At 35.2% G+C, this 57,671-nt stretch carries 44 protein-coding genes, 16 tRNA genes, 2 rRNA genes and 2 pseudogenes (2 of these 64 cut by a window edge); 57 read left to right on the forward strand and 7 right to left on the reverse strand.

What is annotated here, in order from left to right:
* From MKX31_RS00970 to MKX31_RS01050, 17 genes are all read left to right on the forward strand, one after another.
* Nucleotides 1-1,504 (forward strand): 23S ribosomal RNA (locus MKX31_RS00970); it begins 1,413 nt to the left of the window's first position.
* Nucleotides 1,505-1,604: 100 nt separating this feature from the next.
* Nucleotides 1,605-1,720, forward strand: a 5S ribosomal RNA gene (gene rrf / locus MKX31_RS00975).
* An 8-nt stretch (nucleotides 1,721-1,728) separates the two neighbouring features.
* Nucleotides 1,729-1,803 (forward strand) — tRNA-Asn (locus MKX31_RS00980).
* A gap of 2 nt (nucleotides 1,804-1,805) precedes the next feature.
* Nucleotides 1,806-1,897, forward strand: a tRNA-Ser gene (locus tag MKX31_RS00985).
* 17 nt (nucleotides 1,898-1,914) lie between these two features.
* A tRNA-Glu gene (locus tag MKX31_RS00990) sits at nucleotides 1,915-1,989 on the forward strand.
* Between the two features lie 5 nt (nucleotides 1,990-1,994).
* Nucleotides 1,995-2,070 (forward strand) — tRNA-Val (locus MKX31_RS00995).
* 24 nt (nucleotides 2,071-2,094) lie between these two features.
* Nucleotides 2,095-2,171, forward strand: a tRNA-Met gene (locus MKX31_RS01000).
* Between the two features lie 3 nt (nucleotides 2,172-2,174).
* A tRNA-Asp gene (locus MKX31_RS01005) sits at nucleotides 2,175-2,249 on the forward strand.
* Between the two features lie 9 nt (nucleotides 2,250-2,258).
* Nucleotides 2,259-2,334: transfer RNA gene (locus MKX31_RS01010), tRNA-Phe, on the forward strand.
* 18 nt (nucleotides 2,335-2,352) lie between these two features.
* Nucleotides 2,353-2,428: transfer RNA gene (locus MKX31_RS01015), tRNA-Thr, on the forward strand.
* A 10-nt stretch (nucleotides 2,429-2,438) separates the two neighbouring features.
* Nucleotides 2,439-2,522, forward strand: a tRNA-Tyr gene (locus tag MKX31_RS01020).
* Between the two features lie 7 nt (nucleotides 2,523-2,529).
* Nucleotides 2,530-2,603, forward strand: a tRNA-Trp gene (locus MKX31_RS01025).
* A gap of 19 nt (nucleotides 2,604-2,622) precedes the next feature.
* Nucleotides 2,623-2,698 (forward strand) — tRNA-His (locus MKX31_RS01030).
* Nucleotides 2,699-2,761: 63 nt separating this feature from the next.
* Nucleotides 2,762-2,836, forward strand: a tRNA-Gln gene (locus MKX31_RS01035).
* Between the two features lie 5 nt (nucleotides 2,837-2,841).
* Nucleotides 2,842-2,916, forward strand: a tRNA-Gly gene (locus tag MKX31_RS01040).
* Between the two features lie 14 nt (nucleotides 2,917-2,930).
* Nucleotides 2,931-3,001, forward strand: a tRNA-Cys gene (locus tag MKX31_RS01045).
* Nucleotides 3,002-3,010: 9 nt separating this feature from the next.
* Nucleotides 3,011-3,092, forward strand: a tRNA-Leu gene (locus tag MKX31_RS01050).
* A gap of 212 nt (nucleotides 3,093-3,304) precedes the next feature.
* Here the strand turns inward: MKX31_RS01050 and MKX31_RS01055 are convergent.
* A complete protein-coding gene (locus MKX31_RS01055; protein WP_064477163.1) occupies nucleotides 3,305-3,625 on the reverse strand; it encodes a DUF3884 family protein in 321 nt (106 codons plus the stop codon).
* A gap of 348 nt (nucleotides 3,626-3,973) precedes the next feature.
* Here MKX31_RS01055 and MKX31_RS01060 point away from each other — a divergent pair, with 348 nt between their 5' ends.
* From MKX31_RS01060 to MKX31_RS01145, 19 genes and pseudogenes are all read left to right on the forward strand, one after another.
* A complete protein-coding gene (locus tag MKX31_RS01060; RefSeq protein ID WP_000532975.1) occupies nucleotides 3,974-4,693 on the forward strand; it encodes a YebC/PmpR family DNA-binding transcriptional regulator in 720 nt (239 codons plus the stop codon).
* Nucleotides 4,694-4,839: 146 nt separating this feature from the next.
* Nucleotides 4,840-5,301 (forward strand): NUDIX hydrolase, encoded by a 462-nt coding sequence (locus MKX31_RS01065; RefSeq protein ID WP_064477162.1) that lies wholly within the window; start codon nucleotides 4,840-4,842, stop codon nucleotides 5,299-5,301.
* Nucleotides 5,302-5,728: 427 nt separating this feature from the next.
* Nucleotides 5,729-6,505: a transglycosylase domain-containing protein gene (locus tag MKX31_RS01070; protein WP_000664702.1), complete on the forward strand. Its 777-nt coding sequence runs from the start codon at nucleotides 5,729-5,731 to the stop codon at nucleotides 6,503-6,505.
* A gap of 188 nt (nucleotides 6,506-6,693) precedes the next feature.
* Nucleotides 6,694-7,344, forward strand: coding sequence for a DsbA family protein (locus tag MKX31_RS01075; protein WP_064477161.1), 651 nt, complete (start codon nucleotides 6,694-6,696; stop codon nucleotides 7,342-7,344).
* A gap of 114 nt (nucleotides 7,345-7,458) precedes the next feature.
* Nucleotides 7,459-7,532: transfer RNA gene (locus MKX31_RS01080), tRNA-Gly, on the forward strand.
* Nucleotides 7,533-7,731: 199 nt separating this feature from the next.
* On the forward strand, nucleotides 7,732-8,874 hold the full coding sequence (queG, locus tag MKX31_RS01085; protein WP_064477160.1) for a tRNA epoxyqueuosine(34) reductase QueG: 1,143 nt from the start codon (nucleotides 7,732-7,734) through the stop codon (nucleotides 8,872-8,874).
* Nucleotides 8,875-8,918: 44 nt separating this feature from the next.
* Nucleotides 8,919-9,806, forward strand: a complete 888-nt coding sequence (locus tag MKX31_RS01090) for an amidase domain-containing protein (RefSeq protein WP_064477159.1) — start codon at nucleotides 8,919-8,921, stop codon at nucleotides 9,804-9,806.
* Between the two features lie 58 nt (nucleotides 9,807-9,864).
* Nucleotides 9,865-10,353 (forward strand): tRNA (uridine(34)/cytosine(34)/5-carboxymethylaminomethyluridine(34)-2'-O)-methyltransferase TrmL, encoded by a 489-nt coding sequence (gene trmL / locus MKX31_RS01095; protein WP_000538149.1) that lies wholly within the window; start codon nucleotides 9,865-9,867, stop codon nucleotides 10,351-10,353.
* 127 nt (nucleotides 10,354-10,480) lie between these two features.
* A complete protein-coding gene (locus tag MKX31_RS01100; protein ID WP_098103511.1) occupies nucleotides 10,481-12,550 on the forward strand; it encodes a sensor domain-containing protein in 2,070 nt (689 codons plus the stop codon).
* Between the two features lie 392 nt (nucleotides 12,551-12,942).
* Nucleotides 12,943-14,838: a PrkA family serine protein kinase gene (locus tag MKX31_RS01105; protein WP_000353275.1), complete on the forward strand. Its 1,896-nt coding sequence runs from the start codon at nucleotides 12,943-12,945 to the stop codon at nucleotides 14,836-14,838.
* 446 nt (nucleotides 14,839-15,284) lie between these two features.
* Nucleotides 15,285-16,460, forward strand: coding sequence for a sporulation protein YhbH (gene yhbH / locus MKX31_RS01110; protein ID WP_064477157.1), 1,176 nt, complete (start codon nucleotides 15,285-15,287; stop codon nucleotides 16,458-16,460).
* Between the two features lie 109 nt (nucleotides 16,461-16,569).
* A complete protein-coding gene (locus MKX31_RS01115; RefSeq protein WP_340979742.1) occupies nucleotides 16,570-19,410 on the forward strand; it encodes a leucine-rich repeat domain-containing protein in 2,841 nt (946 codons plus the stop codon).
* A gap of 304 nt (nucleotides 19,411-19,714) precedes the next feature.
* Nucleotides 19,715-22,612 carry a collagenase ColA gene (gene colA, locus MKX31_RS01120; protein WP_340979744.1) on the forward strand — a complete coding sequence of 966 codons (2,898 nt, stop codon included), beginning with the start codon at nucleotides 19,715-19,717 and terminating at the stop codon, nucleotides 22,610-22,612.
* Nucleotides 22,613-22,858: 246 nt separating this feature from the next.
* Nucleotides 22,859-23,407 (forward strand): NfeD family protein, encoded by a 549-nt coding sequence (locus tag MKX31_RS01125; protein WP_001173143.1) that lies wholly within the window; start codon nucleotides 22,859-22,861, stop codon nucleotides 23,405-23,407.
* A 12-nt stretch (nucleotides 23,408-23,419) separates the two neighbouring features.
* On the forward strand, nucleotides 23,420-24,994 hold the full coding sequence (locus MKX31_RS01130) for a flotillin family protein (protein WP_064477154.1): 1,575 nt from the start codon (nucleotides 23,420-23,422) through the stop codon (nucleotides 24,992-24,994).
* A gap of 307 nt (nucleotides 24,995-25,301) precedes the next feature.
* Nucleotides 25,302-26,276, forward strand: a pseudogene (locus tag MKX31_RS29175) (HAMP domain-containing protein); the annotation flags it as partial.
* An 81-nt stretch (nucleotides 26,277-26,357) separates the two neighbouring features.
* Nucleotides 26,358-27,218 carry a methyl-accepting chemotaxis protein gene (locus MKX31_RS29180; protein ID WP_392388213.1) on the forward strand — a complete coding sequence of 287 codons (861 nt, stop codon included), beginning with the start codon at nucleotides 26,358-26,360 and terminating at the stop codon, nucleotides 27,216-27,218.
* Between the two features lie 153 nt (nucleotides 27,219-27,371).
* Complete coding sequence (locus MKX31_RS01140; protein ID WP_445661300.1) at nucleotides 27,372-28,982, forward strand: ATP-binding protein; 1,611 nt, start codon at nucleotides 27,372-27,374, stop codon at nucleotides 28,980-28,982.
* Nucleotides 28,982-29,674 carry a response regulator gene (locus tag MKX31_RS01145; protein ID WP_048562839.1) on the forward strand — a complete coding sequence of 231 codons (693 nt, stop codon included), beginning with the start codon at nucleotides 28,982-28,984 and terminating at the stop codon, nucleotides 29,672-29,674. The genes MKX31_RS01140 and MKX31_RS01145 overlap by 1 nt, the downstream gene beginning before the upstream one ends.
* Nucleotides 29,675-29,721: 47 nt before the next feature.
* Here the strand turns inward: MKX31_RS01145 and MKX31_RS01150 are convergent, their stop codons facing one another.
* Nucleotides 29,722-31,026, reverse strand: coding sequence for a CitMHS family transporter (locus MKX31_RS01150; protein ID WP_064477151.1), 1,305 nt, complete (start codon nucleotides 31,024-31,026; stop codon nucleotides 29,722-29,724).
* A gap of 253 nt (nucleotides 31,027-31,279) precedes the next feature.
* On the opposite strand from MKX31_RS01150, the gene MKX31_RS01155 reads away from it, so the two are divergent.
* From MKX31_RS01155 to MKX31_RS01245, 20 genes and pseudogenes are all read left to right on the forward strand, one after another.
* On the forward strand, nucleotides 31,280-31,534 hold the full coding sequence (locus MKX31_RS01155) for a hypothetical protein (protein ID WP_340979747.1): 255 nt from the start codon (nucleotides 31,280-31,282) through the stop codon (nucleotides 31,532-31,534).
* Between the two features lie 131 nt (nucleotides 31,535-31,665).
* Nucleotides 31,666-32,169 carry a nitrous oxide reductase accessory protein NosL gene (locus MKX31_RS01160; protein WP_064477149.1) on the forward strand — a complete coding sequence of 168 codons (504 nt, stop codon included), beginning with the start codon at nucleotides 31,666-31,668 and terminating at the stop codon, nucleotides 32,167-32,169.
* 291 nt (nucleotides 32,170-32,460) lie between these two features.
* Nucleotides 32,461-33,333, forward strand: a complete 873-nt coding sequence (locus tag MKX31_RS01165) for an ankyrin repeat domain-containing protein (protein WP_000287346.1) — start codon at nucleotides 32,461-32,463, stop codon at nucleotides 33,331-33,333.
* 163 nt (nucleotides 33,334-33,496) lie between these two features.
* On the forward strand, nucleotides 33,497-34,177 hold the full coding sequence (locus MKX31_RS01170; protein ID WP_064477148.1) for a GNAT family N-acetyltransferase: 681 nt from the start codon (nucleotides 33,497-33,499) through the stop codon (nucleotides 34,175-34,177).
* A 307-nt stretch (nucleotides 34,178-34,484) separates the two neighbouring features.
* On the forward strand, nucleotides 34,485-35,051 hold the full coding sequence (locus MKX31_RS01175) for a glycerol-3-phosphate responsive antiterminator (RefSeq protein WP_340979748.1): 567 nt from the start codon (nucleotides 34,485-34,487) through the stop codon (nucleotides 35,049-35,051).
* Entirely contained in the window at nucleotides 35,048-36,145 is a 1,098-nt protein-coding gene (locus tag MKX31_RS01180) for an ABC transporter ATP-binding protein (protein WP_064477146.1), read from the forward strand. The genes MKX31_RS01175 and MKX31_RS01180 overlap by 4 nt, the downstream gene beginning before the upstream one ends.
* Nucleotides 36,145-37,077, forward strand: a complete 933-nt coding sequence (locus MKX31_RS01185) for a carbohydrate ABC transporter permease (protein WP_064477145.1) — start codon at nucleotides 36,145-36,147, stop codon at nucleotides 37,075-37,077. Before MKX31_RS01180 ends, MKX31_RS01185 begins: the two co-directional genes overlap by 1 nt.
* Nucleotides 37,074-37,895 carry a carbohydrate ABC transporter permease gene (locus MKX31_RS01190; protein WP_064477144.1) on the forward strand — a complete coding sequence of 274 codons (822 nt, stop codon included), beginning with the start codon at nucleotides 37,074-37,076 and terminating at the stop codon, nucleotides 37,893-37,895. Before MKX31_RS01185 ends, MKX31_RS01190 begins: the two co-directional genes overlap by 4 nt.
* A 21-nt stretch (nucleotides 37,896-37,916) precedes the next feature.
* A complete protein-coding gene (locus tag MKX31_RS01195; protein ID WP_064477143.1) occupies nucleotides 37,917-39,293 on the forward strand; it encodes an ABC transporter substrate-binding protein in 1,377 nt (458 codons plus the stop codon).
* 416 nt (nucleotides 39,294-39,709) lie between these two features.
* Nucleotides 39,710-40,414: a metallophosphoesterase family protein gene (locus MKX31_RS01200; RefSeq protein ID WP_078183462.1), complete on the forward strand. Its 705-nt coding sequence runs from the start codon at nucleotides 39,710-39,712 to the stop codon at nucleotides 40,412-40,414.
* A gap of 150 nt (nucleotides 40,415-40,564) precedes the next feature.
* Complete coding sequence (locus tag MKX31_RS01205) at nucleotides 40,565-41,236, forward strand: response regulator transcription factor (protein WP_001238626.1); 672 nt, start codon at nucleotides 40,565-40,567, stop codon at nucleotides 41,234-41,236.
* Nucleotides 41,233-42,483 (forward strand): sensor histidine kinase, encoded by a 1,251-nt coding sequence (locus MKX31_RS01210; RefSeq protein WP_078183463.1) that lies wholly within the window; start codon nucleotides 41,233-41,235, stop codon nucleotides 42,481-42,483. The genes MKX31_RS01205 and MKX31_RS01210 overlap by 4 nt, the downstream gene beginning before the upstream one ends.
* Nucleotides 42,484-42,689: 206 nt before the next feature.
* Nucleotides 42,690-43,511 carry a transporter gene (locus MKX31_RS01215; RefSeq protein WP_078183464.1) on the forward strand — a complete coding sequence of 274 codons (822 nt, stop codon included), beginning with the start codon at nucleotides 42,690-42,692 and terminating at the stop codon, nucleotides 43,509-43,511.
* A gap of 13 nt (nucleotides 43,512-43,524) precedes the next feature.
* Nucleotides 43,525-44,274, forward strand: coding sequence for a C39 family peptidase (locus MKX31_RS01220; protein WP_142289316.1), 750 nt, complete (start codon nucleotides 43,525-43,527; stop codon nucleotides 44,272-44,274).
* Nucleotides 44,275-44,556: 282 nt separating this feature from the next.
* Nucleotides 44,557-45,570 (forward strand): annotated as a pseudogene (locus tag MKX31_RS29185) (HAMP domain-containing protein); the annotation flags it as partial.
* A gap of 120 nt (nucleotides 45,571-45,690) precedes the next feature.
* A complete protein-coding gene (locus MKX31_RS29190) occupies nucleotides 45,691-46,509 on the forward strand; it encodes a methyl-accepting chemotaxis protein (protein WP_433848330.1) in 819 nt (272 codons plus the stop codon).
* Between the two features lie 78 nt (nucleotides 46,510-46,587).
* Complete coding sequence (locus MKX31_RS01230; RefSeq protein ID WP_064477137.1) at nucleotides 46,588-48,186, forward strand: sensor histidine kinase; 1,599 nt, start codon at nucleotides 46,588-46,590, stop codon at nucleotides 48,184-48,186.
* A 2-nt stretch (nucleotides 48,187-48,188) separates the two neighbouring features.
* On the forward strand, nucleotides 48,189-48,896 hold the full coding sequence (locus MKX31_RS01235) for a response regulator (protein ID WP_048541629.1): 708 nt from the start codon (nucleotides 48,189-48,191) through the stop codon (nucleotides 48,894-48,896).
* 122 nt (nucleotides 48,897-49,018) lie between these two features.
* On the forward strand, nucleotides 49,019-50,365 hold the full coding sequence (locus MKX31_RS01240) for a 2-hydroxycarboxylate transporter family protein (RefSeq protein WP_000512725.1): 1,347 nt from the start codon (nucleotides 49,019-49,021) through the stop codon (nucleotides 50,363-50,365).
* 59 nt (nucleotides 50,366-50,424) lie between these two features.
* Nucleotides 50,425-51,624: an NAD(P)-dependent malic enzyme gene (locus MKX31_RS01245; protein ID WP_098102959.1), complete on the forward strand. Its 1,200-nt coding sequence runs from the start codon at nucleotides 50,425-50,427 to the stop codon at nucleotides 51,622-51,624.
* Nucleotides 51,625-51,914: 290 nt separating this feature from the next.
* On the opposite strand, the gene MKX31_RS01250 is transcribed toward MKX31_RS01245, so the two are convergent.
* Together MKX31_RS01250 and MKX31_RS01255 are read right to left on the reverse strand one after the other, a co-directional pair.
* Nucleotides 51,915-52,439, reverse strand: a complete 525-nt coding sequence (locus MKX31_RS01250; protein ID WP_078183466.1) for a DUF4871 domain-containing protein — start codon at nucleotides 52,437-52,439, stop codon at nucleotides 51,915-51,917.
* A 115-nt stretch (nucleotides 52,440-52,554) separates the two neighbouring features.
* A complete protein-coding gene (locus tag MKX31_RS01255) occupies nucleotides 52,555-53,481 on the reverse strand; it encodes a DMT family transporter (RefSeq protein ID WP_149174051.1) in 927 nt (308 codons plus the stop codon).
* A 120-nt stretch (nucleotides 53,482-53,601) separates the two neighbouring features.
* On the opposite strand from MKX31_RS01255, the gene pdxR reads away from it, so the two are divergent.
* Nucleotides 53,602-55,002 carry a MocR-like pyridoxine biosynthesis transcription factor PdxR gene (gene pdxR / locus MKX31_RS01260; RefSeq protein ID WP_340979751.1) on the forward strand — a complete coding sequence of 467 codons (1,401 nt, stop codon included), beginning with the start codon at nucleotides 53,602-53,604 and terminating at the stop codon, nucleotides 55,000-55,002.
* 33 nt (nucleotides 55,003-55,035) lie between these two features.
* Here pdxR and MKX31_RS01265 read toward each other — a convergent pair whose 3' ends face one another.
* From MKX31_RS01265 to MKX31_RS01275, 3 genes are all read right to left on the reverse strand, one after another.
* Nucleotides 55,036-55,548: a GNAT family N-acetyltransferase gene (locus MKX31_RS01265; RefSeq protein WP_000351216.1), complete on the reverse strand. Its 513-nt coding sequence runs from the start codon at nucleotides 55,546-55,548 to the stop codon at nucleotides 55,036-55,038.
* A gap of 145 nt (nucleotides 55,549-55,693) precedes the next feature.
* The gene (locus MKX31_RS01270; protein WP_064477130.1) at nucleotides 55,694-57,157 is read right to left on the reverse strand and encodes a sensor histidine kinase; all 1,464 of its coding nucleotides are present in this window, start codon (nucleotides 57,155-57,157) and stop codon (nucleotides 55,694-55,696) included.
* A 64-nt stretch (nucleotides 57,158-57,221) separates the two neighbouring features.
* A protein-coding gene (locus MKX31_RS01275; RefSeq protein WP_064477129.1) for a response regulator transcription factor crosses the window boundary here: on the reverse strand, nucleotides 57,222-57,671 show its 3' portion. The gene runs 222 nt beyond the window's last position; 450 of the gene's 672 nt are visible here — the last part of the coding sequence; its start codon lies beyond the right edge, outside the window; it ends in the stop codon at nucleotides 57,222-57,224.

Raw genomic sequence — 57,671 nt, forward strand, 5'->3', positions numbered from 1 at the left:
GGCGATGGACAACAGGTTGATATTCCTGTACCACCTCTTTATCGTTTGAGCAATGGAGGGACGCAGAAGGATAGAAGAAGCGTGCGATTGGTTGTGCACGTCCAAGCAGTTAGGCTGATAAGTAGGCAAATCCGCTTATCGTGAAGGCTGAGCTGTGATGGGGAAGCTCCTTATGGAGCGAAGTCTTTGATTCCCCGCTGCCAAGAAAAGCTTCTAGCGAGATAAAAGGTGCCTGTACCGCAAACCGACACAGGTAGGCGAGGAGAGAATCCTAAGGTGTGCGAGAGAACTCTGGTTAAGGAACTCGGCAAAATGACCCCGTAACTTCGGGAGAAGGGGTGCTTTCTTAACGGAAAGCCGCAGTGAATAGGCCCAAGCGACTGTTTAGCAAAAACACAGGTCTCTGCGAAGCCGTAAGGCGAAGTATAGGGGCTGACACCTGCCCGGTGCTGGAAGGTTAAGGAGAGGGGTTAGCGTAAGCGAAGCTCTGAACTGAAGCCCCAGTAAACGGCGGCCGTAACTATAACGGTCCTAAGGTAGCGAAATTCCTTGTCGGGTAAGTTCCGACCCGCACGAAAGGTGTAACGATTTGGGCACTGTCTCAACCAGAGACTCGGTGAAATTATAGTACCTGTGAAGATGCAGGTTACCCGCGACAGGACGGAAAGACCCCGTGGAGCTTTACTGTAGCCTGATATTGAATTTTGGTACATTTTGTACAGGATAGGCGGGAGCCATTGAAACCGGAGCGCTAGCTTCGGTGGAGGCGCTGGTGGGATACCGCCCTGAATGTATTGAAATTCTAACCTACGGGTCTTATCGACCAGGAGACAGTGTCAGGTGGGCAGTTTGACTGGGGCGGTCGCCTCCTAAAGTGTAACGGAGGCGCCCAAAGGTTCCCTCAGAATGGTTGGAAATCATTCGTAGAGTGCAAAGGCATAAGGGAGCTTGACTGCGAGACCTACAAGTCGAGCAGGGACGAAAGTCGGGCTTAGTGATCCGGTGGTTCCGCATGGAAGGGCCATCGCTCAACGGATAAAAGCTACCCCGGGATAACAGGCTTATCTCCCCCAAGAGTCCACATCGACGGGGAGGTTTGGCACCTCGATGTCGGCTCATCGCATCCTGGGGCTGTAGTCGGTCCCAAGGGTTGGGCTGTTCGCCCATTAAAGCGGTACGCGAGCTGGGTTCAGAACGTCGTGAGACAGTTCGGTCCCTATCCGTCGTGGGCGTAGGAAATTTGAGAGGAGCTGTCCTTAGTACGAGAGGACCGGGATGGACGCACCGCTGGTGTACCAGTTGTTCTGCCAAGGGCATAGCTGGGTAGCTATGTGCGGAAGGGATAAGTGCTGAAAGCATCTAAGCATGAAGCCCCCCTCAAGATGAGATTTCCCATAGCGTAAGCTAGTAAGATCCCTGAAAGATGATCAGGTTGATAGGTTCGAGGTGGAAGCATGGTGACATGTGGAGCTGACGAATACTAATAGATCGAGGACTTAACCATATAATATGTAGCAATGTTATCTAGTTTTGAGAGAACATAAAAAACTTGTTGACTTTTAAAGAAAATAAGTTATAATAATGATTGTCTCAAAAGAATAATGTCTGGTAATGATGGCAGAGAGGTCACACCCGTTCCCATACCGAACACGGAAGTTAAGCTCTCTAGCGCCGATGGTAGTTGGGACCTTGTCCCTGTGAGAGTAGGACGTTGCCAGGCAATATTATTCCGCAGTAGCTCAGCGGTAGAGCTATCGGCTGTTAACCGATCGGTCGTAGGTTCGATTCCTACCTGCGGAGCCATTGGAGAGCTGTCCGAGTTGGCCGAAGGAGCACGATTGGAAATCGTGTATACGTCACAAGCGTATCAAGGGTTCGAATCCCTTGCTCTCCGCCATAGGATTTATAATATTTGGCCCGTTGGTCAAGTGGTTAAGACACCGCCCTTTCACGGCGGTAACACGGGTTCGAATCCCGTACGGGTCACCACTTTTGGAGGATTAGCTCAGCTGGGAGAGCACCTGCCTTACAAGCAGGGGGTCGGCGGTTCGATCCCGTCATCCTCCACCATATAAATTATATGAATAGTATTATCGCGGGGTGGAGCAGCACGGTAGCTCGTCGGGCTCATAACCCGAAGGTCGCAGGTTCAAATCCTGTCCCCGCAACCAAATGGTCCCGTGGTGTAGTGGTTAACATGCCTGCCTGTCACGCAGGAGATCGCCGGTTCGACCTGGTCGGGACCGCCATTTTAATAAGGCTCGGTAGCTCAGTCGGTAGAGCAGAGGACTGAAAATCCTCGTGTCGGCGGTTCGATTCCGTCCCGAGCCACCATTTATCTTAATAATATACGCCGGCTTAGCTCAATTGGTAGAGCAACTGACTTGTAATCAGTAGGTTGGGGGTTCAAGTCCTCTAGCCGGCACCATGTAAGTTTCGGAGGGGTAGCGAAGTGGCTAAACGCGGCGGACTGTAAATCCGCTCCTTCGGGTTCGGCAGTTCGAATCTGCCCCCCTCCACCATTTACATAGGGGCATAGTTTAAAGGTAGAACTGAGGTCTCCAAAACCTCCAGTGTGGGTTCGATTCCTACTGCCCCTGCCAAATATATTTACACAACATGGCGGTTGTGGCGAAGTGGTTAACGCACCGGATTGTGGCTCCGGCATTCGTGGGTTCGATTCCCATCAGTCGCCCCATTTTTATTTTTAAAATTACAAATAATTTAATTGATACTTACATATAATTAAGTAAGAATTCGATGGGCTATAGCCAAGCGGTAAGGCAACGGACTTTGACTCCGTCATGCGCTGGTTCGAATCCAGCTAGCCCAGCCATTTTTGCGGAAGTAGTTCAGTGGTAGAATACAACCTTGCCAAGGTTGGGGTCGCGGGTTCGAATCCCGTCTTCCGCTCCAATAAAATTTAACATGGCGGCATAGCCAAGTGGTAAGGCAGAGGTCTGCAAAACCTTTACCACCGGTTCAAATCCGGTTGCCGCCTTTCTTTTGTGCCGATGTGGCGGAATTGGCAGACGCGCACGACTCAAAATCGTGTTCCTTCGGGAGTGTCGGTTCGACCCCGACCATCGGTATCATGAACGGCGAAAAAAACTCTATACAATTAGTATAGAGTTTTTTTGTATTTTCTTTTCATTATATGACAAAATAAGTACAAAAAGTGTACGGTGAGTAGACTGCGAAACATTAAAAGGATAAAAACAAACATTCATTTTTATCCTTTTAATTGTGATATTCTATAAAACTCCAGCAAAATATTGTATATACAATATTCCCTTCGAGCACTCTAGAGAGAATTTCTCCACCCGGGTGACATGAAGTTAAATCCGACAGCACCAGTAGATATTAGTACATTATCAACGGTTAAGTTTGTAATTTCTAAAAACCTCTTTTTAAACTCTTCTTTGTTGTACTTGTACATAGTTGAGTGGCACGCCCACATGTGCGTTGAAGTACTCAACCAATCTCCTAATTCCTTTAATTCAGGAAATGATTCAAATTGAATTGGTTCATCTAATTTCATGAATCTCACTTGATAGATAGTTGGGTTTAGCTTTTCTCCTATCCCTTTAAGACCATGTGCTTTTTTCTCATTTGAATGTGTCATAATTACTCTCCCCTATGTTTTCTTCAAATTTTTTCCTATTTTAATTATACAGCAATAGAAAGTAATTAAGGAAATATTATGGGAATCGGTGATGTAAAAAGACTCTAACAGAAATGTTAGAGTCTTTTTTGTTAAATTATGTTACCTGATTCTAAAATTCGTAATAAACGTAGGAATTCATGTATAATATAACTTGCGGATAGAACAAAATGATAGTAATTTATATTATGTCTGTAATATGAATCAAAAATGAACTTTTTATATTTCTTTTAAAAATGTGTTGAATACACGTTATATTTTATATTAATATTTTTATGTAGATTTAAAACGGGAAAGAGAGTGGAAAGTATGGGTCGTAAATGGAATAATATTAAAGAAAAAAAAGCATCAAAAGATGCAAATACAAGCCGTATATACGCGAAATTTGGACGTGAGATTTATGTGGCAGCAAAACAAGGCGAGCCAGATCCAGAATCAAACCAAGCGCTTAGAGTTGTATTAGAACGTGCGAAAACATACAACGTACCAAGAACAATTATTGATCGTGCAGTTGAAAAGGCAAAAGGCGGTTCAGAAGAAAATTATGACGAGCTTCGTTATGAAGGATTCGGACCAAACGGATCTATGGTAATTGTAGATACACTTACAAATAACGTAAACCGTACTGCAGCAGATGTACGAGCTGCATTCAGCAAAAACAGTGGTAACATGGGTGTAAACGGTTCTGTAGCTTACATGTTTGATGCGACAGCTGTTATCGGTCTTGAAGGTAAAACATCAGATGAAGTTCTTGAAATTTTAATGGAAGCAGATGTTGATGCACGTGACATTCTAGAAGAAGAAGATTCTGTTATCGTGTATGCTGAACCTGATCAATTCCATTCCGTACAATCTGCACTTAAAGATGCTGGTGTTGAAGAATTCACAGTTGCAGAATTAACAATGCTTGCACAAAGTGATGTAGAACTTCCTGAAGATGCTCAAGTACAATTTGAAAAAATGGTTGATGCATTAGAAGATTTAGAAGATGTGCAACAAGTTTACCACAACGTAGACTTAGGAGAATAATACGATAGAAGCCCTGCCCGTTTAACGGATAGGGGCTTTTTTTATGAAGTTAATTAAGTTGATGAATTAGTAAAGGTATTTTGTTGTAGACAGGGAATATGCTTATAGGGATATATGAAATAATCATTATTTCTAGGAGGTTTAATATGGAACATAAAACACCAAAGCATATTGTTGCTGTAGCAGGTTATTTAACAAATGAAAAAGATGAAGTGTTATTAGCTAAAGTACATTGGCGATCGGATACGTGGGAGTTGCCAGGAGGACAGGTGGAAGAAGGAGAAGCGCTCGATCAAGCAGTTTGTAGGGAAATGTTTGAGGAAACGGGTTTAACGGTGAAGCCTATTGGAATTACAGGGGTTTATTATAATGCCTCTATGCATATTTTGGCTGTTGTTTTTAAAGTGGCATATGTGAGCGGTGAAATAAAAATTCAACCTGAAGAAATACAAGAGGCTAAATTTGTTGCTTTAAATGAAGAGAACATAGATGAGTATATAACGCGTCCTCATATGAAATCCAGAACGCTTGATGCGATGAGAGCAACACATTGTATTCCGTACGAAACGTGGGAAGTGCAGCCGTATAATTTAATAGGTAGATTGTAAAGAAAAGAGTAGCCGGTTTGAGATACAATCAAATCACTACTCTTTTTTGTATACTGTTTAAGAAAAAGGTCAAAATAATAATAGTGCTAGTGTTGATTTTTAGAACGTTTGTTCTGTATAATGTATGATATATTGTATACATTTAGATTACTAGATACTTACAAATATATATATTTGTAGATGATATAATGAAAATAGGGTGTTTTAATAGGAGAGTATAGGCTTAAGGTATACTCTGCTATTGGTTTAGCATAATCTATATTCAATATTTCAGATGAATAGTAGATAAAAAAAGACTGTGATACAATACTTTTTTATACCTTACAATGATGTAAGGTATGTGTAAGAGAAATCGATGGGATGTTTTTTTACAACAAGGTATTCTTAAAGTAAGAGTTATATGCTGTGTGGAAAAGAGGTGTTCAAGATGAAAGAACGAGTATTATCTAGGGTGAACTATCATCAAAAAGTTGCATTAAATCCAATGACTAAATTCTTTTATAAAGCCATTATTTTATTATTATTGTTAAGTTGTACATTATTATTCGTTGGAAATGTAATGATCGAGCAAAGTGATATTAGTAAATTACATGTACCGGCTAAGTTAGAGGTGCCCGAATCATTAACACATGCATTTATTGCGACAGAAGATAAAAGGTTTTATCATCATAACGGTTTAGATTATATAGCGATTGTCAGAGCGTCTGTTGAGAATATAAAGGCTGGTGGTGTTGTGCAAGGCGGAAGCACAATTACACAGCAGTTATCCAAAAATGCTTTTTTAACGAATGAACGTACATTTTCTCGTAAGTGGAAAGAGATTTTCTATACGAAAAAAATTGAACGTACATTTACGAAGGATGAAATTTTAAAATTGTATGTAAGTAATATTTATTACGGAGAAGGAGCATGGGGAATTGAAAAAGCGGCAAACCTTTACTTCGGTAAAAAGGTGGACCAATTAACGCTGGCTGAAAGTGCAATGATGGCTGCTGTAGTAAAAGCACCTGCTTATTACTCACCTGCACAAAATTATGATAAGGCCGTAGAGAGACGAAATGTCGTTTTGAGATTGATGGAGAAGGAAGGCTATATCAATCATGATGAGTATGTGCAAGCAGTTAGTGAGAAATTAGTAATTCGTCATGATATAAAAACAGAGCAGTCGATGTTAAATAATGCACGTGAAAAAGCAGTAAGCTAAGTGAAGTTCCTACATAGGAGCTTCTTTTTTTTGAATAAATTGTGACAAATTGTGACACAATATCGTCACAATTATTGTATTTTTGTAATTTATGTGAGCGTGTTCATTGCGTGACGTATATAAGTGTTGATATTATGTGTAGTGTGTACAATGCTGTATACAGAATATGAATTTAAAGAGGAATGTATATGAAATCAAATAAACTCATGGCTCTTGGTGTAGTTTTTTCTATCGCAGTATTGATTGTAATCGGAACAATTGCGTATAGCATCATAAATGACAAAAAAGATAAAGGGAATGAGATGTTTGCTTATTCCACACAACAATCTTTAGGGAAAGATGATGCACCAGTTAAGGTAGTTGAATTTGGAGACTTCAAATGTCCTGCGTGTCGTACTTGGGATGTAACAGTATTACCACGATTAAAAGAAGAGTATATTGATAAAGGTAAAGTGCAGTTATATTTTATTAACTTCCCGTTCATCGGAAAAGACTCTGATTTAGGCGCAGCAGCTGGTGAGGCAATTTATAAACAAGATCAAGATTCATTCTGGACTTTCTATGATGAGATTTATCAAAGTCAAAAGAAAGATACGGAAGAATGGATTACAGAAGAATTACTTCTTAACATTGTGAAAGAGAAGCTTCCGAAAGTTGATGTAGAACAATTTAAGAAAGATTTACACAGTAAAGAAATAAAAGAAAAAGTACGTAAAGATTCAGATCGTGCTCAAAAATTAAAAGTTCAAGGTGCTCCTTCAGTATACATAAACGGAAATCTTGCAAACCCTGATTTCGATAGTATGAAGAAGGCGATTGATAAAGAATTGAAAAAGTGATGAGCTACTCATCACTTTTTCGACTTTTTTCGATAAAATTCTTGCTTCCGTTTTTTTTACATGCTATACTACCTTACATAAGTTATTCTAATATCTTATATTTATTTCATATTTGCGGGTGTAGTTTAGTGGTAAAACAAGAGCCTTCCAAGCTCTGGTCGAGAGTTCGATTCTCTTCACCCGCTCCAAATTTTATTAAATGTTTTTCTATAAATTGTTATCAACGCAGTGTTTCGTTTCTAAGATAAACGAGGCATTGCGTTTTTTAATGTTTGAAAAGCATAATTGTATGCGAAAATAAAAGTAAAGAATAGTATTCCAAAAGTGAATTGCTAACCAATATAGTCGTTACATAAGAGATGGATTCATCTGAGGAGGCGATTAAGAATGGATTTTGAACAATTAAAGCAAGATGTCATTGCGTATAGTAAAACAATTGGTATAGATAAAATAGGCTTTGCTAGTGCTTCACCATTTGAGGAATTAAAGCAGAGGTTAATCCAGCAACAACAATTAAATTATCAATCGGGATTTGAAGAGTCTGATATAGAAAAAAGAACGAACCCACAGCTTCTACTACCTGGTGCAAAATCAATTATTGCGATTGCATTAGCGTATCCTTCAAAATTAAAAAATGCACCATTAAGTAAGCGTGGAGAACGCCGGGGGATTTTTTGTCGTGCCTCTTGGGGACAAGATTATCATCTTGTTTTACGAGATCGTTTGCAAAAATTAGAAGCATACTTAATCGAAAAACTTCCCGAGATAGAAGTTAAGTCAATGGTTGATACGGGTGAATTAAGTGATCGAGCTGTTTCGGAGCGTGCCGGCATTGGATGGAGCGGTAAGAATTGCGCTATTATTACACCTGAATTTGGTTCGTATGTATATTTAGGAGAAATCATTACAAACGTTCCGTTCCCACCAGACCAGCCAATAGAAGATCAATGTGGAAGTTGTACAAAATGTATTGATATTTGTCCTACAGGTGCTTTAATACAAGGAGGACAGTTAGACTCGAAGAAATGTATTGCATTTTTAACACAGACGAAAGGGTTCCTACCGGAAGAATATCGCGAAAAAATAGGTAATCGTATTTATGGATGTGATACGTGTCAGACTGTTTGTCCGAAAAATAAAGGAATGGATTTTCATAACCACCCTGAGATGGAACCAGATCCTGAGTTAGTTAAGCCCTTATTAACACCACTTTTAACAATTAGTAATCGTGATTTTAAAGAGAAATATGGAATTATGTCTGGTTCATGGAGAGGTAAAAAGCCGTTGCAACGAAATGCAATTTTGGCACTTGCGCATTTTAAAGAGGCATCAGCAATTCCTGATTTAATTGGTGTTATGAAAGACGATCCAAGACCGGTACTTCGCGGAACAGCAGCATGGGCACTTGGGAAAATTGGTGGAGATGGCGTGGGCGAAGCTATTGAAAAAGCGATGCAACGTGAGAAAGATGAAGAGGTTCTTCATGAAATGAATCGCGGCCTTGAATTGTTAGCTCAGAAAAAAGAGTAGATAATATCTCCCTTTTTCATATTGTAATATGGGAGGGAGACGAAATGGTTGTAAAAATAAATATTGAAAAGCAAGTACAACAATTTTTAGCATATGTAACAGAGAAACGAACAAATGTAGATGGTATTGCTGAAGATTTATTACAAGTAGCACAGAGAAAGAAACAATTGTTTCAAAAGCGTAATGCAGAGATAGTGAAAGCAACTGCGGATGTTTCTTTCATGAGACAATTAAATAATAGCAATCATCAAGAAATTGATTATCAAATACATTTTAAATATTTAATTAAGCATAAAGAATTATTTTATATCGAAGAGGAACAACTAAAACGAAGAGTTTGTTTAAATAATAGCCGGGTAATAGGTGATTATGCTATTGAAGTGCCAGAAGCAGTTGGAATGAGTGAGACGTTAGAAAGGGAAGTTACAAAAGAGAAGTACGGTTCCTATCAGTACAACCGTTTAGAGGCAGTTAAATATGCAGAGCGTTGGTGGGATGATCGAAATCCTGTATATCGTAATTTCCCTGATAATTGTACGAATTTTATTTCTCAATGTCTTCATACTGGAGAAGTACCAATGAATGGATATCCTAATATTCGTAAAGGATGGTGGCAAAGGGAGAATCAGTGGAGTTGGAGCTGGGCTGTCGCACACTCTTTTTATTGGTATTTGTCAGGTGCTACAACTGGGCTTCGAGCAGAAGCAGTAGAAAGACCAGAGGACCTTATTCTTGGTGATGTCATTGCTTATGATTTCGAGGATGATGGTAGGTGGAATCATACGACGATTGTAGTAGCCAAAGACGCAGATGGTATGCCACTTGTGAATGCACATTCAGCAAATAGCCGTCGGCGTTATTGGAACTATGAAGATTCTAGTAAATATACACCACAAATGAAATATAAATTCTTTCACATTATTAATGGGTAGAGATTTTTCGCTCAAGTGGTATAATACGTAGTAGACAAAAAACAGAGGTGAATATCGCGTGGGAGTACATGTTGTTTTATATCAACCAGAAATTCCAGCAAATACAGGGAATATTGCTCGTACTTGTGCAGCAACTGGAACAGAATTACATTTGATTAGACCGCTTGGATTTTCAACGGATGATAAAATGTTAAAGCGTGCAGGATTAGATTATTGGCAGCACGTGAAAGTTACGTATTATGATTCAATTGAAGAATTTTATGAGAAAAATAAAGACGGTGAATTCTTCTATTTAACAAAGTATGGCGAGAAAGCTCATACAGCGTTTGATTATAGCAAACGTGAGAAGGATTACTATTTTGTATTTGGAAGAGAAACAAACGGCTTACCAGCTAATGTAATCGAAGAAAATTTCGATCATTGTTTACGTATTCCAATGACTGATAAAGTGCGCTCATTAAATTTATCTAATACAGCAGCTATTTTAATTTATGAAGCATTCCGTCAACAAAATTATCCGGGATTAGATTTAGAAATTGTTTATTAAAAGTCGCCATATGGCGACTTTTTTTCTAAAAATAAAAATAATATGTAATCATACATTTAAAAAAGGGTACATATTCATATAGAATGGGATATATGAATAAAAATAGATTAGACGGGTTGAGATAAATATGAAGGAACAATATAATAATCAAAATACCTTTTTAAGTATGATAGATATGGATTTAATAAGAAGAGGACTATTACATGCTATTCAAGATTTAGTATTTATTGTGAAAGTTATGGATGAGGAAACCTTTAAATATATTTATGTAAATAAGATAGGTATGGATTATGCGAAGCTAAGCGAAGAATGTTATGGAAAAACGTTTGCTGAAGTATTATCAGAAGATACGGCGGAAATATTACAAGTGCAATATGCAAAAGTAGCGAGCGAAGCGAAAGCACATACCTTTTGTGATGTAGTTAGTTTACCAAAGGGTGAGTTACATTATGAATCTTCACTTAATCCTGTATTCGACGAAGAAGGAGTATGTCAGTTTATTATTTGTATTACGAGGGATATCACAGCTCAGATTGAGGAAAAGGCAGAGATAGAGGAAAAACAAATGTTGTTTAAGTCGTTATTAGAATATAATAATGACTCCATTATATCTATGGATTCTATAGGTAGAATTACATATGCAAATCCAGCAACGTATGAAATATTTGGATATCGATATGAAGAATTACATAATAAATTTATTTTTGAATTTATTAATAAAGAATATGAAAAAGATTTTCAAATTATATTTAAAGGAGCCCTGCAAGGAAGGGCAAAACAAATTGTTTCAAAGAAATATGTTCATAAAGAAGGGTACGAGCTCTATATTTCTTTGAGAACTATTCCGATTATTGTGAACGCCGAAATTGTTGGGGTATATATTGTTACGAGGGATGTTACAAGACAAGTATTGAATGAAATGCGAACAGAATATTTAGCTTATTATGACCAATTAACGGGATTAATGAATAGAATTTCATGTGCAAATAAGTTAAATGTTTTTTTTAATGATAATACAGAGTTTGCGCTTGTTTTTATAGATTTAGATGAATTTCACCTTATTAATGATACTTTTGGTCATAAAGAAGGAGATAAAGTATTACAAAAAGTTACAGAATGTTTAAGCAGTTTTCAAATAGACGGTATGCACTTATTTAGAGAACACGATGATCAATTTGTTATGTTAATAGAAAATATAACGAAAGAACGTGTAGAGATAGTTGCAAAAAGAATACTAAAAAAGATTAGTGAACATTTTGTAATCGAAGAAGAGGACGTCTATTTAAGTGCGTCAATCGGAATTGTAATGGCTCCAACAGATGGAGAGGATGAAAAAATATTATTCCAAAGAGTTGATGCTGCTTTGGAAAAAGCAAAAGAAAAAGGAAAAGGGCATTATCAGTTTTATTGCAGTGGATTAGATTGTGAGCGTGAACAAAGATTTATAATAGAAAACCAATTGCATCGGGCTATAGAAAAAAATGAATTCTGCTTGTATTATCAGCCACAAATGAATATTGAAACGAAAAAAATAGCGAGTATGGAAGCTTTAATAAGGTGGGAGAATAAAGAATTGGGATTTGTCTCTCCCAATCAATTTATTCCGCTAGCAGAAAGAACAGGATTTATTATTAAGCTTGATGAATGGGTAGTAAATGAAGTGTGTCGGCAAATAAGTGAATGGTTAAATAAAGGATATGAAGTTGTCCCGATTGCAGTTAATATTTCAGCCAGGCACTTTCGCTCGATTACATTAATAGAGATGATTACACGGGCTTTACATAAGTACAATGTACCAGCTCATCTATTAGCGATAGAGGTTACAGAAGGGGCCCTTATGCATAAAGACATATCAAAAAGAGTATTGCTACAATTAAAAGAACAAAATTTAAAGATTCATTTAGATGATTTTGGGACGGGATATTCATCTTTAAGTTATTTAAAAACGTATCCAATTGATACGTTGAAAATCGATCGTTCTTTTATGGAAGGTATACATGTGGATGAACGTGATACGAATATTACAGCTGCAATTATTCATTTGGCTCATACTTTGGAATTGAATGTAATTGCAGAAGGTGTAGAAAAAGCGGAACAAATACAATTTTTGAAGGAAAAGAATGTGAAGTTTGTGCAAGGTTATTATTATAGCCGACCTTTATCAAAATATGATGTGGAAAATGTGTATTATAAATGATTGATAAAAAAAGTGATGTGCTAAGAAGCACATCACTTTTTATGTGTACCGGGTTTATCATTGTAACCAGATGTGAAAATAGCTGTAAGAAATGTGAGTGATACACCTAAAATTAATAATAATTTCATACTAATATCCCTCCTATTTTTCAGTTTACGAATCTTAAATATGAATCAAAATGTATGTAAGGTTCTTGGAAGAAAAGAATTTATTTAAAATGAATAGAGGTGTAAAAACTTTAATACCTATATTATACAGAATTTTCTTTGAATTTTGGAGAGAATTTTATAGCAATACTGTATATTTCATTTTGATTTAAAGAATGTTTAAGGACATCCTAGCATACCTTTTATAATAATCCGATTGAACAAGGAGATGGGGGAGGAGCTATAATGGATATTCTAAAAAAGATTGAACAGCATCGAGCAGCAGAAGAACGGTTACAATGGGAAGGTACGTTTGCGGAGTATTTGGAGCTTGTGAAGGAAAGACCATGGGTGGCTCAAACAGCACACTCTCGCATTTACAATATGATAAAAGATGCTGGAATCGAAGAAGTAGATGGTAGAAGAAAGTATAACTTCTTTAGTAATCAGCTATTTGGATTAGAGGATGCTTTAGAACGTCTTGTGGAGGAATATTTTCATCCATCTGCAAAACGATTAGATGTTAGAAAACGTATTTTATTATTAATGGGTCCTGTTAGTGGAGGGAAATCAACATTAGTTACGATGTTGAAACGAGGATTAGAAACATATTCACGAACAGATCGAGGAGCAATTTTTGCAATTAAAGGCTGCCCAATGCATGAAGATCCACTTCATTTAATTCCGCATCATTTACGGGATGATTTCTTTGGTGAGTATGGAGTTAGAATTGAAGGGAATTTATCGCCACTAAACGTAATGCGTCTAGAGCAAGAATATGGTTCAAGAATTGAGGATGTAGTTGTAGAGCGTATTTTCTTCTCGGAAGATCGCCGTACAGGGATTGGTACATTTAGCCCGTCTGATCCTAAATCACAAGATATCGCCGATTTAACAGGTAGTCTGGACTTTTCAACAATCGCAGAATATGGTTCAGAATCAGATCCACGAGCGTATCGCTTCGATGGAGAATTGAATAAGGCAAACCGTGGGATGATGGAATTCCAAGAGATGCTAAAATGCGACGAGAAGTTTTTATGGCATTTATTATCGCTTACGCAAGAAGGGAATTTCAAAGCGGGAAGATTTGCGCTTATTTCAGCAGATGAATTAATTGTAGCGCATACGAATGAAACGGAGTATCGTTCCTTCATAGCAAACAAGAAAAATGAAGCATTGCACTCAAGAATTATTGTAATGCCAGTTCCATACAATTTACGAGTTAGTGAAGAAGAACATATTTATGAAAAAATGATTCGTGAAAGTGATGTATCCAATGTGCATATTGCACCGCACACACTTCGCGTTGCAGCAATGTTTACGATTTTAACGCGTTTAAAAGATCCGAAGCGTCCGGATATTGATTTAATTAAAAAGATGCGTTTATATGATGGAGAAACGGTAGAAGGTTATAATGCGATTGATGTAGAGGAGCTGCAACGTGAATATCAAGATGAAGGTATGAGAGGTATTGATCCTCGTTATGTTATTAATCGAATTTCCTCTACAATTATTCGAAAAGAGGTACCATCTATTAACGCATTAGATGTACTTAGATCGCTCAAAGACGGGTTGGATCAGCATCCGTCAATTAGTAATGAAGATCGAGAGCGTTATATGAATTTCATCTCATTAGCGAGAAAAGAATATGATGAAATTGCGAAGAAAGAAGTACAAAAAGCATTCGTGTATTCATATGAAGAATCAGCGAAGACACTTATGGATAATTACTTAGATAACGTTGAAGCATATTGCAATAAATCGAAATTACGTGATCCATTAACAGGTGAAGAAATGAGTCCAGATGAAAAGCTAATGCGCTCAATTGAAGAGCAAATTGGAATTTCAGAAAATGCTAAGAAAGCATTCCGTGAAGAAATTTTAATTCGCATTTCTGCTTATGCGCGTAAAGGAAAACGCTTTGATTATAATTCACATGAGCGTCTTCGTGAAGCGATTCAGAAAAAACTATTTGCTGATTTAAAAGATATAGTGAAAATTACAACATCAACGAAAACGCCAGACGAAAATCAGCTTAAGAAAATCAATGATGTTGTTGCACGCTTAATTGATGAGCACGGCTATAATTCCTCATCTGCGAATGAATTATTACGCTATGTAGGTAGTCTGCTAAACCGATAGTTTGATAACAAAACGCTGTCTCTTGTATTTTGCGGGACAGCGTTTTATTATCCATTTATATGTGTAAAGTGTCATACCTTGTCCAAATGTAATAAATTAAGATGCAATTTCATGAATTTATTGTCAATTATTTTTACAATATGCATATGATAGAGTAACCAACCATTCATACGAAAAAAGCCAACACAATACAATATGTTGCAAAGTGTAAATGTGTGCAACTATGCATTGTGTTTCTTTCTTATCAACGGCTGAATATTTCTTTCTAGTATGTGAGTGGCAAAATTTTGTTTAGGATGCTCGGAGTATTATATGAAAAACGTTATATATGTTTATGGGATGAATTTCGATGGGCAGTTATCTTTCATTCTAGCTTGCACAGTATAAAACAAAATTTCTAGCTTACTGTTCATAGGGGAAGACAATTACAGTAAGGAGGGAAAGAAATGGGTGAAGAAAACCAACCAAATTATACGATTTCACAGGAAAACTGGTCCCTCCATCGCAAAGGATATGACGACCAACAACGCCATCAAGAAAAAGTACAAGAGGCAATTAAGAATAATTTACCCGATCTTGTAACAGAAGAAAGCATAGTTATGTCTAATGGTAAGGATGTTGTAAAAATACCGATTCGTTCTTTAGATGAATATAAGATTAGGTACAATTATGATAAAAACAAACACGTTGGGCAAGGAAATGGTGACAGCAAAGTTGGTGATGTCGTTGCGAGAGATGGATCAGGTGGTCAAAAGCAAAAAGGACCAGGAAAAGGGCAAGGAGCAGGGGATACGGCTGGAGAAGATTATTATGAAGCTGAAGTCTCTATTCTAGAATTAGAGCAAGCGTTTTTCAAAGAATTAGAGCTGCCTAATTTAAAGAGAAAAGAAATAGATGAAAACCGGATTGAACATGTTGAATTTAATGACATTAGAAAGACTGGATTATGGGGAAATATCGATAAGAAACGAACGATGATATCCGCATATAAACGAAATGCGATGCGTGGTAAAGCCTCTTTTCATCCGATTCACCAAGAAGATTTAAAGTTCCGTACTTGGAATGAAGTATTAAAGCCAGATTCAAAAGCTGTTGTATTAGCGATGATGGATACGAGTGGATCGATGGGAATATGGGAGAAATATATGGCACGTAGCTTCTTTTTCTGGATGACAAGATTTCTACGAACGAAGTATGAAACGGTAGATATTGAGTTTATTGCTCATCATACGGAGGCGAAAGTCGTTACAGAGGAAGAGTTTTTCTCAAAAGGAGAAAGTGGCGGAACGATCTGTTCTTCTGTATACAAAAAAGCACTCGAGCTAATTGATAATAAATACTCACCAGACCGCTATAATATTTATCCATTCCATTTTTCAGACGGTGATAATTTAACATCAGATAATGCTAGATGTGTAAAACTTGTTGAAGAGTTAATGAAGAAGTGTAATATGTTTGGATATGGGGAAGTGAACCAGTACAACCGCCATAGTACCCTCATGTCAGCCTATAAAAATATTAAAGATGAGAATTTTAGATATTATATTTTAAAGCAAAAAGCAGACGTATTCCATGCGATGAAGAGCTTTTTTAAAGAAGAATCCGGAGAAAAAATGGCATAACCCCCTTAAAAAGGGGTTATTTTTTTGTTGACAATGATAATGAAAATCATTATCATTTATTCGAGATATGATTACATTTAGATTTATATATTTCGGAGGAGATGTAAAGTTGAAAAAAAATAAAAGAAAACATATAAATGCGATGTTAGTGGCGGCAGCTTTAGCGCTACCGTTTGCTGCGTATTCAACACCTGCTTTAGCAGCGGTAGCAATTGAGGCTAATAAAAAGGGATATGCTTTAGAAGATGGTACATATGATGCTGTTATGAAAGCATATAAAGATAAAACGAATGAGGAGTCTATGGCAACTGTTTATATAAAGAATCCTAAATTAACGATTGAGAATGGAAAGAAAATTGTAACGGCAACGTTAAGTGATAGTGATTTCTTCAAATACTTGAAAACAGAAGATATTCATACTCCTGGTGTGTTTCATGATGTAAAAGTAATATCAGAAGATAAAAAGAAAAATGGAACGAAAGTGATTCAGTTTGAAGTAGGAGAATTAGGAAAAAGATATAATATGCAAATGCATATTTATATTCCGACAATGGCCTATGATAATAAATATCAAGTGCAGTTTGAAGTAAATGCTTTAAATTTAGAAAATAATGTTCCAGAAAAGCAAAAAGAAAATAAAGAGGATAAAGTGGATCAACAAGATGAAAATGCAAATGTAATAGTTGATAAGAAATTACAACAGCATATTAATAAATATAATTTAGAGAGAAAAAATATAAATGAACCTATAACGAAGGAAGATTTATTACAAATTAAAATATTATCCATATACTCAGGTGAGGGGATAAATGAAATAGCTGGTTTAGAATATATGACAAACTTAGAGAAGTTGACATTAAGAGAGTCTAATGTAACAGACATATCTGTTATCTCGGGATTGAGACATTTGAAATATTTAGATTTATCCTCTAATCCAATTGAAAGTATTCAACCCGTTTCTAAGCTAGAGAATCTTGACATGCTCTTTTTAAGAGATAACAAAATTGCAGATCTTACACCGTTAAGCCAAATGAAAAAGATTAAAATATTAGATTTAATTGGTAATAATATAAAGGATCTTACACCATTATTTACAGTGTTATCGTTAGAAGAAGTATACTTAGCAAATAATCAAATTAGTAATCTTTCGGGTATTGAGAAGTTAAAGAATGTGAAACTACTATGGATAGGAAATAATAAAATTAGTGATGTTGAGCCTATTAGTAAAATGAGTAATCTTATTGAACTAGAAATTGCTGATAGTGAAATAAAAGATATATCATCATTATCTAAATTAGTAAAAATACAAGTATTGAATTTAGAAGAGAATTATATCTCTGATATATCGCCACTGAGTAATTTAACAAATTTACATGAGGTAAATCTTGGAGCGAATGAAATTTCTGACATAAAGTCTGTTGAGGAATTGGGTAAGCGAACTTCAATAGATATTCAAAGACAAAAAATCTTTTTAGATGAAGCAAGCGTAGATGAAGAAATAAAAATTCCAGTATACAATTTTAAAGGAGAGCCACTTCAAAATATTAAATTGAAAAATGAAGGGGCTACGCTGAGTAACGGATTTATAAAATGGAATAGTCCTGGAGAAAAAATATATGAATTTAAACTAGATACGAATCCTGCTGAAAGTAAAATAAGGTTTAATGGGATGGTCGTACAGAATATAGTTGAAAAACAAAAAGAAAGTGAAAATTTGATTCTTGATAAAACTTTACAACAACATATTAATAAAGAGAATTTAGGTAGAGAGAATTTAAACACTCCTATCACAAAAGAAGATTTATTACAGATTAAAAAATTAGAGATACTTAAAGAAAAAGAAAAAGAGATAAAAGATATAACCGGTTTAGAGTACATGACGAACTTAGAAAACCTCACTTTAGAAGGAGTAGGCCTGAAAAATATTGAGTTCATCTCAAACTTGAAACAATTGAACGATGTAAATGTATCTCATAATCAAATTGAAGATGTAACACCGTTATCTTCATTGAAAAATTTACAATGGTTAAATCTTACAGATAATCGTATTAAAGATGTAACGGTTCTTGGCTCAATGTTAGACTTACTTAGTTTAAAATTAGCTGAAAATGAGATTCGTGATGTAAGGCCGTTAATACAATTAGGTCAGTGGGGAACAATTGATGTTAGAAGGCAAAAGGTCATTTTGGATGCTGCAGAAATAAATAAAGAAGTGACAATTCCTGTATATAATTTAGAAGGAGAGCCAATTGAAAAGATTACACTAAAGAGTGAAGGTGGAACGCTTACTGATGAGGGAATCATTTGGAATACTTTAGGAGAAAAAATATATGAATTTGATTTAGATGCAGATCATTATGAGACTGGCATATTATATAGTGGCATTGTCATGCAGAATATAGTAGAAAAATTAATACCGAAAGAAGAAGTAAAAGAACCAACGAAAGAAGTTGAAGAAGCGAAAGAAGAAGTAAAAGAACCAACGAAAGAAGTTGAAGAAGCGAAAGAAGAAGTAAAAGAACCAACAAAAGAAGTTGAAGAAACAAAAGAAGAAGTGAAAGAACCGGTAAAAGAAGTTGAAGAAACAAAAGAAGAAGTGAAAGAACCGGTAAAAGAAGTTGAAGAAACAAAAGAAGAAGTGAAAGAGCCGGTAAAAGAAGTTGAAGAAACAAAAGAAGAAGTAAAAGAGCCAACGAAAGAAGTTGAAGAAGTAAAAGAATCAGCAACAGGATTGGATCAAGAGCCAAAAGAGAATAATCAAGTTGTTGAAAAAGAGGGAAGAAAAGCAGACACATTAAATAAACAACATACTAATAAGTCAGAGGAAGGCAAGAAATCTTTACCATCAACAGGCGGTGAAGCTAGCACATCGACTTTACTTTCTGGAATAACACTTGTTCTTTCCACCCTAAGTATGTTCGTATTTAGAAAGAGATTATTTAAGAAATAAATAACGTTTAATCTTATTATTAGATATAACTAATTTTTGCTTTTTCGAGAGGACATTATCATGGCAGTTTCATTAGAAACATGCATATGATGATGTCTTTTTTTATGAGAGAAGGATATTGCTGGGCATTTCTAAGTGTATTAGAAATGGAAGAAAGCAGATTATTGGCGGGAGATAAAGGTTGATTTGTTCACGATATATACAAATTGTAGGAAGAAATAATATGAAATATTGCATTTTATATTGTTGTATCTAGATTTTATGTTAAATTCTTCAAGGGAATATATAAATAGGGGGCAATGATATGAACAAGAAATCAAAGATTAATAAAGTGATGCTTAGTATTAGTACAATGGCGCTATCATTAGGAGCAATTCAAACGAATGTATCAGCAGAAGAAAAGGTACCATATAATGTATTGCATTCGAAACCAGTTGGAATAGAAAAACCAGTAGATGAGATTGGACATGTTTCTAAAGCAGAGGAAACATTATCGTTTCAAGAACGTTTAAAAGTAGGAGACTTTTCACAGCGACCAGCGTCTAGTATGAAGAGCTCAGAAGTAAAGCAAATGAAAGAAAGCTATTCAATGGCTGATTTAAACAAAATGAATAATCAAGAATTAGTTGAAACGATAGGAAGTATTAAATGGAATCAAATTACAGACTTATTCCAGTTCAATGAGGATGCAAAGGCCTTTTATAAAGACAAAGGGAAAATGCAAGCAGTTATAGATGAATTAGCTCATAGAGGTAGTACATTTACGAAAGATGATTCAAAAGGAATTCAAACGTTTACGGAAGTGTTACGTTCAGCTTTTTACCTCGCATTTTACAATAATGAATTAAGCGATTTAAATGAGAGAAGCTTCCAGGATAAATGTTTACCTGCTTTAAAAGCAATTGCAACCAATCCAAACTTTAAGCTTGGTACATATGAGCAAGATGCAGTCGTATCTGCATACGGTAAATTAATTAGTAATGCTTCAAGTGATGTGGAAACGGTTCAATACGCATCGAATATTTTAAAACAATACAATGATAATCTTCATACTTATGCAGACGATCGTATGAAAGGACAAGCTGTATACGATATGATGCAAGGTATTGATTATGATATGCAATCTTATTTATTTGAAACTCGTAAAGAGGCAAAAGATACAATGTGGTACGGGAAAATAGATGGATTTATTAGTGAAATAAATCGTATTGCTCTTTTAAATGAAGTAACACCAGAAAATAAGTGGCTCGTTAATAATGGAATTTATTTTGCTAGTCGTTTAGGGAAGTTTCATAGTAATCCAAATAAAGGTTTAGAGGTTGTTACACAAGCAATGCATATGTATCCGCGTTTAAGTGAGCCGTATTTTGTTGCAGTAGAACAAATTACAACAAATTATAACGGAAAAGATTATAGCGGTAATACGGTAGATTTAGAGACGATACGTAAAGAAGGAAAAGAACAGTACTTACCAAAAACGTATACATTCGACGATGGATCTATCGTATTTAAAACAGGAGATAAAGTATCAGAAGAAAAAATTAAGAGACTATACTGGGCTGCAAAGGAAGTAAAAGCACAGTATCATCGTGTAATTGGGAATGACAAAGCATTAGAGCCAGGTAATGCAGACGACGTATTAACGATAGTAATCTATAATACTCCAGACGAATATCAGTTAAACAGACAACTGTATGGATATGAAACAAACAACGGTGGCATTTATATAGAAGAAACAGGTACATTCTTTACATATGAGCGTACGCCAGAACAAAGTATTTATAGTTTAGAAGAGTTATTCCGTCATGAGTTTACTCATTATCTTCAAGGTAGATTTGAAGTGCCAGGTTTATTTGGAAGAGGAGATATGTATCAAAATGAGAGATTAACTTGGTTCCAAGAAGGAAATGCAGAATTTTTCGCAGGATCTACTCGTACAAATAATGTAGTACCGAGAAAGAGCATCATTAGTGGATTATCATCTGATCCTGCAAGCCGTTATACAGCAGAGCGCACATTATTTGCTAAATATGGTTCTTGGGATTTCTATAATTACTCGTTCGCATTGCAATCTTATTTATATACACATCAATTTGAAACATTTGATAAAATTCAAGATTTAATTCGTGCAAATGACGTGAAAAATTATGATGCCTATCGTGAGAATTTAAGTAAAGATTCTAAACTAAATAAAGAGTATCAAGAGTATATGCAACAGCTAATTGATAATCAAGATAAATATAATGTACCGGAAGTAGCAGATGATTATTTAGCTGAACATGCACCAAAATCGTTAACAGCAGTAGAGAAAGAAATTAGTGATACGTTGCCGATGAAAGAGGCAAAAATGACAAAACATAGCTCCCAATTCTTTAATACATTTACATTAGAAGGCACATTTACAGGTAGTGTAACAAAAGGTGAATCAGAAGACTGGAACGAAATGAGTAAACGAGTAAATGAAGCACTAGAACAACTGGCGCAAAAAGAATGGAGTGGCTACAAAACTGTTACAGCATACTTCGTCAATTATCGTGTGAATAGTTCAAAGGAATTTGAATATGATGTAGTCTTCCACGGTATCGCAAAAGATGATGGAGAAAATAAAGCTCCAACGGTTAATATAAATGGACCTTATAATGGGCTTGTAAAAGAAGGAATTCAATTTAAAAGTGATGGCTCAAATGATGAAGATGGAAAAATTGTTTCTTATTTATGGGAATTTGGAGATGGCAGCACAAGTGCAGAAGTTAATCCAATACATGCATATGAAAGAGAAGGAATTTATAAAGTAGCGTTAAGAGTAAAAGATGATAAAGGTAAAGAGAGCAGAAACGAAACCACTGTTACGATTAAAGATGGAAGTTTAACAGAATTAGAACCAAATAATCGTCCAGAGGAAGCGAATCGTATTGGGCTAAACACTACTATAAAAGGTAGCCTTATCGGCGGAGATCACACCGATGTTTATACATTTAATGTAGCATCAACGAAAAATATCGATATTTCCGTTTTAAATGAGTATGGAATTGGGATGACATGGGTGCTTCACCATGAATCAGATATGCAAAATTATGCCGCTTACGGTCAAGCTAATGGAAATCATATAGAGGCAAAATTTAATGCAAAACCAGGTAAGTATTATTTGTATGTATATAAATATGATAATGGCGATGGAACGTACTCATTATCACTAAAATAAACGCTTTTCCAATGTATGTTTAACTTTACTTTTTGTGGAAAATAGTATATTATATAGATATATAATATATCGGTTATTTACTAGGAGGAGCCTGTCACAATAGGTTTCTCCTGTTCTTTTTTAGGGGCCTGTCTTACAGGCTTTTCTTTAAAGGGTAAATAACTGAAAATTAAGAACTATAATCTTTGAAAGAGGTGGGGCATACACATAACAAAAAAGGGATTGTTTAAGAAAGGGGGATAAGAAATGGCTTTGTTTGGTTATCCACTTGAAACAATTTATTTATACGGATTTATTATTGCTACTATACTTACTGTTATTTATATCTTTTTTGGAGATATATTTGAATCCATATTTAGTTTTGGAGGCGGATCGGTATCCGTTGTTACTTTATTACTTAGTTTTTTCGCCATGTTATGTGGACTTAGTTATATAGGAGAATATTTATTTTCCTTTAATAGCATTCTTATTTTTGGGGCTGCATTTGCTATATCCTTTATTGGTGTCTTCATAATGAAAATATTAATTTTAAAGCCGATTGCAGAAGCAGAACAAAACACTGTGCAGCGTATGGATGAATTCATTGGTTGTAAGGGAGAGGTCATTACGACTATTCCTACAGAAGGGTTTGGTGAAGTATTAATTTCCTCCCAATTTGGAAACAATGCAATCCTAGCTAAAACAGTTGGAAAGAAAGATATTTCACAAGGAACGGAAGTTATTATCGAGGGAGTCCAAGATGGTGTTTTACTTGTACAGAACATCGCTTATTCTTTAAAGAAACCAAAATTATAAGGGGGAATTTACATGACGATTCCATTAATTATCGGTGGAGTATTACTCGCAATTTTAATTCTACTCATTTTAGTATTCATTACAAAGTATCGAACAGTTGGACCAGATGAAGCATTAATTGTTACTGGAAACTGGCTTGGTGGCGGGAAAAATGTAGTTACCACTGATGATGGAAAGAAGATTAAGATTATTCGTGGTGGCGGTACTTTCGTAGTTCCGATTATGCAAAGAGCAGAGCCTTTAAGTCTATTAAACTACAAATTAGAAGTGGGAACACGTGATACGTATACGAAACAAGGTGTACCGATTACAGTAAATGGTGTTTCTATTATTAAAGTAGGATCTACTATTGAAGAAGTTTCTACAGCAGCTGAACAATATTTAGGAAAAGAAACAGAAGAGTTGAAAATAGAAGCAAAAGAAGTTTTAGAAGGTCATCTACGTGCTATTTTATCTTCTATGACAGTAGAAGATGCCTATAGTAATAGAGAGCAATTCGCTCAAAAGGTACATGAAGTAGCTTCTACAGATTTAAAGAAGATGGGACTTCGCATCGTTTCCTTTACAATTAAAGAAATCATGGATAAGAACGGTTACTTAGATGCACTTGGTCAGCCACAAATTGCGATGGTTAAGCGTGATGCAACAGTTGCAAATGCAGAGCGTGAAAAAGAGGCACGAATTGAAAAAGCTCGTGCTGAGAAAGAAGCGAAAGAAGCTGAGTATCAACGTGATGCACAAATCGCTGAAGCTGAAAAACATAAAGAGTTAAAAGTACAATCTTATAAGAGAGACCAAGAACAAGCTCGCGCAGATGCAGATCTTTCCTATGAATTACAACAAGCAAAAGCGCAACAAGGTGTTACAGAAGAGCAAATGCGCGTTAAAATCATTGAGCGTGAAAAGCAAATTGAATTAGAAGAAAAAGAGATTGCGCGTCGTGAAAAGCAATATGATGCAGAAGTAAAGAAAAAGGCAGATGCAGATCGCTATGCTGTTGAACAATCAGCAGAAGCGGAAAAAGTAAAACAAATGAAAAAAGCAGATGCAGATCAATATAAAATTGAAGCGGAAGCAAGAGCACGTGCAGAAGAAGTTCGTGTAGAAGGTTTAGCGAAGGCGGAAATCGAAAAAGCGCAAGGTCAAGCAAAAGCAGAAGTACAAAAAGCACAAGGTACAGCGGAAGCAGATGTTATCAGATTAAAAGGTTTAGCAGAAGCGGAAGCGAAACAAAAAATTGCAGAGGCATTTGAGTTATATGGTCAAGCGGCAATTATGGATATGGTTCTTAACATGCTTCCAAGTTATGCGAAGGAAATTGCAAGCCCGCTTAGCAACATTGATAAAATTACAGTTGTCGATACAGGCGGTGGTGGTAAAAATAGCGGCGCCGGAAAAGTTGCAGGTTATGCGACTGATTTAATGGCAACGATGCAAGAAACATTAAAAGCTTCTTCTGGCATTGATTTAAAAGAGTTATTAGAAGGATTTGCTGGAAAAGGAGCAGTACAACAATTATCAAACGATAAACCTGTTGTATCTGTAGTAGAAGATGCGAAAAAAGAAGTAGAAAAAGATAAAGAATAGTAAAGCGGGAGGAACCTCTAGTAAGTGAGATACTAGAGGTTCTTCAGTGAATTATAATATTTCGAATAATATACATTTTTATATATTGTTTTAATTATTTAATTTATATAGAATGAAAAAGGTATGTATCAACTCTTCAATAGAGAAAGAGATAGAGAGTCGCATTGATACATTTGAATCGTATGATTTATATAAAGAAATTAAATGTAAAACAATTACATTTAAAACGGTATGGAGGGGTAGAAATATGTTTCAAGGGAAATTAAGGAGTAGTAGTTTAAAAGCAAAGTTACTTGTATCATTTGTTATGATTTTAATTCTTCCAAGTATTGTAATTGGTTGGACGTCTTATCAGCAGGCCAAGACGAATTTTAATGAAACGATTGTAAACTCGGCGAAAGATAATATAAAAATTTTGGATAATGTAATTAACAAGGAATTAGATAGTAAAAAAGTAGATGCAACTTATTTTACGAAATTATTCACACACTCAAGTTACCAAGCAGACCAAATTCAAAACATCCAAAATAAACTAGAAGAATACAACAAATTACATCCAGAAATGGAAGCAATCTATACAGGATCTAGTAATGGACAGTTTATTCAATCACCAGCTATTCAGATGCCAGACGGATATAATCCTACAGAAAGAGATTGGTATAAAGAGGCAGTGAAGAAAAGCGGAGAGGTAATTGTAACTGCTCCATATAAGTCACAAACGACAGGGAATATTGTTATTACACTAGCGAAACAAAATGAGGATAAAAGTGGCGTTCTTGGGATTGACTTAATAATTAATGATATTGTTACTACTTCCAAGATGGTTAATATCGGTAAGGAAGGGTATGTAGCAATATTTGATCAAGATAAAAATGTAGTAGCACACCCGAAAATGAAGCCGGGAGAGAAATTAGAAGAGAAACTTAGTAAGGAATTTTATAAACAGGAATCTGGTGATTTTCATTATTCATTAGAGGGTGAAGACCGTAATATTACTTTTAAAACGAATAAGAAAACTGGATGGAAAATAGCAGGAATTATGCCTTCAAAAGAAATTATTGAAGCAGCTGAACCTATTTTCTATAAAACGATAACTGTTATTGGTATTTCATTAATAATTGGCGGGATTTTAATTTACTTCATAATTGCTTCTATTATTAATCCGTTAAAACAACTTGTTATATCATCGAAAAAGATTAGTGAAGGCGATTTAACAGAATCTATTGCAGTTCATTCTAAAGATGAAATTGGACAGCTAGGAGAAAGCTTTAACGAGATGGCAGCATCATTACAGAATGTCATTTCCAATATAAATACTTCAGCAGGTCATGTAGCGGCATCTTCAGAAGAATTAACAGCTAGTATGAAGCAGACGAGTGAAGCGACGGAACAAATTACACAAGCGATAGAGCAAGTGTCGAGTGGAGCGGAAATACAAACGAAAGAAGTCGAAGAAGGCGCGACATTATTAGAAGAAGTTACAGAAGGAATTCAACGTGTGGCAGACAGTTCTTCATTAGTATCCACAGCATCTATGTATACGAAGAAAAAGGCTGAAGATGGTGGGAAGTTAGTTGAACAAACGGTGAATCAAATGCAATTAATCCATGAGTCTGTTTCACAATCAGATAAAGTGATTGTGTTGTTAGATGATAAATCGAAGCAAATTGGAGCAATCCTTGAGGTAATTCAACATATTGCAGAGCAGACAAATTTATTAGCATTAAATGCTGCAATTGAGGCTGCGAGAGCTGGAGAACAAGGAAGAGGATTTGCAATTGTAGCAGATGAAGTGCGAAAGTTAGCAGAACAATCAGGACAGTCTTCTACGGAAATTGGAAAATTAGTAAAAGAGATACAATTTGACATAAAAGAAACAGTAAGCTCTATGAAGCAAGTTGGAACAGAAGTACAATCAGGACTTGTAGTTGCAAATGAAACGAAGCAAAGCTTTACTGAAATATTGAAGTCTACAGATGATACAGTTGTACAAATTGATAGTATGGTAGAAGTAGCGAAACAAATGACAGTAGATGCAAAACAAGTTAGTGCATCTATTAATGAAATTGCAGCTACGATTGAAGAAAATGCAGCAAGCGTTCAAAATATTGCTGGTTCTTCAGAGGAACAATTAGCTTCAGTAGATGAAATCAATGCAGCAGCAGTTCATTTATCGCAAATGGCAGAAGAATTACAAGAGATGATTGGGAAATTTAAAGTGTAATAAAAAATGTTAAGAAACGAGGTAGTAATTGTATCTCGTTTCTTTTTTTTGTGAAGATAAAAATAAAGAAATATAGAGTAACCGTGTTATGATTAGGTGTAATTATAAAAGACTGTAAATTCGTTAAATTCTATCTTTAATTATGTTAGGGGAATGGTTTTGAAATTTAAAAAGTTAAAACTGCAACCGAGAATTACAATAACAATTAGTACACTTATTCTAGTCGTACTTCTATTAACAAGTTATTTATTTTATTACATATTGTCTGAAACGGTAGAAGAGCAAATTGGGAAACGGGCTTTGCATGTTGCGAAAACAGTTGCCGCTATACCTGAAATCCAGGAAGCTTTTCAAAAAGAAAACCCAGCTTCTATTATTCAGCCAATTGCAGAAAAAATTCGAATTGATACAGATGCTGACTTTATTGTAGTTGGAAATAAAGAGGGGATTCGGTATGCGCATCCTGAGCGAGATAAAATAGGAGAAGCAATGGTTGGTGGAGATAATAAAGGCGTTCTATTAGAAGGGAAGTCTTATGTTTCGAAAGCAACTGGATCATTAGGCCCTTCATTACGTGGCAAAGTTCCAATCCGTAATCAGGAAAATGAAATTATTGGCGTGGTGTCTGTTGGATTTTCAATGAATGATATTCATGGAGCGGTAGAAGTATATGGAAAGCGTGTATTTTGGATTACAGTAATAGGTCTTTTAATCGGGATAATTGGTTCTATATATTTAGCCGGAAGTATAAAAAGAATGATGTTTGGGATGGAGCCAGAAGAAATTTCATCTTTATATGAAGAGCATAGTACAGTGATTCAATCTGTACGTGAAGGGATTATTGTCATTGATCAAAATGGCATGATTAGTTTAGTCAATCAAGCGGCTTATGATATTCTTTCGTTAGATGAACAGCGTAATATTATTGGAGAATTTATTTTAAATGTAATTCCTAATTCAACGATACTAGATGTACTTCAAACTGGTGAAGAACAGTTTGATCGTCAATTAAATATAAAAGGGCAGGCTGTTATTGCGAACCGTCTACCTATTAAAGTAAAGAATAAAGTAACTGGCGTTGTATCGAGTTTACGTTTGAAATCTGAAATGGATCAGTTAACGGCAGAGTTATCTCAGACGAAGCAATATACAGAGGCATTACGAGCGCAAACGCATGAATATAATAATTTGTTGTATACGCTTTCAGGTCTTATCCAGTTAGAATCATATGAAGATGCTTTAGAGCTTATTCATAAGGAAACAGCGGTATATCAAGATTTTGTTCAATTTATTATGAAGCGAATTCAAAATCCATGGTTAGGTGGAATTTTAATTGGATTCTATAATAGAGCACGAGAGTTAAAGATTGATTTTATGCTAGATCGAGAAAGTAGCTTAGATAAATTAAGCCCGCACATTGAGAGTAATTACGTCGTTTCTATTTTAGGAAATTTAATTACAAATGCATTTGAAGCAATTGAAAGAAATGAAGAGAATGATAAGAAGGTAAGGATGTTTGTAACTGATATTGGAGAAGAGATAGTAATTGAAGTGGAAGATTCAGGACAAGGGATTCATGATGAAGTCATTACTAGCATATTTTATAAAGGCTTCTCGACGAAAGAAGGCGGGAAACGAGGATATGGATTAGCAAAAGTGAAAGAGTTAGTAGAAGAGTTAAATGGAAGTATTGCAATCGAAAAAGGGGATTTAGGTGGTGCATTATTTATTATTGCATTACCAAAAGAGAGAGGCGAATTGTAATGGGTGAGGAGATTGAAGTATTGATTGTAGAAGATGATATTCGAATTGCGGACATTCATCGTCGTTTTACTGAAAAGATTGAGGGATTTAAAGTAATTGGAACAGCAACGACTGGAGAACAAGCGAAAGAATGGCTAGAGCTTGTGAAGCCACAGCTCGTTTTATTAGACGTGTACTTACCTGATATGCAAGGAACGGAACTTGTCACATATATTAGGCATAATTTGCATGATACAGATATTATTATGATTACAGCTGCATCGGAAACAGATGTAGTGAGGCACGCTCTACGAGGCGGAGTAACAGATTATATCGTAAAGCCACTTATGTTTGATCGATTTAGGGCGAGTTTGGAAAGTTACCAAAAAAAGATTTTGCAGTTAAAGAAAACTAATCAATTATCTATAGAGCAAATTGAACATTTATGGTCTCAAAGAGGCGTAAAGGGAAATGAAATAGAATATGCCCCGAAAGGGATAGATCCTTTAACTTTAGCAAAAATAAAAAAGCATATGTTAACAGTTGATGAAGAAGGTATTACGGCAGAAGTGTTAAGCTCAATGGTTGGGGTAAGCCGATCAACAGCGAGGCGCTATTTAGAGTATTTAATATCTGGAAAGAAAGTTCATGCGGAGCTTATATATGGGAGTGTAGGGAGACCAGAAAGAAGGTATTTTCTTGTTTCTTCATAACAAAAAAACAGTAGAGAATTACATTTCTTCTACTGTTTTTTCACGTCTTATATCGGAATAATTCCGATTACAATTCCCGTAATTAACATCACCATTGTCGTTCCAACAGCCCAAAGTAACGTAAAGCGTTGATGTTCACCAAAATCAACTTTGGCCATTCCGACTAATAAATACGTGGAGGCGACAAGAGGACTTAATAAGTGAACAGGTTGCCCGAGTAATGAAGCGCGTCCCATTTCAGCTGCACTAATTCCGTAAGCAGCGGCAGCTTTCGTTAAAATAGGTAGTACCCCGAAGTAAAATGCATCATTGGACATGAAAAATGTGAACGGCATACTAAGAAGAGCTGTAATAATCGGTAGTTGTGGTCCAAGAGCGTCAGGTATAAGAGTAACTACACTTTGAGCCATTGCATCTACCATTTTTGTTCCTGATAAAATACCAGTGAAAATTCCAGCGGCGAATACGAGAGAAACAACCGCTAATACGTTTCCAGCGTGAGAAGCAATACGTTCTTTCTGTTGTTCTAAGTTCGGATAGTTAAGCATAACAGCAATGGCGAAAGCGATTGTAAATAAAACAGGTAACGGCATAACTTCTAGTATGAGACAGACAAGTAAGGTAACAGTTAATAAAAAGTTAATCCATAGAAGTTTAGGGCGTTTATGAACGGCAGCTTCTACTGTGGCAGCTTGCTCATCCATCGTTTGCATTTGTTTTAAATATTGTACATCCATAATTCCTAATCGTTTTCTTTCTTTTTTGCCAAGATAGTAAGCAACGAAAACGACCCAAATTGCACCAGCGATCATCCCTGGTATAAGTGGTGTAAAGAGCTCTGATGCGTCTAGTCCAAGAGCACTCATAACCCGAGCTGTCGGTCCGCCCCAAGGTGTAAGATTTGTCACTCCTGCTCCTAACATAACAACCCCAGCTAATATAAGTGGATTCATTCCAAGGCGTTTATATAGTGGGTACATTGCGGAAACAGTAATCATATACGTTGTTGTTCCATCCCCATCTAATGAAACGATAATCGTAAGAATCGCTGTACCAACAACTATTTTTAAAGGATCTCCTTTTACAAATTTCAAAATCCTACTAATGACGGGATCGAATAAACCGCTATCAATCATAATTCCAAAATACAAAATAGCAAACATAAGCATAATACCAGTAGGTGCTAGTTTTTGAATTCCTTCTAACATCATAGGTCCCATATCTGCATAAAAACCGCCGATTAATGCGAAAGTAATTGGAATTAATATTAATGCTACTAGTGCTGACATACGTTTCGTCATAATTAAAAACATAAAGACACATACCATCGCAAATCCAAGTAGTGCTAACATGTAATCTCCCCCTCAAAAATGATTGCGCTTTCAAAATGTAATGAAAATTCAGAAAAAGTGTTTTTTATTTATCATAAAAGTATTCATTCAAATGGTAAATAATTTGAAAAATAACATCATTAGAAGCATAATTTTTATTTTGGTCATTTTGTTCACGGTAGTTAATTTGAATTTTTAAAAAGTAAGCTGCTCTCCGTAAGAATGGTAGAATAAGATGAAAATATTGAAGTGTGAAATAGGGAGTAGATTTTATATGAAAACGAGAATTGAAAAGATTTATAGTTCTTATGAAGGAAAAGTAGAAGAGATTTTTGTTAATGAATCTTCTTACGTATATGAGTGGGAAAATTTAATGATGATTCGAAAAAATAACGGTGAGCTTGAAAAAGTTGCGGTTTGTATTAGTGGAAATATAAGATTAGTAAATGTAGTTGCTGGGCAGCAAATTAATACAGATACATTATTAGTTAAGTTAGAAGATGATTTATTAATTACAGGTTGTGAATGATGAGAGATGTGTAGAAATGGCTACACATCTTTTTTGGTCTTTATATTACAAAAAGTACATTATTTTTTCACAAATCTCACACAACTTTTTGATATGCTCCTTGTGGAAGATACGGTTAGGGAGGAAGTAAAATGAGAACAAAGTATGTGACACTTGCTATATGCTTATTCTTTGTCTTTACAATAGTAGGATGTGGTAAGAAACAAGTAGAGGCTGTAGCAATTGATGAGAAACATGATAAGTGTGATATTTGCCAAATTGGGGTAATGGATAATCAATTTGCAACAGAAGTCATTTTAGAAAATGGAAAAGCGTTAAAGTTTGATGATATCGGTTGTATGTATAAATGGATGGAGATTAATCCAGGAGAAAAGACGAAAGAAAAATTTGTTCGAGATTATGATTCGAAAGAGTGGATTTCATTAGAAGATGCGACTTACGTATATGATAAAACAATAACGACACCGATGGCTTATAATGTCATTTCATTTGAAAATAAAAAGGATGCAGAGAGTTTTGTGTCTAACTATAAAGGGAAAGTTCTTTCATATAAAGAGCTAGCAGAGCATAAATGGGAAATGAATAAAGAGATGATGGGGAACCCGAAAAAGGGAAATCACGGTGGTCATCATTAATACTAAAAAAAGACAACTACATAAGTTGTCTTTTTTTAGTATTACTCAGGTGCAAATATAGAAAAGGTGTAAAATTTTTAGAAGAACGGTTACAATGGAATATAGTAACCTAAAGCAATTATTTATGTACTTTTTAGAAATGTATACAAATGCGGTAAAATCGTGCTAAACTAATTGCTTCATAATGTTAATGATGAGGCCATCAGGCACATCATTCCAATAGGTTGAGAAACATAGTATAGGTTTTAAGATAATCCGATTAAAGAAGGAATATAAAGGGCTTATGGATAAATGTACTCAAGAAGAGTTATTGTATGTGATGGAGGAATGGTTAAGAAAACATTATCTTTCATAGGAGCTGTAGTTGTGAGAAAACAAAAAATTTTATTATGTATGTTATTAGGACTTTTAATGACGGTAGTGGCTTGCGATAAGCAAGAGGAGCCAGAATCGAAACCGGTTCATGTGAAAAACGAAAAGAAAAAAGAAAAGCATAAAGAACAGGAAGAACCTAAAGAAGAAAAAAGTATAAATTTAATGGACAAACAGTTGCTACTTTCTGCGACTCTTGGTGACACGGAAACAGCTATGAAGTTGATTCAAGATGGAGCTAATATAAACGTAGAAGGTGACAACGGAGAAACTCCTATCCTTGCAGCAACGTATCAAAATCATGTAGAGACAGTTAAAGCATTAATTGGTGCAGGTGCTAATATTGAAAGTAAAGATGAGAAACAAAGTAATCCATTTCTTTATGCAAGTAGAGAAGGATATACAGACATTGTAAAGCTACTAATTAATGCAGGGGTTAATACGAAAGAAATTACTAAATCAGGTGGAACAGCACTCATTTCTGCATCTGAACGTGGCCATATAGAGGTTGTAAAAGAATTGTTAGAGCATACAGATATTGATGTGAATTATAGAAATGCTCGTGGTGGAACGGCTTTAGTAGAAGCAATCGTATTAGGAAACGGTAGTGAAAATCATAAGAAAGTAATTCAAATGCTTATTGACCACGGGGCAGATGTAAATATGGCCAATAAGGAAAATATTACGCCACTGCAATATGCTGAAAAAAGAGGTTTTAAAGATATTGCAAATATGTTGAGGTTAGCTGGAGCGAATGAAGTCGTACAGCCACAACCACAACCAGTGGAATAACAAGATAAAGAAATAAAAAGTACGAAATAATCTCATTTAGATAGACAGAATGAAGAAGTCATTTAGTATGATGGATTCAGTAATGTGTATTTGAATGGGATTTTTGTTTTGGGCATGAAAAATAGATTATGAATGGTATATGGAGTAACTAAGGAGGATATAAATGAGGCTTTCAGAACTTGATTTAATAGCAATTCAGGTAGAGGTTTTATTTGTTCATAATCAAGTAGGAAAAATGAAATATGTAAATGAACAAGGGAATCCGAAAGCACCACGCTTTTTTCTTGGCAGAACTCGTGAAGGGAGTATAACGAGATATCATTGTGATCTGGATGATGGAACGGTAGGTAAGATTGAGAAATTAATTCGAGAACCTTCAAATCATATAGAGATAGCAAAGATCATTGATGTATTAAATGAAGAAAGAACAGTGAAAAATATTTGGATGGGCCCTGCTTTCATGTTCTCTAATAATTTACATAAGCCAACTAGAACAATACAGATAACAGGGAAGAATAAAGAGCTTTTGCGAGAAAATTTTCCTAATCTAATAGAACAGATGGAATGGAGGCAACCTTACTTTGCAATTGTAAAAAATGAAAAGGTAGTTTCTATATGTTGCAGTGCTAGGAGTACGCCTGTAGCTGCTGAGGCGAGTGTGGAAACTTTAGCGGAGTTTCAAGGGAATGGATATGGTACTGATGTTGTTACAGCCTGGGCGATATCAATACAAGAAGAAAAACGCATTCCACTTTATAGTACTTCTTGGGATAATTATGCTTCACAAGCAGTTGCGAGAAAACTAAAATTGATTAACTATGGAATGAATTTGCATATCACTTAAATTTTAAAAGTAGTTGTTTGCTGTTGGGGTTCATTCGTATATTTAGATTATTGTTAAAAAAATATGGTGAATATTAACATTCGATTAACACCTAATTAACAATCTATCAAAACTGACTTAATAAATGAGTAATATAGTAAAGGTAACAGAATAACTAGGGTAGAGAACATTTGAGAACACCCGCTTACATATAACGTGCCACTTTCTTAGGTGTGCTCTATTTCCTAGAGTTCAAATAAGGAGAAAGGTGTTCTATGTAAGTAGGTGTTTTTAGTTTGGATAAAAATAGAAAAGCTAGGTGGAACAAATGTTCAAAGAACCTTATATTTCGATAATAAAATATTGGAAAGGGTACAAAACATACAAAAAATTACCGAAAACAGTTTTTCTTATGACTGGTTCAATGCTGGAGTTACCAGAGCGTGTATATGAATTACAGAAGCATGGACATGATGTATTTCTTCATTGTGATTTTATACAAGGTTTAAATACAAATACAGAGGAAGCTCTTTTGTATATTCAAGATGTTATCGGGGCGCAGGGTATTATTTCAACAAAAGGTTCGACAATTCGAAATGCTAATAAAATTGGATTAAAAACGATTCAACGCATTTTTATTGTTGATACTTTATCTCTTACAAAATCAATTGAGAATTGTAAAACGACTAAACCGAATGCGGTAGAGATTATGCCTGGGATTATGCCTTCCATTATTAAGCGGTTAGCAGAGGAAATAGAATTTCCTATTATTGCAGGCGGACTGATTCAAACACGAGAAGATGCGGAAATTGCTATTCGTGCAGGAGCAAGTGCAATTTCAACGAGTCATTATGAAGTATGGATACAAGAAGAAAAAAGGAGTGCAATCTTGTGATTGAATTGAAAAATGTTTCAAAGGTGTATAAAAATGCGGAAGAGACAGCGGTTAAAGGTGTATCGGTTCACATTAAAAAGGGCGAGTTTTTTGTTTTAGTTGGACCTTCAGGATGCGGGAAAAGTACACTATTACGAATGATTGCTGGCTTAGAAGAGATTTCTTCGGGGGATTTAATTATTAATGAACATGTTGCAAATGATTTAGAGCCGAAAGACCGTAATCTATCAATGGTATTTCAAAATTATGCGCTATATCCACACTTATCTGTAGAAGAAAACATTTTATTCGGACTTAAGGTAAGAAAAGTACAAAAAGAAGAGCGACAAAAGCGATTAATGGAAGCAATTGAAATGGTAGGACTGAAAGAGTATGTAAAAATGAAGCCAGGACAATTATCAGGGGGACAAAGACAGCGTGTTGCGCTTGCTAGGGCGATCGTGAGTCAAGCACCAATTTGTTTAATGGATGAACCACTTTCGAATTTAGATGCGAAATTACGTGCGCAAATGAGGATTGAAATTAGAGAAATTCAGCAACGGTTAGGAATTACAATGATTTACGTTACTCACGATCAAATAGAAGCGATGACTATGGGAGATCGTATCATGGTCTTAAATAAAGGGAGCATACAGCAAGTTGGAACACCGCTTGATATATATAACGAACCAGCGAATGAATTTGTTGCAAGCTTTATAGGGTCTCCTTCGATGAATATAAATGATGGAGAAATGGACAAAGAAAAAGGTGTATTACATATAGGGGAATTGCAAATTCCATTATCTAATGGACTGTTAAAGCAATTACCAGAAGGAACAATTCGAATAGGCATGCGTCCTGAACATATTGAACTGTCTGAGGAAGGGCAAGAATTCACGTTACAATCTGTAGAAGTATTAGGGAACGAATCTATATTAAATTTCGCGGTAAATGGAATAACTTGGAGTGCAAAAGTCATTGGACAGCTACTCCTGAACAAAGGTGACAAAGTAAAATTATTATTCTCGCAAGATAAGTTATGCTTCTTTCACCAAAATACGAATGAACGATTAAAAGTGGTAGCTGAAGAAGAGTTGAAAGTGGTGGCGAAATAATGATTGAGGTAGGCAAGTTACCAGCACAAGCAAAAGTGTCAAAAAAGAAGAGTTTATGGAGTAAAACGAAAGATTTAAGAATAGGATTATTATTTTTGGCGCCATCTATTTTACTATTTTCGATTTTTCTTTTTTATCCATTATTTAGGACGATTTACTATAGCTTTTATTTAACAGATATACACGGAGAAGCTAATCTTTTCGTTGGCTTAGAAAATTATCAATACTTATTTTCTGATCCTGCTTTCTACAAAAGCATAAAGTCAACTTTATTATTTGTTGTATATACAGTGCCTACGAGTATTATATTCGCTTTATTTCTTGCATTGATTGCAAATGGAAAAGTAAGAGGTATTGGGTTATTCCGTGTGTTATTTTCTTCCACTATGGGAATATCAGTAGCTGCTAGTGCGGTGATTTGGCTATTTTTATTTCATCCAAGTGTCGGGTTATTTAATAATATATTAGCCTCTATGAATCTACCTGCAATCGCATGGTTAACGAGTCCAGATTGGGCATTGTTCTCTGTATCGGTTACAACGGTTTGGGTGAATACAGGATTTGCATTTTTAGTTATATTAGGTGGTTTACAAAATATTGATACGTCTTTATATGAGAGTGCATCTATAGATGGCGCTAGCTATTTATATAAGCTTCGTCGTGTTACATTACCGATGCTATCACCAACTTTATTCTTTATCGTGACAGTAACGTTAATTAGTGCGTTCCAAAGCTTTGGACAAATTGATATTTTAACGCACGGTGGACCAAATGATGCAACAAATTTAATTGTGTACTCGATTTATAAAGAGGCGTTTGTGAATCATCAATTTGGAACAGCAAGTGCACAAGCGATGATATTATTTGTTTTCATTTTCATTACTACATTACTTCAATTTAAGTTTGCTGAGAGAAAGGTGCATTATAAATGATCGTTAAACAGTGGAAACAAAATTTCCTATTATATATGCTGCTCATTATTAGTGCAGTAATGGTGTTTTTTCCTGTACTGTATGCGTTTTTAATAAGCTTTATGACACCAGATGATATTCAAATGAGAAGGCTATTTCCGACCCAATTTACTTTTGATAATTTTATTAATATTTTTCAAAAAGTACCGCTTTTGACATACTTGTATAACAGTTTAGTTGTATCGACAGTCGTTATGATTGGACAACTTATCGTATCAAGCTTAGCGGCTTATGCTTTTGTCTTTCTACAGTTTAAAGGAAGAAACCTTATTTTCTTCCTGTTTATTTCAACGATGCTTATTCCGTGGGAAGCAACGATGGTACCGAACTTTTTAACGATTCAAAACTTCGGTTGGATCAATAGCTTTGCTGGGATGACAGTGCCGTTTTTTGCAACAGCTTTCGGTATTTTCTTGTTACGTCAACATTTTATGACGCTTCCGAATGAACTGAAAGAAGCAGCCTTTATTGAAGGGATTGGAAATGTAAGGTTTTTATTTAGCGTCGTAATTCCGTATTGTAAAACGAGTTTTATTACGCTTGGAGTATATAGTTTTTTAACAACATGGAATATGTACTTATGGCCACTCTTAGTGACCACTGATGAAAAAGTAAGAACAGTTCAAATTGGTGTAAAGCAGCTTCAGTCTCAAGAAGTTGCAACTGATTGGGGAAGCGTAATGGCCGGTGTTACGGTTATTGTCATTCCAACACTGATTTTACTATTTGTAGGGCAAAAGCAATTACAACAAGGATTAACAAAAGGTGCAATTAAATAACCAAGAGAAGGTGAGATTAAAATGAGTTTAGTTAAAAAAGGTGCTGCTCTATTAATGGCAGCAACAATGGCATTATCTAGTGCCGCTTGTTCAAGTAGTAAAACGGAGGGGAAATCTGAAGCGCAGGCAAAAGTAGCACCAGTTGAAAAAAATGGTGATAAGACTGTAATTCGTTTTTGGCATGCGATGGGTGGAAAAACACAAGGCGTACTAGATGGGCTTGTTGCAGACTATAATAAGTCACAGAATAAATACGAGATAAAGGCAGAGTTCCAAGGGACATATGAAGAGTCTTTAACGAAATTTAGAACGATGTCTGCTACGAAAGAAGCGCCAGCTCTTGTTCAGTCGAGTGAAATTACAACAAAATATATGATTGATAGCAAAAAGATTACGCCAATTGATAGTTGGATAAAAAAAGATAAGTACGACACCTCAAAGTTGGAAAAAGCAATTACAAATTATTATTCAGTTGATGGAAAAATGTATTCTATGCCATTTAATTCATCTACACCAGTACTAATTTATAATAAAGATGCTTTCGCAAAGGCGGGCTTAGATCCAGAAAAAGCTCCGAAAACGTATGCGGAATTACAAGAAGCAGCGAAAAAGTTAACGATTAAAGAAGGCGGAAATGTAAAACAATATGGATTCTCCATGCTGAATTATGGTTGGTTCTTTGAAGAATTGTTAGCGACACAAGGTGCTTTATATGTAGATAACGAAAACGGTCGCAAAGATGCTGCAAAGAAGGCGGTATTTAACGATAAAGAAGGACAGAAAGTATTTGGAATGTTAGATGATTTAAATAAAGCTGGCGCACTTGGAAAATATGGAGCAAGTTGGGATGATATTCGTGCCGCGTTCCAGTCTGGACAAGTTGCTATGTATTTAGATTCTTCAGCTGGTGTTCGCGACTTAATTGATGCATCTAAGTTTAATGTAGGCGTGTCATATATTCCATATCCAGAGGATTCGAAACAAAATGGTGTTGTTATTGGCGGAGCATCATTATGGATGACGAATATGGTTTCAGAAGAAACACAACAAGGTGCTTGGGACTTTATGAAATATTTAACGAAGCCAGACGTACAAGCAAAATGGCATACTGCAACAGGCTATTTCTCTATTAATCCAGATGCATACAATGAACCATTAGTAAAAGAGCAATATGAAAAATATCCACAGCTAAAAGTAACAGTGGAACAATTACAAGCGACGAAGCAATCTCCAGCAACTCAAGGGGCTTTAATTAGTGTATTCCCAGAATCACGAGATGCAGTTGTAAAAGCATTAGAAGCAATGTATGACGGAAAGAATAGTAAAGAAGCGTTAGATGAAGCTGCCAAAGCAACTGATAGAGCAATTAGTATTTCAGCTCGTACGAGTCAAAAATAAGAAAAAGCCGTATCCGAAAAAGGATACGGCTTTTTCAAGGAGATAAGGGATCAAAAAAATGAAGAAGTCTCATCTCTTTTATATGAGTAAAGGGTCTAGAATGAATCTTGTCCTTTTCATTATTTGTTTAACTCCATTGCAACTTGTTTGCCATTTACGAAAACCTCTGCCACCGCTACTACAACTTCCATCACTTTTTTCATGTCTCATCTCTCCTTGTTTTTTGTTTCATTTCTTACTTTTAGTATAAGGAAATATAGCACTTGCAACTATCAAATTGGATGACAAGAGACTTACATTGTTGTAAGGACAATCGTTTTATTTGTAATAAATGTGATTTTGAATATGGATTCAGAAATTTCTGTTGTTTTGAACTATAATTAGAAAGAGAGTGGTTTAGAAAGAAGGGGGATAATATGAAAAGAATTCTTGTTATTAGTGATATTCATGGAGAAATAGAAAAGTTCGAACAGTTATTAGAAGAAGCTCAATATGATGCAAGACAGGATCAATTGATTTTATTAGGGGATTATGTAGATCGTGGTCCCAATGCGCGTGCTGTAATTGAAAAGGTAAAAGCGTTAAAAGAAGAGGGAGCCCTCGTTCTAAAGGGTAATCATGAAGATATGATGATTAAAGCGTTAACGACTGATGAAGAACGTTCATGGAACCATTGGGTAAAAAGGAATGGTGGAGATAAGACTTTATACAGCTATGGCTTTGTAGATGAAGATATTGTAGTTAATGAAGAAGCCTTCCAAAAACCAATTTTACAATCGCATGTTTTAGAGGAACATGTAAAATTTATTCAAGAATTAGATCATTACATTGAAACAGAAGAGTATATATTTGTACATGCCGGTGTTGAGCCATTGAAGCGAGTTTCGGAATGTGAACCATATACGTTAATGTGGATACGTAATGAGTTTCATAGTGGGTATAGTGGTGAAAAGGTTGTTGTATTTGGTCATACGGAAACAAAAACGTTTCATGGTAGTGAGAATTGTGGCGTGTATTTTGGGAGTAATCGTATTATAGGGATTGATGGCGGTGCTGTATATGGTGGCCAGTTAAATTGTTTAGAATTGCCGAGTAAAAAGGTGTACGTAGTAAAAAGTTGAAAGAGATAAGGGGAATCTTATTTCTTTCAATTTTTTATTAAGAAAAATTTAAGGAAGAATTTTTATAATAAATCTTTCAAATTTTATATTGAGAAAAACGTTAAAATATAATTATAAATAGGATTGAACGATATGGTGGAAGGTGAGAATATGCGCTTACTCGTAGTAGAAGATAATGCTTCTTTATTAGAGTCTATTGTCCAAATATTACGCGATGAATTTGAAGTAGATACAGCATTGAATGGAGAAGATGGATTATTTCTAGCATTACAAAATATATATGACGCCATTTTGCTTGATGTGATGATGCCAGAAATGGACGGTTTTGAAGTAATTCAAAAAATACGTGATGAAAAGATTGAAACACCAGTCCTATTTTTGACAGCGAGAGATTCTTTAGAAGATCGCGTGAAAGGCTTGGACTTTGGTGGGGATGACTATATCGTTAAGCCATTTCAGGCTCCAGAGTTAAAAGCGAGAATTCGTGCTTTATTACGACGAAGCGGTAGTTTAACAACAAAGCAGACTATTCGTTATAAAGGGATTGAACTGTTCGGAAAAGATAAAGACGTTCAAGTAGATGGACAAAGCATGAAGTTAACATTAAAACAATATGAGCTTCTAGAGTACCTTGTTCAAAATAGCGGAAAGATTTTAATGCGTGAACAAATTTTTGATCGTGTTTGGGGATTTGATTCAGATACGACAGTAGCAATTGTAGAAGTGTATGTACATCATTTACGTAAAAAATTAGAGCCATTCGGTTATCAGAAAGATATTCAAACTGTTCGAGGTATTGGATATATATTAAAAGAACAATGAAAAAGGGAAGCATGTTTCAGAAAACACGCATTCGATTGACTATATTGAATTCATTAGTATTTATTATCTTGATAGGTGTATTAGGCAGTATCATTTATTCATACACATATAATCGTATTTATAATGAAGTGGATCAATCTATAAAAATGAAGGCTCAGTTTGGAAAAAAATTTGATGCTAAAATATTACCAAGAAAACGTATGGAGAACATTAAAATTGGAGATCCCCGGATAACTAAAATAACTTGGAATGGGAAAGTAGTAGAGATAGAGGGAGATAACCATAAATTTCGTTCTAGCTTTGAAGGGAATTTGGATCAGTTTTTCCCAAAGAAGTTAGGGGATTTGCAAGATATTGAAGTGCAAGGACGATATTTTAGAACCTTTGCGTTTAAAGAAGATGGGAAAATAGTTCAAATTGTACGCGATACAACAGCTGAAGAAGAGATGCTAAATACTTTATTTTTAATTCTTGTTATAGGTTGTAGCGTAGGAAGTTTATGTGCAATAGGAATTGGCTTTTTCTTAGCTGGCAGGGCACTCATACCCATTCAAAATTCATGGGAAAAACAGCAGCAATTCGTTTCGGATGCATCACATGAATTAAGGACACCACTTGCAGTTATTCAATCAAAAACGGATGTGTTATTTCAGTCACCATCTGCGACAATAGAAGAAAAAGCGATGGATATTTCTACGATTTCAAAGGAGTGTAGACGGTTATCTAAGCTTGTAACTAATTTATTATTGTTAGCACGTTCGGATTCTAATCAAATTGAGATGGATAAGAAAACATTTGAAATGGATAAATTGTTAGAAGAAATAGTAGATCCATATAAGGAAATTGCTTCATATCAAGAAAAAGAGATGATATTAAAAGTAGAACATGACATATCATTTATGGGTGATAGAGAGAGAATTCATCAAATGATGGTCATATTGTTAGATAATGCGATGAAGTATACAAATGGGGGCGGGCATATTCAAATCGATTGTACGCAAACGAGCAGCTCAATTCGTATACGGGTGAAAGATGACGGGATAGGGGTTAAAGATGAGGACATCCCAAAATTATTTGATCGTTTTTATCAAGGTGATAAAGCGAGAAGTGCGTCAGAAGGAGCGGGATTAGGCCTTTCAATCGCAAATTGGATTGTAGAAAAGCATTATGGGAAAATATTAGTAGAGAGCAAATGGGGAGAGGGTACTTGTTTTGAAGTGAATTTCCCTAAAAACCAAAGAATATAAGTGAGAAGACGATCTTGTTTTTACAAGGTCGTCTTTTTTTAAGGGAAAGTTAAGAAACTATTTATAACATGTATGATATACAGAAAGTTAGCCCTATGAAGAAGCGATTATAAAAAGGTATTTGAGCAGATTATATCGATCATAATGTTATTTCGATTATGTATAGGGAATGATGGAAAAGAAAGTGTAAGAGGGAGGAATTAATTTTGAAAAAGAAAATGATGACGGTATTCACTATTGGAGTAATGAGCTTAAGCATATTAGGGGGTGCCTCTCCTTCTGAAACATCACAAGGAAAGACAAATTACACGCAGCGCAGTAAAGAACAATTAAATAATGGGAAGATACATGCGGTGCATACAGAAGAAAAGGCGGAGAATCTAGGTATTGAAACGGAAGGGAAAGAACAAATTACGCTAGAAAAAGAAATTCATGAGACGGAAGTAGGAAGAGAAGCTGAACAGTTAGGAATTTCGATTGAAGGAAAAGACGTTGGAACTCTTTCAGAAGAAATCTATGAAACAAAAGTGAAGCAAGAAGCGTTAAAGCTAGGCATATCTATAGAGAATACAACGATTGTAAATTTAATTAATCAAATTAATACGATTAAAATTAATGATGAAGCGGATAAATTAGGCATTTCGACAAATGGAAAAGAAATAGAAGACATTGCGGAAGAAATCTATGGAACGAAAGTAAGAGAGGAAGCAGGGAAGTTAGGTATTTCACAAAAAGGAAAAGAGATAGAAACGTTAGCGCAAGAAGTGTACGAACAAAAAGTGCAGGAAGAAGCAAAAAAATATCATATTGATTTGTATGGTAAAGATATATATCAAGTATTAAGCGAAATTAATGAACAAAAAGTGTTACAAATGGCAGATGAGCTTAATATGGATAAAATGAATATGAACGTTCAAGAACTAGCAGAAAAAATTAAAAAAAATCAGCCTGAAAAAGGAAAAGAACTAAATTTTGTACCGGTGATTCGCACGGATGCTGACGCGTTTTATTCTTATTTAACGAACTAAAAAGGGCGTGAGAGTGATACGGAGATGGAAGTGGTATATATGTATGGCTTTACTAGCTATAGCAGTATGGAATGTATATACAAATGGCATTACAAAGTATGTGGAGAAGTTAACATTCTTCAATATACAAAGCGGAAAAGAAGCAGATTTTAGTAATAATGATGAAAAGGTCATCTTATCAAATGTACCTTTAATTCAGCAATTACCAGAGCTAGATAGAGGCTGTGAAGTGACTAGCTTAGCGATGATGTTACAATATGCAGGCATTACAGTGGATAAGATGAAATTAGCAAATGAAATAAAGAAAGTTGATTTTATGAACGATGGTGTACGTGGGAATCCGAATGAAGGATTTGTAGGAAATATTTATACCTTTTCTGAATCTGGATATGGTGTATATCACGGACCACTTTTTCAATTAGCGAAAAAGTATTTACCTAATAAAGCTGTGGACTTAACAGGGAAGAGTATAGAAGAACTTTATAAGAGTGTAAAATCAGGACAACCGGTAGTTATGATTACGAATGCAAAATTTGCGCCATTAGATGAAGATGAATTTACTACATGGGAAACAAATAGCGGAGATGTTTCTATTACGTATAATGAACATTGTGTAGTACTGATTGGATACGATGAAGAATTTGTATATATTCGGGATCCTCTCGAGGATAGCCTAGATGTAAAAGTGCCGAGAGGAAAATTTGAAAAGGCATGGATGCAAATGGGGAGTCAGGCGATTAGTTATGTGAAAAGCTCTAAATGAATTAGTAAGGAAATAGATGTAAGGAACTGTAAGAGGAGTTTTTGTGGGTGTTTTTTGTCAAGAAATAAGAGAACTTCAGCTTATTATATAAGCTGAAGTTCTCTTATTTTTTATGATTAAATCTTTAGAAGTAGTGAATATGAAAAAATGCATAATTGACAAAAAAATTACATGTTATCATTATATATTGTTTTATATATGTTAATTGTATAAAATTACACAAGTATTCACATTACATAAAGGAGGCTTATTATGCAAAAAATATTTAACTGGGTTAAATGTATGAGTATCAAGAAAAAATTAATCATTTCATTTTTTCTTATTTTAACTATACCAGGACTTATTATCGGTGGTGTTTCATATCAAACTGCCAAAACAAATTTTGAACAACAAATTACAGGTAAAGCAAAGGAAAATATTTCTGTTTTAAATACTGTTATTTCTCAAAATATAGAAGAGAAATTTGTTGATGCGGCGTATTTTGCAGACGTCTTAACAGAGGATACATATCCAAACGGACAAGAAGAAATAGTAAGAACGAAGTTAGCGCAATATATAAAACTTCATCCAGAAGTAGAAGGTATTTATATTGGAACACAGACGGGAAAGTTTATAAGAGAACCATTTATCAAAATGGCTGATGGGTATAATCCAACAGATAGATCTTGGTATAAAGAAGCACATGAAAATAAAGGAAAAGTAATTGTTACTGCACCATATCAATCAGCATCTACTAAAAATATGGTAGTGACAATTGCTAAAGAAGTAAAAGATGGTAAAGGTGTTATAGGAATTAACTTAAATTTAGATAACATCTTAAAAATTTCCAAAATGATTAACATTGGTGAAAAAGGTTATGCAGTTATTCTAGATCAAAATAAGCAAATTGTTAGTCATCCATCTAGAAAACCAGGTGCAAAAGTTACTGATCCGTGGATTAAACCAATTTATGAAGAAAAACAAGGAAATGTGTCTTATACAGAACAAGGTGATAAAAAGAATTTAATCTTTGCAACAAATGAGAAAACAGGATGGAAAGTAGTTGGGGTTATGTTCGACGAAGAAATTACCCAAGCTGCGAATCCAGTATTTTATAAGACTTTGATTGTCATTGCTATCGCTATTGTATTTGGTAGTGTATTAATTTATTTTATTACAAAGTCTATTACAAGACCATTAAGAAAAATAGCTGACTCGGCCCATAAAATTAGTAAGGGAGATTTGACAGAGAAAATTACAATCCATTCCAAGGATGATATAGGGAAATTAGGGAATTCATTTAATGAAATGTCTGCCTCTTTACAAGATGTGATTACTCAAATTAGTTTTTCAGCAGAACATGTCGCTGCATCGGCTGAAGAGTTAACAGCGAGCGTACAGCAAGCAAATGATGCGACAGATCAAATTACAATTGCAATGGAACAAGTATCAGGTGGGGCTGAATCACAAAGTCAAGGTGTTGAAGAAGGTGCGGCTACATTACAACAAGTAAATACAGCAATTCAAGATGTAACTGGAAGCGCGGAATCAATTTCTATCTCCTCATTACATGCGAGAGAAAGAGCTGAAGAAGGGGAAGAATTGGTTGAACAAACAGCAAAACAAATGCAGTCTATTTCTAGATCGGTATCCGATTCAGATGCTATTATTAAACTTCTTGATGAGAAATCAAAGCAGGTAGGAGCTATTTCTGAAGCGATTCAAAACATCGCTACTCAAACGAACTTATTAGCTTTAAATGCAGCTATTGAAGCAGCAAGAGCAGGTGAACAGGGCCGAGGGTTTGCTATTGTAGCTGATGAGGTTAGAAAATTAGCGGAGCAATCAGGAGCATCATCTGGAGAGATTGCAAATTTAATTGCAGAAATTAAGGCGGATATTGAACATACTGTTAAGGCAATGGATAATGTGAATGGAGAAGTTCAACAAGGCCTTGATGTTGTAACGAAAACGAAAGCAAGTTTTACGGAAATTTTAAGTTCTACTACACATATTGTTTCTCAAGTTAATCAAATGGTAGAAACAACGAAGAGAATTGCTGGAGATGCAAATGAAGTGACAAATGCTATTGATGAAATTGCAGCGGCTGCAGAAGAAAATACAGCTAGTATGCAAAGTGTTGCTGCTTCAACAGAAGAACAAGTGAATTCAATGGAAGAAATTAGTTCAGCTTCGCAAAACTTAGCTGGGATGGCCGAAGAACTACAAGCGATGACTAGTAAATTTAAAGTATAATAACAGCAGATAAGTAAGGTGATATTATTTTCACCTTACTTATTTTTCTATTCAGCAATTAGGGGAGTCATTAACGGGATGAAAAAAAGAAAAAGACTATGGAATTTATGGAAAACGATTACATTGTTAGTTTGTACAGTTGTAATTTTTTCTTTACTTGTGACAGATATATTAATTAGTCATAATGTAGAACGGACGACGGAGGATAGCCAAGCAGAGAAAGCAAAAACAATTGCACACATTGTGGCGAATGATTCAATTGTAATCGATGGTTTGATTGGGAAGGCAGATACTTCTGCAATCCAAACGTATACAAATAGAATATTAAAAAACACAGGTGTTCAATTTATTGTAGTTATGGACATGAATGGAATAAGAAAATCACATCCAAATCCTCAAAAAATAGGCCATCATTTTATTGGGGGAGATGAAGGGCCTGCATTGAAAGGAAAGGAACATGTATCGCTGGCAGAAGGAACTTTAGGTATTTCAATGCGAGTGTTTGTACCTGTATTTTCTGAAACAGGTGAACAACTTGGAGCGGTGGCCGTTGGTATTTCAGCAGATAATGTAAAAGAGAGAGTTAAGGAAAGTAGACATATCATTTACATTGGTGTCGGAGTTGGAGTACTAGTCGGAATTATAGGAGCAATATTGCTAGCTAGACATATAAAGAAAAGTTTATTCGGTCTTGAACCTCACAGGATAGCGAAGATTCTTGAAGAAAGAAATACGATGCTACAATCTGTAAAGGAAGGTATTATTGCTGTAGATAAGGAAGCCAATGTAACTTTAATAAATAATGAGGCAAAACGATTGTTTAAGAAAAGTGGACTTGAAGAAGATTTTATCGGTAAAGATGTTGAGTTGTATATGCCTAATTCACGTATAAAAGAAATATTACAAACGGGAGAGGTACAATTAAACGAAGAACAAAATATTTATGGAATTACGATTGTGACGAATCGTGTTCCTTTATATGTAAAAGGAGAAATAGTTGGTGCAATTGCAACATTTCGTGATAAAACAGAGATTAGAAAATTAGCAGAAGAATTAACTGGTATTAGGCTATATGCGGAAGCATTACGGGCACAATCGCATGAATTTATGAATAAAATGCATGTCGTATTAGGGCTTACACATATGAAGCAGTATGAAGAATTACAAAAGTATATAAGCGGTATGGTATCAGAGCATCAATATGAAATTGGTGGGGTTATGAAAAGAATAAAAAGTCCAGTATTTGCTGGCTTTTTACTTGGAAAATTTAGCTATGCTAGAGAGAAAAACATAAAATTAATCATAAGTGAAGATTCTTACATGCCAGAAATGGATGATGAAAGTATTACTCATGAACTGATTACGATTGTCGGAAATTTAATTGATAATGCATTAGAGGCAGTGACGAATTGTGAGAAGAAGCAAGTTGAACTTGAGATACAATATGGGGATGCATTAATCATTACAGTACAAGATACGGGGAAAGGTATACCAGAAGAAGAAATAGGGGCATTATTTACGAAAGGTTATTCCACAAAGGGAGATAACCGTGGTTATGGTTTGTATCTTGTAAAAGAAAGTATACAGCGAATAAATGGGGAAATTCATATGCATTCATTAGTAGGAAAGGGAACAACGATAACAATTGAAATACCTAAAGGTAGGGATGAGAGGTAAATATGATTAAAGTTTTAATTGTAGAAGATGACCCGATGGTAGCAATGTTAAATACGCATTATTTAGAGCAAGTAGGAGGGTTTGAACTTGTTCAAGCAGTTAACTCCGTTAAAGAAGCGATAGAAGTATTAGAGGAATCACGAGTAGATTTAGTATTACTTGATATTTTTATGCCTGAAGAAACTGGATTTGAGCTTTTAATGTATATTCGGAACCAAGAAAAAGAAATCGATATTATGATGATTTCAGCTGTACATGATATGGGGAGTATTAAAAAAGCATTACAATATGGTGTAGTAGATTATTTAATTAAACCATTTACATTTGAACGATTTAAAAAGGCATTAACTATATATCGAGAAAAACTTACTTTCATGAAAGAACAACAAAAAATTAGTCAATCGGAATTAGATTCGTTAATTTTGCAAAAAGAAAAAAGAGAGCCTACGGTCACTAAAGAGCTTCCGAAAGGATTAACGAAGCAAACGATGCAATTAATTTGGCAGAAGATCGAGTCGCTGAATGGACGAGCGTTTACAACAGATGAAATGGCGCAATTAGTTGGAGTTTCAAGAGTTTCTATTCGAAAGTATGTAATGTTTTTGACTGAAATTGGAGTATTAGAAAACGAAATGGTGTATCAACACGTAGGAAGACCAGTGAGTAAATTAAGATGTATTGACAAAAATAAAATAGAGTTTTACGTATAAGCGACTTATTATAAGTCGCTTATACTTTTTTTAATTACAAAATCAATTACAAAACTTACAAAAACTATTTTTACTATTGAAAGCGTTTTAATATTGTTATTAAGAAAACAAGGGGGTGCCATATGGGAATTCAAAAGAATGTGGAAGCGGTATCATTTTCTGAAGGAAATGAAGTACAAAGAGAATCTTTCGCTTCTAAAATTATGAATGTAAAAATCGGTGTTATACCTTTACCGTTATATGTAGTATTGGCTGCTATTATTTATGGGGCATCTGTATATAATAAATTGCCAGCAGATATGATTGGTGGATTTGCAGTTATTATGATCATGGGTATTTTCTTAGGCGACATTGGAATGAGAATTCCAATTTTAAAAAATATCGGCGGTCCGGCAATACTTTCGTTATTTATTCCATCATTACTTGTATTTTTTAACTGGATGAATCCAGCTTCAATGGAAGCTGCGACTATGTTAATGAAAAAATCGAACTTTTTATATTTATATATTTCTTGTTTAGTAGTCGGAAGTATTTTAGGAATGAATCGTAAAGTGTTAGTACAAGGTTTCGTTCGTATGTTTATACCTTTAGTAGTAGGGACGTTAGCTTCGGTAGCGGTAGGATTATTGGTCGGTTCACTATTTGGATTTGAAATGAAGCAAACATTCTTCTTTATCATCGTACCAATTGTGAGTGGTGGTATAGGGGAAGGGATTTTACCATTGTCGCTAGCTTATAGTGATATTTTAAATGAATCATCAGCAACGTTTGTATCACAGCTTATTCCAGCGGCTATTATTGGAAATATGTTCGCAATCGTGAGTGCAGGGTATATGAAGCGTTTAGGTGAGAAGAAACCGGAGCTTAGTGGTAACGGTGTATTAGTGAAAACAGACAATCAGGCAGAGTTATTAAAAGAACAAAATACAGAGAAGCCAATTGACTTCTCATTAATGGGAGCAGGTTTATTAATTGCGTGTACGTTCTTTATCTTCGGAGGATTTGCTTCTAAGTTCATCGGTATTCCTGGGGCAATCATTATGATTTTCTCAGCAGCACTTGTGAAATACTTTAAATTAATGCCAGCAAAAATGGAGCAAGGAGCATTCCATTTATATAAATTCATTTCGAAGAATTTAACTTGGCCGTTAATGGTTGGACTAGGATTGCTATATATTCCGTTAAAAGACGTAGCAGCAGTTCTTTCAGTAGGATATGTTGTTGTGTGCGCATCAGTTGTTCTTACAATGGTAGCATCAGGTTTTCTTGTAGGGAAAGTGATGAAAATGTATCCAGTTGAATCAGCAATTGTAACTGGATGTCATAGTGGTTTAGGTGGAACTGGAGATGTTGCTATTTTATCAGCTTCAAATCGTATGGAATTAATGCCGTTTGCGCAAATTTCAACACGTTTAGGCGGGGCAGCAATGGTTGTAACAGCGACAATTTTATTAAAAATGTTTTCATGATCAAACAAGCTAGCTATATTCATATAGCTAGCTTGTCAAATTAAGGGGAGATTATAAGTATGTTAGAAAATCAAATTAATGAAAGATCATTGTTACTGCATAAAGAATTAGTAGGGAAAATTGAAATTACAAGTAAAGTAGAAGTAAATTCAGCGGATGATTTAAGCCTGACATATACACCAGGTGTAGCGGAGTCTTGCAAAGCAATTGCGGCGGATGAAGAAGCAGTGTATGACTATACGGCACGTGGTAATATGGTGGCAGTTGTCTCGGATGGAACAGCGGTACTTGGTTTAGGGAATATTGGACCGAAAGCAGCTATGCCTGTTATGGAAGGGAAGAGTATTTTATTTAAGAACTTTGCGAATGTAGATGCTTTCCCGTTATGTTTAGGTACGACTGATGTGGATGAAATCGTTACCCTTGTGAAAAATTTAGAGCCTACGTTTGCAGGAATTAACTTAGAAGATATTGCGGCACCACGTTGTTTTGAAATTGAAAAGCGATTAAAAGCAGAAACGAATATTCCTGTATTCCATGATGATCAACATGGAACCGCTATTGTCGTCTTAGCAGCTGTTATTAATGCATTAAAAGTTGTTAGCAAACAAATGGATAATGTGAAAATTGTTATTAACGGTGCGGGTTCGGCAGGGATTGCAATTGGAAAATTATTATTAAAGGCTGGTGCAAAGCACATTACGTTAGTTAGCTTAGAAGGTATTGTTTGTGAAGGTGAATCATGGATGAACGAAGCGCAAATTGAAGTTTCAAAAAAGACAAATCGAGAATATGTGCGTGGAACGTTAAAAGAAGCGATTCATCAAGCTGATATTTTTATTGGCGTATCTGCTCCTAACGTATTAACGAAAGAACTTGTACAAACGATGAATGAGAAAGCAATTGTGTTTGCTATGGCGAATCCAATTCCAGAAATCTTCCCAGAGGATGCATTAGAGGCTGGGGCAGCTGTAGTAGGAACCGGGCGCTCGGATTATGCGAATCAAGTAAATAATGTATTGGCGTTCCCAGGGATATTCCGTGGTGCGTTAGATGTGCGCGCGACTGATATTACAGAAGAGATGAAATTAGCGGCAGCATATGGGATCGCTAACATCATTACGGACGAAGAACGTAATGCGAATTATGTAATCCCGAATCCGTTAGATAAAAGAATTGTTCCAAGTGTTGCGGAAGCTGTAGCGAAAGCAGCTATTGATTCAGGTGTGGCGCAAATTATGAAAATACCAAGCTATTAATAGCTAAAAGCAGTGCCTAAAAAGGCACTGCTTTTTTGAGATAAGAAATCAAAATAATGAAGAAGTGTAAAATTATTTATTTGTGTGTCTTCACTATTTATTTAATTCCATTGCAACTTGTTTACCATTTACTAAAACCTCAGTTACTGCTACGATCACTTCTATCATTTTTTTCATCTCTCCTTGTGCCATTTCTTACTTTAAGTATAAGAGAAGAGAGATACTTACACTATCGAAGTATATGACGTAGAAATTACATTGTTGTAAGAAAGTGTTTTAGTTTTGTAACTTTACTCAGCAGTAATTACAAACTGATCATAATATTCTTCATTCACATATATATTTAATACCCATAATCCAGATGAAGGTAGTGACATAGTGAGAGGGAGTTCGTTTGTAGTAGAATCAATTGTATTTGAAGTGGTCCAAGTTGGTTTGGAAGTTTCTTGTTGAAAGAGTACGGGTGTTGGAGTTATTGATCCTTGTTTTAGTGCAATAATAGATAGTTTTCCAGTTGGCATTTCAGTATCTAAAAAGTACCACATCATTTCATTTTTTTCATTTGCGATAATAGGACTATCAGCCATTGCGATTTTTTCTTCGATGCCTTTTAAAGGTATTTTTTCTTGTATGAAGGAGGGTGTTTCTTCCCAATTTACATCTTTTAAAACGCTAAGATGAAAGAAGGAAGGTGCATTAACTTGAGTGGATGACGTTGCGATGGCTTCTTTTTTAGGTGCTTCTGAATCAGGTTGCGCTTGTGTGCATCCAGCGATGAGAAAAGAGAAAAGTAGCATAGTTCCGATTTTTTTCATGGTGTCACACTCCTAATTTTTATTGTTAGTGTAATTGTATTTGCTAGAAAGCGGGACAATTCCTTTAAAGTATAAAAAGAGGTCGTAAGTTTTGTACGACCTCTTTTGACATTTTCTATATTTGTTCAGTTGTAAAAGTCGGTTCATTCTCTTTTTGCGGCATCGTTAAGAAAATAACAGAAAGAACGATACATACGCCGCCTAATAATTGATATGCTCCAAAGGATTCATTTAGCCAAGCGATTGACACGATGGCAGCTACAAGTGGTTCAATGCTAGATAAAATGCTCGTTTCTGTTGCTGCTAAATATTTCAGACTACCGATATAAAGGAGGAAAGAAAGAGTGCCACTTATGATGATAAGAATAAGCATAGAAAAAGTTTTTGGTGTAAAAGTTTGTGAAAGCTGATTCCATTCAAACGAGCGATTACAAATAAGTAGGGCAATGCCACCGATTAACATCCCCCAGCCAATTACTACAGTTGTTCCGCATTCTTTAATAAGAGAAGCTGGATGAAGGGTATAAAATGCAAAGCCAATTGCTGTTAATAGGCCGAAAATAATGGCTTCTTTCGATAAAACAATATTTTCAATTGAACCGTTTGTAATAATAAAGTACGTTCCTGTTAGGGCAGTTATAATTGCGAGTAGTGGCATAGAAGCAGGGAATTTTCTTTGTCCAAATGCGACATAAATGGTAATAAGAACAGGACCTAGAAATTGAAATAATGTCGCTGTGACCGCATTACTAATATGAACTGTTTCGATAAAGGCATATTGTGCACCGAGCATACCGAGAATAGAGAAAATAATAAGTTGTATAGCATATCTCGGATGTTTCCAAATTTGAAATATGTTTTGTTTCTTTATAAGTAAGAAAGATAAAATAAATATTCCCGCAAGCAACAAGCGAATTGTTAAAAAATCAATTGATGATACGTTAGTATGTTGAAATAGCCACTGAATCATCGGGCCAGATAATCCCCATAAGGTAGCTCCTGTAATAATCATAATGAGTCCAATCCGTCTATTGTTGTTCATGATCATGCATCCCCTCTCGAGTATTTGATTTTTTATGTGTGACATGATACAAGGAATTATATATAACTTCTGGTACTGTAAAAAGTATCAGATTTTAGTTTTATTAAGGGGTCAGATATTATGTTAGAATTAACGCCTAATTTAAATACGAAAAGTAAAATAGCATTGTATGTGCAATTGTATGAGTATATAAAAAAAGAGATTAAAGATGGAACGATTCCGGCTTTTACAAAATTACCTGCTAAAAGAAAGCTGGCGAGCTATTTACAAGTGAGTAAGAATACAGTAGAAGCAGCTTACGAGCAATTACTTGCAGAAGGTTATATTGAATCGGCATCGAGAAAAGGTTATTTTGTATGTAAAATTGAACAAATGATTTATGTAGAAGGAAGCGAAGCGAAAGTAGAAGAAGTACCGTTTCGGGAGGAGAACTATAAATTTGATTTCACCCAAACAGGAGTTGATACGAATACTTTTCCGTTCACTATGTACCGTAAGCTTATAAATGATGTATGGCAGCCGCATAATAATGAGTTGCTTTTTCTTGGACACCCTCAAGGGGAATTGAGCTTAAGGGAGGAAATTGCGAGCTATTTGTATGAATCTAGAGGTGTGCGTTGTTCAGCTAGTCAAATTGTATTAGGGGCGGGAACACAAATATTAGTGAAGTTACTTTTTCAGTTGTTGAAGGGAAGTAACTATGCGGTTGAAAACCCAGGTTATCATAGGAAAATGGTCGTTTTTGAACAGGGAGAAAAGAAGGTTCAAATGTTGTCTTTAGATAGGGACGGAATTTGTATGGCAGATTTAGAAAATAGCGATGCAAATGTTGTATATGTTACACCTTCTCATCAATTCCCATATGGAATGATTATGCCTATTACGAGAAGGACGCAGCTTTTACAATGGGCGAAGAAAGAAGAAGGCAGGTATATTATTGAAGATGATTACGATAGTGAATTTCGTTATTCAGGAAAGCCAATTCCGGCACTGCAAGGATTAGATACAGATGGGAAAGTTATTTATATGGGGACGCTATCAAAAGCGTTGTTACCCTCATTACGGATGAGTTATATCGTATTACCGAAGAATGTAATTGAAAAGTATCAAAAGGAATATTTATTTTATACGCAAAGTGTTTCAAGAATGGACCAAGAAGTGATAAGAAGGTTTTTCAATGAAGGCTATTGGGAAAAACATATTCATAAAATGCGTGTCGTTTACCGAAAAAAGAGGGATCGACTTGTTTTTGAAATAGAGAAGTATTTCTCTAATCGTGTTGAAGTGATAGGAGAAGATTCTGGATTACACATTTTATTACAAGTGCATAATGGAATGCGAGAAGAAGAACTAATTCAAGAAGCTGCGAAATATAGTATTAAAATATATCCTGTTTCTACGTACTATAAAGACGGTACTGCGCCTGAAAATGTAGTTTTACTTGGGTTTGCGATTTTATCAGAAGAAGAAATTGCGAAAGCGATTCAATTATTACATAAGGCATGGTATACAAGAAAGTAAAAAAACATCCTCCAAGCATGAGGATGTTTTTTATTATTTATTTTCATCTAAGAATAAGACCATATGCTCTTCGTCCCAATATTGTCCGTTATATTTTAATGAACGTTCTTGCACACCGAATGTTTTAAATCCTAATGATTCATAAAGTTTCTTCGCACCATCGTTGCCAACAACAACATCAAGCATAACTTGTTCTACTTCTAAAGATTTAGCAAGTTCAAGACATTCTTTAATAAGTGCTTTTCCTGCTCCAAGTCCGCGTGCTTTTGGAGACACATATACAGAACCAATTTTAGCTTTATGTTCTTGTTTTACATATGGTTTCGTTTCCAGCGTTGCAACTCCGATTAATTGTCCATCTTTAAATGCACCTAGCGTATAGTTTTCATCTTGTGCTAATTTTTGTGCTTTATATTCAATCGCACACTCTTTATTAATAATATCTTCATAAGAAGAGCTGAAAGCTTCAGGGTTTTGCTTTAATCCTTCTACACGAAGTTCTAAGTAAATTTCTGCTTCGTCTTTTGTTAATACATGGATATCCAATTATATCACCCTCCAAATCTTTGCAAATGTAACTTTATTTTATATTGAAATAAGAATAATTTCAAAAGGTTAGCTTATATGAGCTGATTTTATGAACAAAATAACACCAGTAGTGTTTACTACTACTGGTGTTTTCACACGCATCTTATTCAAATGGTAGCTTGATTCTAAAGTTTGTCCCTACTCCTAATTGGCTTGTTACTAGAATGGAACCGTTATGCAATTCTACAATTTCTTTTGCAACAGCTAGCCCGATACCTTTTCCTCCAGTAGCTCTCGTTCTGGATTTATCAACACGATAAAAACGATCAAAAATATGTGAGATATCTTCTTCAGGAATACCTTCTCCTTCATCGTCTACATTTATTGTAAAAGAATCTGTTTCCGTGAGTACACGTATCGTAATAGATGTGTTTTCTGGTGAATGTTGATAAGCATTGTGTAATAAATTTAACATAACTTGTTCCATACGTCTTTCGTCTATGCAAACTTCTAAATCATCTTTGCAATATACATGGAGTTGCATTTGTTTGTTAGTTAATGTTGTTTTTGTTTTTTCAACCATTCGTTCTAAAAATGGTTTAAGGATCACTTTTTGTTTTTTTATAACAAACTGATGTTGTTCTAATTGCACTAGCATAAATAAATCTTGGACGAGATCGGTTACACTATCTGTTTCATCCTCAATGATCTGTAAGTATTCTTCACGCTCTTCTTTCGTTAAAGAATCCCTCTTTGCTACCTTCGCATAACCTTTCATATAGGTCAATGGAGTTAATAGTTCATGGGCAACACTAGCGAGAAATTCATTTCTTTCTTTTTTCATATAAGTCAGTTCACTGGATAAATCTTCGATCGTTTTTGCTAAGCTGCCAAGCTCATCATTCCGTTTAATACCTAATTGAATTGGTGTATTTAATTTTGACATTTTTTCTGTTGCCCTCTTCATTTTTATAAGTGGTTCTGTAATAACACGAGAAAAAACAAAGACAGAAATAGTCGTTAAAATAATTGTCACAACACTAATGATAAGAAATTGATTCATGAGTTTAAGTAACATATTTTCTAAGAAAGATGTTTTTAATAACATATATAACTTTCCTTGAAACTCTTCTGTGTTAAGTGGGCTTACCGTTGTGATGAATTTTGATTTTTTCCAGTTCTTTTCGACGATTAATCCGCCTTTTGGAATAGGTTCTGTTTTACAAGTAAGTTGTTTCTGCATTGCCTTTGTTACGGGTTCTGAAGTGGAAATAATTTTGCCATTATTGTCTGTTAGTATGATAGCTATATCAGAGTTAGCAATTAATTCTGATTCTACTAAGTGTGCAGCTGCATCCGCGATATCGAAATCTGGATACATAGGACGGTTAGGGTTTTTATTGTATTCAGCGCGTTCGGGGTGTTGCTTTTCTTTAGCAATTGCATTCCACTTTGTGCGGCTTGTAATTTTTTTACTATAGCGATTACCTTTTTCTAAAAGAGCAAGTGTTTCTTCCTCAATCCGCATTGTTGAAATGCTTTTGTAAAAAGATACGAAAGCAATTGTTTCAATACATAAAGCTAATATTAAAAAGTATGTCCCAATTTTAAGGGAAAGTTTACTCATTTTCTCACCATACCTTATTCATAATAAACGGTCAGTGGTATGGTATTTCCACTGACCGAAGTAATTATTCACATTTCCATTTATATCCGACTTTATAGACGGTTTCTAAGTAATTTTCAATTGGAAATCCTTTTTTACGTAATTTATCACGGATATTGCGAATATGTGAATCGATTGTTCTATATTCGATGTCTGTTTCATAGCCCCAAATTTTCTCGATTAAATCATCTCGGCTATAAGCACGGTTTGTATTTTGTAAAAATAGTCCAAGTAACGAAAATTCAATAGGAGTTAGTGAGATTTTTTCGTCATAAACTGTGACAGTATGTTTCGTTTTATCCCACTCGATACCATTGAAGCTAACGAAGCCGTCTTTCTTTGTACGACGTAATATAGCCTCGATTCTTGCGACTAATACATGCTCATCAAATGGTTTTGTAATATAGTCGTCCGCGCCCATAGTGAGGCCTTTCACCATATCGTAATTTTGATTACGAGCTGTTAGCATAATAAT

It is taken from the genome of Bacillus sp. FSL M8-0063 (genome assembly GCF_038005545.1).
GTDB lineage: Bacteria > Bacillota > Bacilli > Bacillales > Bacillaceae_G > Bacillus_A > Bacillus_A wiedmannii.

Bases quoted from the DNA above. Each gene is read 5' to 3' on its own strand.
- MKX31_RS01195 (WP_064477143.1), top strand. From the start codon at position 37,917: ATGAGTTTAGTTAAAAAAGGTGCTGCTCTATTAATGGCAGCAACAATG.
- MKX31_RS01235 (WP_048541629.1), top strand. From the start codon at position 48,189: ATGATTAAAGTTTTAATTGTAGAAGATGACCCGATGGTAGCAATGTTA.
- MKX31_RS01055 (WP_064477163.1), bottom strand. From the start codon at position 3,625: ATGACACATTCAAATGAGAAAAAAGCACATGGTCTTAAAGGGATAGGA.
- MKX31_RS01190 (WP_064477144.1), top strand. From the start codon at position 37,074: ATGATCGTTAAACAGTGGAAACAAAATTTCCTATTATATATGCTGCTC.
- MKX31_RS01150 (WP_064477151.1), bottom strand. From the start codon at position 31,026: ATGTTAGCACTACTTGGATTTGCGATGGTATGTGTCTTTATGTTTTTA.
- MKX31_RS01240 (WP_000512725.1), top strand. From the start codon at position 49,019: ATGGGAATTCAAAAGAATGTGGAAGCGGTATCATTTTCTGAAGGAAAT.
- MKX31_RS01255 (WP_149174051.1), bottom strand. From the start codon at position 53,481: ATGAACAACAATAGACGGATTGGACTCATTATGATTATTACAGGAGCT.
- MKX31_RS01245 (WP_098102959.1), top strand. From the start codon at position 50,425: ATGTTAGAAAATCAAATTAATGAAAGATCATTGTTACTGCATAAAGAA.
- MKX31_RS01140 (WP_445661300.1), top strand. From the start codon at position 27,372: ATGGTTTTGAAATTTAAAAAGTTAAAACTGCAACCGAGAATTACAATA.
- MKX31_RS01175 (WP_340979748.1), top strand. From the start codon at position 34,485: ATGTTCAAAGAACCTTATATTTCGATAATAAAATATTGGAAAGGGTAC.
- MKX31_RS01060 (WP_000532975.1), top strand. From the start codon at position 3,974: ATGGGTCGTAAATGGAATAATATTAAAGAAAAAAAAGCATCAAAAGAT.
- MKX31_RS01070 (WP_000664702.1), top strand. From the start codon at position 5,729: ATGAAAGAACGAGTATTATCTAGGGTGAACTATCATCAAAAAGTTGCA.
- MKX31_RS01105 (WP_000353275.1), top strand. From the start codon at position 12,943: ATGGATATTCTAAAAAAGATTGAACAGCATCGAGCAGCAGAAGAACGG.
- MKX31_RS01170 (WP_064477148.1), top strand. From the start codon at position 33,497: ATGAGGCTTTCAGAACTTGATTTAATAGCAATTCAGGTAGAGGTTTTA.
- MKX31_RS29180 (WP_392388213.1), top strand. From the start codon at position 26,358: ATGAAGCAGACGAGTGAAGCGACGGAACAAATTACACAAGCGATAGAG.
- colA (WP_340979744.1), top strand. From the start codon at position 19,715: ATGAACAAGAAATCAAAGATTAATAAAGTGATGCTTAGTATTAGTACA.
- queG (WP_064477160.1), top strand. From the start codon at position 7,732: ATGGATTTTGAACAATTAAAGCAAGATGTCATTGCGTATAGTAAAACA.
- MKX31_RS01270 (WP_064477130.1), bottom strand. From the start codon at position 57,157: ATGAGTAAACTTTCCCTTAAAATTGGGACATACTTTTTAATATTAGCT.
- pdxR (WP_340979751.1), top strand. From the start codon at position 53,602: ATGTTAGAATTAACGCCTAATTTAAATACGAAAAGTAAAATAGCATTG.
- MKX31_RS01065 (WP_064477162.1), top strand. From the start codon at position 4,840: ATGGAACATAAAACACCAAAGCATATTGTTGCTGTAGCAGGTTATTTA.
- MKX31_RS01160 (WP_064477149.1), top strand. From the start codon at position 31,666: ATGAGAACAAAGTATGTGACACTTGCTATATGCTTATTCTTTGTCTTT.
- MKX31_RS01075 (WP_064477161.1), top strand. From the start codon at position 6,694: ATGAAATCAAATAAACTCATGGCTCTTGGTGTAGTTTTTTCTATCGCA.
- MKX31_RS01200 (WP_078183462.1), top strand. From the start codon at position 39,710: ATGAAAAGAATTCTTGTTATTAGTGATATTCATGGAGAAATAGAAAAG.
- MKX31_RS01250 (WP_078183466.1), bottom strand. From the start codon at position 52,439: ATGAAAAAAATCGGAACTATGCTACTTTTCTCTTTTCTCATCGCTGGA.
- MKX31_RS01165 (WP_000287346.1), top strand. From the start codon at position 32,461: ATGTACTCAAGAAGAGTTATTGTATGTGATGGAGGAATGGTTAAGAAA.
- yhbH (WP_064477157.1), top strand. From the start codon at position 15,285: ATGGGTGAAGAAAACCAACCAAATTATACGATTTCACAGGAAAACTGG.
- MKX31_RS01210 (WP_078183463.1), top strand. From the start codon at position 41,233: ATGAAAAAGGGAAGCATGTTTCAGAAAACACGCATTCGATTGACTATA.
- MKX31_RS01130 (WP_064477154.1), top strand. From the start codon at position 23,420: ATGACGATTCCATTAATTATCGGTGGAGTATTACTCGCAATTTTAATT.
- MKX31_RS01185 (WP_064477145.1), top strand. From the start codon at position 36,145: ATGATTGAGGTAGGCAAGTTACCAGCACAAGCAAAAGTGTCAAAAAAG.
- MKX31_RS01145 (WP_048562839.1), top strand. From the start codon at position 28,982: ATGGGTGAGGAGATTGAAGTATTGATTGTAGAAGATGATATTCGAATT.
- MKX31_RS29190 (WP_433848330.1), top strand. From the start codon at position 45,691: ATGGAACAAGTATCAGGTGGGGCTGAATCACAAAGTCAAGGTGTTGAA.
- MKX31_RS01155 (WP_340979747.1), top strand. From the start codon at position 31,280: ATGAAAACGAGAATTGAAAAGATTTATAGTTCTTATGAAGGAAAAGTA.
- MKX31_RS01090 (WP_064477159.1), top strand. From the start codon at position 8,919: ATGGTTGTAAAAATAAATATTGAAAAGCAAGTACAACAATTTTTAGCA.
- MKX31_RS01205 (WP_001238626.1), top strand. From the start codon at position 40,565: ATGCGCTTACTCGTAGTAGAAGATAATGCTTCTTTATTAGAGTCTATT.
- MKX31_RS01125 (WP_001173143.1), top strand. From the start codon at position 22,859: ATGGCTTTGTTTGGTTATCCACTTGAAACAATTTATTTATACGGATTT.
- MKX31_RS01100 (WP_098103511.1), top strand. From the start codon at position 10,481: ATGAAGGAACAATATAATAATCAAAATACCTTTTTAAGTATGATAGAT.
- MKX31_RS01230 (WP_064477137.1), top strand. From the start codon at position 46,588: ATGAAAAAAAGAAAAAGACTATGGAATTTATGGAAAACGATTACATTG.